We start from the raw sequence: 57,671 nt of genomic DNA, 5'->3' as shown, positions 1-57,671 counted from the left end.
AGACCATCGGCATGTTCTGTTCCCAGATCTCGATATTGCCCATGTCGGATTCCGGATTCCAGCCGACATAGGCGGTGTCGAGCCCATCCTTGATGGCCAGCGCGCCGGACCCGGCAGCCGCGCATTCGAAATGCGCCATGCCGAACAGCGAGCCGTACTGGCTGGTGCCGCCCATTTCGATCATCGGGCTGTTGACCTGGCCGACGAAGGCCTCCTCGACGAAACCGCGCGCGATGAACGAGCGCGACAGCAGCCGTTGGAACACGCCGTAGGCCGGCAGCAGCAAAGCCCATGAGGTGGCGGTCGCCACCATCTCATTGTCGGGATTGGTCCAAGTGCCATGCGGCAGCTTCAGTTCGGTCGCCATCCAGGCGCCGTCATTGACCAGACCCTCGAAATTCATGTGCTGGGTCAGGGTAACGAACATGCCGCCGTCCATGCCGGCCGGCGTGCAGTTCATGGAATGATAGCCCCAGGGCTGCGTGCCCTCGAAGTCCATGATGATCTTGCCGCCTGACGTGATCTCCATCTCAATCGGCATGTTGTAGAGCCAGTCGGGATCGCCGAGCGGCTGATAACCCGGCTTGCCCGCGGTGACATGGCCATAGAAGGTGTGGCCACGATAGATGCCGGGCACCGTCAACTGACGGGTGCGGGCAAGCTGGGCGCGGCGGCCTTCCTCGATGAACTCCTTCGATATCTTCATCCAGTAGTCGAGGCCGATCTCGTCGATCAGCGTCTTGACGCTTTCGCGCATGTCGATGCAGGAGGCGACTTTGGCCTTCTCGTCCAGCACCCAGTAGATCGGCATGCGCAGATTGCGCTCGCAGCGGATCACGTAGTCGCGCCGCAGCTCGTCGTTCTGGCCGACCTTCTCGGCGCAGACGAACAGGCCCTCGGTGAAACGCTCCTGCGCCAGCGCCACGTCGCCGCCGGGCGTGATGCCGCCGGCTTCGAGTTCGTGGCAGACGGCGCCGGCCCAGCCGACGAGCTTGCCCGAATGGAAGATCGGCACCACGTCCATCACGTCGGGCACCTGGACGGTGCCGATGAAGGCGTCGTTGTTGGCGAAGATGTCGCCATCGACGATGCCGGGATTCTCTTCGTAGCCTTGTCTGATCATCCATTTGATGAAGCGGCTCATCGTGTGCACATGCACCATGATGCCGTTGGAGAGCGCGATCGCATCGCCTTCCGGCGTGTAGATGGCGACCACCATCTCGCCGACCTCGCGCACGCCAGGCGAGGCCGAGATGCGGCGCGCCATTTCGCGTGCCGACACGCAGTAGGCGCGCAGCTTGGTGTGCAGCGTCTCGAATTTCAGCGGATCCTGGTTGCGCAGCGAAAGTTCCGTGATGCCGTCGTAGCAGCCGGTCTCTTCCATGAGCCGTTCGGATTCGATCAGCCGCTCGCGGATGCGCAGGGCGGAAGCGGGTTTGTCCAGCATGGCGTTCGCCCTTCTCAAGCGTGGGTGTAGTGCAGCAGCGTCCACTCATCGACATGGACACGGTCTTGCGGATGGACGACGAGCGTCGTGGCGGGGTGTTCGATGATGGCCGGGCCGATCACCTCGTGGCCGGGCTGCAGAAGGTCCATCTCGTAGAGGTCGGCCTTGTGCCAGCGGCCGCCGATATAGGCCTCTCGAACGCCCTTGTGGGCCGACGCCGGATCGGACTTGCCGAGCGGGCGCTTCAGGAGCACCGGCTTGACCTTGTCGGCGGTGGCGATGAGCCCGAGCTCGGTGATCGAGAAGCCGGCTTCGCCGTAGCGCGAGACGCGATGGTTTACCTTTGCGTAGACCGCCTCGAATTCGTCGATCACCTTGCGCATGTCGTCGGCCGAGTTGATGGCCGACAGCGGCGCCATCACCTCGACGTCCTCGAGCTGGCCGGTATAGCGCATCATCAGGAACGGCACGGTCTTGACCTTGTCCCTGCTATGGCCATCGGCGATCATCTCGTCGACCGCCGCCTTGGTGAGATCGTCCCAGATGGCGGTGACTTTCGTTCCGAAGGCCACCAGCTGGTCATCGTTTGCGCGCGCGCCGATATCGATCTGCGTCGACACCGAGTGACGGCGCATGAAATCCGCCGTTGTGCAGCCGAAGGCGGAGAAGGCGGCGGCGAACTGGAAGGTGATGATGTCCTTGAAGCCGATGCCGCGCGAGCAGCCGGCCAGGTGCAGCGGACCCGAGCCGCCATAGGAGAGCAGCGTGAACTCCGACGGATGGATGCCCTGGCCCGAGATGACGCGGCGGAGCGCGTTGTTGGCGTCGGCTTCCAGCATGTCGATCATGCCTTCGGCTGCCTCCTCCACACCGACGCCAAGCAGGCTGGAGCACTTTTCCTCGAAGGCCTTGCGCGCCTTCTCGACCTGCAGCACGACCTTGCCGCCCAGGAAATAATGCGGATTGAGACGGCCGAGGATAGCGTCACAATCGGCGATGGTGGGTTCGGTGCCGCCCTTGGCGAAGCAGATCGGGCCGGGATCGGAACCGGCGCTCTCCGGTCCGAGGCTGACCTTCTTGGTCAGCGGATCGACCTTGAGGATCATGCCGGCGCCGGCGCCGATCGTGTCGAGATGCAGCGTCGGCACGTTGAGCTTGAAACGGTCCATCAGCGGCTCGTTCTCGATCCGCGTCTGGCCGCGCGTGATGACGCCCATGTCGAAGGAGGTTCCGCCCATGTCCGAGCAGATCAGCGAGTCGTTGCCGATCAGCTTGCCGACATAGGCCGCGCCCAGGATGCCGCCGATCGGGCCGGAAATCATGGTTTCGTGCAGGCGCGGATGGTTGATCGAGGTCAGGCCGCCGAAGGAGAGCAGCGTCTGCACGCCATATTTGAAGCCGTATTTCTTCGAGACGTCCTCGATGCTCTTGAGCTGCTTGCGGCCGCGCGAAGTGGCATAGGCCTCGATCAGCACCGAATTCAGCCGCGACTGTTCGCGGATCACCGGCCGCACCTCGTGGCTGGTGTAGACAAGGATGTCGGCGCCGACAGCGGCGATCTCCTCGCGGCAGATCTCGGCGATGCGCTTCTCATGCGCCGGATTGACGTGGGAGAAGACGGTCATGATGCAGATGGCCTCGACCTTGTCGGCGATCAGTCTCTTCGCGGCGGCATGCACCTCATGCTCGTAGAGCGGCAGGATGACGTCGCCGAACTGGTCGATGCGCTCGGTGACGCCATGGGTGCGGCGACGCGGCACCAGCGGATCGGGATGGTGGTGGGTGACCGCGTGCAGCCGGTCGGCATAGGAGTAATCCGCCCATGCCTGCAGGCCGCGACCCATCAAGATCATGTCCTCGAGGCCCTTGGTGGTGATCAGGCCGAGCTTGCGGCCGGTGCGCGACAGCAGCGTGTTGAGCATGCCGGTGCCGGAATAGAGCACGACGTTGACGCCCGAGAAGAGGTCCTGCAGCGAGATGCCCCAGGCATCGGCCGCATCCTCGGCCGAGGCCAGGAAGCCTTCGGCCTCGTTCTTCGGCGTGGTCGCCGATTTGCCGATCTTGAAGTGGCCGTCCTGATCGACAAGGATAGTGTCGGTCATGGTGCCGCCGGCGTCGATGCCGATAACGATGGGGTTGGTGGTAATCTGGTCCACGGGTCGCCTTCCCTTGCCGAGAGTGACCACAGGCTAGATTCAACGGGCCAGATCGCGCCATATGCCTAAAGGCACAATGACGAGCGAAGACTCGTCGCCGACAAAGAGGCATGCGCATGGGCAATATCTGGGCGCCGCTCGCCAAAGCGATCGCCGCCACCGGTACGGACAAGCATGTCGATTGCCTGATCGACCTGATCGGCGCGGATATCGAGCACGACCTCGTCACGGTGACGCGCTACTCGACGACGCAGACACCTGAATTCGTGAAGCACCGGCGCTTCTCGGATGAAATGGTCCGGCGCTATCTCGACAACTACTATGTGTTCGATCCGTTCTATGCCTCGTGGCGGCGCGAGCGCCGGCTGGGCATCATGCCGCTCAAGCGACTGGCGGATGACGAGGCCAAGCGCGGCCAGTACATAGCCGGCTTCCTGGCTCAGTCGGAAATCTGCGACGAGGTCGGCATCATGCTGGCCGATGGCGGCGACTGGTGTCTTGGCATCTTCCTCGATCGCTCGACCAGTTCGTTCAAGGAAAGCGAGATCGCCTTGCTGGACGAACGGCTGCCGGTGTTCGAAGCACTGCACGCGCTCGACATCAAGGCACGCGGAGCCGAGTTTTCCCGCACCTCAGCGCCGACAAGTCCCGGCGCTTCACCGCGACAGAAACCGACAATCCCCGTTAGCCTGTGGCCGGAACTCTCGCTCAGGGAGAGGGAACTCGTGCAGCTCGTCCTGGCCGGCCACCCGACCGCCACCATCGCCGAGCGGCTCGGCATCACGGTGGGCACGGTCAAGAACCATCGCCGCCGCATCTACGACAAGCTCGACATAACGACTGAGCGAGAGCTTTTCCTCCAATTCTTTCAGCACCGCGATCCAGAAATCTAACTGGACCAGAAACGAGCTGTGTCGCAGCTCAGCCGCAGCGGCAGGACGGATTTGACAGCAACGTCGCGGCTGCCCAGTTCATCGGATGGGTGAAATTCGGGTTACCTTGGATACCCTCAAGCTGCCGGCTGCATAGCCGCCCTCAGCAACATGCCAAACAGGTCGCGTGGTTCATCGGGATCGGCGAGCAGGTCGAGTTCCTCGTAGAGGCCGGTCGCTTGCAGTTGGTCGCGTACATAGCGCAGCGCCGAAAAATCCTCGATCGCGAAGCCGACCGAATCGAACAGCGTGATCTGCTTGGCGTCTCGGCGGCCTTTGGCCTTGGTGGTGATTACTTGCCAGAGTTCGGTCACGGGATGGTCGGGGGCCAGTTGCTGGACCTCGCCTTCGATGCGTGTCTGCGGCGGGAACTCGACGAAAATATCCGAACGCAGCAGGATATCCTTATGCAGTTCGGTCTTGCCGGGGCAATCGCCGCCGACAGCGTTGATGTGGACGCCGGAGCCGACCATGTTGTCGGTGAGAATGGTGGCGTTCTGCTTGTCGGCGGTAACGGTCGTGATGATCCCGGCACCCTCAACCGCTTCCTGCCCGGTCCCGCAGATGGTGATATCGAATCCCAGGCCTGAAAGGTTCTTCGCGCATTTCAGCGAAGCGGACCGATCGATGTCGTAAAGCCTGAGCCGATCGATGCCCGTGAGCGCCTTGAAGGCAATCGCCTGGAATTCCGATTGGGCGCCATTGCCGATGATGGCCATGGTGCGCGCGCCGCTCGGCGCCAGATACTTCGCCGCGACGGCAGAGGTGGCAGCGGTGCGCAGCGCGGTCAGGATGGTCATTTCGGTGAGCAGCATCGGGTAACCGCTGCCGACATCGGCGAGCACGCCGAACGCTGTGACCGTCTGCAAGCCCTGGCGCATGTTCTTGGGATGGCCATTGACGTATTTGAAGCCGTAGAGGCGTCCATCGCTTGTCGGCATCAGCTCGATGACGCCGTCATGGCTATGCGAGGCGATACGCGGCGTCTTGTCGAACAGTTCCCAGCGACGGAAGTCTTCCTCGATGTAGCTTGCAAGCTCGGTCAGGAAGCGCTCGACACCGATGGCAATCACCAGCTTCATCATGCGGTCGACGCTGACGAAGGGGACGATGTTCAGCTTTGCCGTGGTCATCAAAAGCTCCCGGAATGGCTGCGGGTGGGGCGGTCCATGATGCGGCGACCCATCAAGCTGGCGGTCAGGTCAACCATCAGCGTCGCGGTTCGGCCCCGCTCGTCCAGAAAGGGATTCAACTCGACCAGGTCGAGGCTGGAAACGAGACCGCTGTCGGACAGCATCTCCATCACCAGATGCGCCTCGCGAAAAGTGGCACCGCCGGGAACGGTGGTGCCGACCGCCGGGGCGATAGACGGGTCGAGGAAGTCGACATCGAGACTGACATGCAGCAGGCCGTCTTCCGCCGACACGCGCGCCAGGAAAGCACGCAGCAGTGGAGCAATGCCATGCTCATCGATGGCGCGCATATCATGCACGGTTACTCCCGCCTCGTTGAGCGCCGTTCGCTCGGCCGGGTCGACACTGCGCAGGCCCATGGTGCAGATGCGCGAGGGATCGACCGCTGCCGGCAGATCCGGAAAATAGCCGCGGAAACCCGGCTGGCCGCTGGCATAGGCGAGCGGAACACCGTGCAGATTGCCGCTGGCGGTGGTGTCGAGCGTGTGGAAGTCCGGATGCGCGTCGAGCCACAGCACGAACAGCGGACGCCCGCTTTCGGCGGCGCGGCGGGCGATGCCCGATACGGTGCCGGCCGAGATCGAATGGTCGCCGCCGAGAAAGATCGGCATGGCACCCTCGCTCGCAGCGTAGGCGGCCTCGGCGATGGCGGATGTCCAGGCCGATACCTCAGGCAGGGCCTTCAGTGCCAGGTTGCCGTGCACGAGGCGTCTTGTCGGAACCGGCTGGACGGCACCCATATCCTCGACAGTGTGGCCGAGGCCCGACAGCACCTGGGAAAGTCCGGCGGTCCGCAGCGCACTCGGACCCATTTCACATCCCATTCTGCCAGCGCCGTCCTGCACCGGCGCCCCGACGATTCTGCAACGCATGGTTTCTCCCGCTGGCAACGCTTGAATAGTCGGGAAGGAACCATGGCGGCATGGCGACGTGAACATATTAAATTGGCAATCCGACAAGGCTATTTTATCATATCGGGATCGATTTTGATCTAAATGGCAGCACAAATGGATTCTTTAGACGAACGGCTCGTGACCTTGCTTCGGCACGACGGGCGGCGCAGCGTATCCGATCTCGCCGTTGATCTCGGTGTTTCACGCGCCACGGTCAGGGCGCGTATGGAGCGGCTTGAACGGTCCGGCCAGATCATCGGCTACACGGTCGTGCTCCGCGCCGATGCGGTCGATCAGCGCATTCGGGGTATCATGCTGATCGAGATCGAAGGCCACGCCGCCGATCGTGTGGTGCGATCGTTAGGGGGCTTCCCCGAGGTCTCGGACATCCACACGACCAATGGCCGCTGGGACCTGGTGGTGGAACTTGGGACGGCCTCGTTGACCGATTTTGATGCTGTATTGCGCCGCATCCGCCTCATTCCCGGCATAACCGGCAGCGAGACGAGCCTCCTCCTGGCAACGCCGCGCACGACTCGGGCACGGCTGGCCTAAAGCGCGCCGCATGAAAGTTGACAGACAGCAGCGTTACTACCCTGCTCCACCATACCTCTTCTTTGAGTTGGTCGGAGCACGTGTCGGACATGCGTCACCTATCCATGGCGGCAACTGTCGAGCCCATGGCGCCGTTTGCGCTGGCCCCGAGGTAGAGCCGGGCGACTTCCGGATCATTGAGCAACCCGATCCCCGTGCCGATCAGCGCGATGCGGCCAGCCTCGAGAACCGCGGCGTGATGCGCCACGGCCAATCCCGATCGCGCATTCTGTTCGACGAGGAGGATGGTTCGTCCGTCCTCCGCCAGCGCCGCGATCGAGGCGAAAACCGATTTGCGCGCTTTGGGGTCGAGCCCTATCGATGGCTCGTCGAGCAGGATCAGGGCCGGGTCGAGCATCAACGAACGCGCAAGTTCGACCTGCTTTTGCTCTCCCCCCGAGAGCGATCCCGCTGCCGCATGGCGCCGCCTGCCGACAATTGGGAAGAGCTCGGTAATCCGTTCCATACGGTTTCGGATCAGCGCATGGTCGGAAAGGATGAAGGCACCCATCATCACATTCTCCCATACCGACATTGCCGGAAAGAGACTCCGGTCCTGCGGCACATGGACAACCCCTCGCGTCAATCGATCCTTCGACGACAGGCGACTGATGTCCTCGCCTCGAAGCAGCACCTGGCCTCCCTTGGGGTGCAGAAGCCCACTGATCGTCTTGAGCACGGTCGACTTTCCTGCACCATTGGGGCCGATAAGGCATACGATCTTCCCGGTTTCGACGGTCAGATCGACGCCTTTGAGGATGAGGCCCGCACCGTAACCGGCCGTCACTCCCAGAAGCGTGAGAATGGTCGAATTGCCATGGCTCGGGGTTTCCGGTCGTGCATTTGAATTGGGCATGGTTGATTTCACTTCATCCTCCTCAATCGCCGAGATAAGCATCCAGGACGAGCGGATTCATTTGCACGTCGGCCGGCGTGCCCATGGCGATCGTCGCTCCCCGATCGAGAACGATCACGGGATCGCAGAGGCGCATGACCAGTTGCATGTCGTGTTCGACGATGAGGAAGCTGACCCCCTCCTGGTGACGAGCTCTGATATGGCGCTCCATCGTATCGATCATCACAGGGTTGACGCCAGCCGTCGGCTCGTCGAGCAGCACAAGCTTTGGCTGGCTCATCAGAACCGCGGCAAATTCGAGCAGTTTGCGCTGGCCATAGGAGAGGTCGGACGCCGGCAGATCGGCGAGACCGGAGAGACGGAACTCCTCAAGCATCTTACCCGCCCGGATCCGATCGGCCCTCGTCAGTCTTGCGCCGAACAATCCGCGCCAGGAATAGCCGGCGGCGATCACGAGGTTTTCTTGCACGGACAATTCGGGGAAGATCCGCGCCTGCTGGAACGTGCGTGACAGCCCTTTCCGATACAGCCCTGAGGGATTTGGCTTTTTTACCGGATGGCCGTCGAAGCGGATGGCACCTGAATCAGACTTGAGATAGCCGGTAATCATGTTGAAGGCGGTCGTCTTGCCTGAACCGTTCGGCCCGATCAGCGCGGTGATTGTTCCTTCCTCGACCGAGAAAGTGCAGTTGTCGACAGCTGTGACGCCCCCGAAGCGCTTGCTCAGTCCTTCGACTTCCAACAATGCTGTCATCGTTACGCTCCCCGCAGTCCTTCAATCATTCCCGTATCCTGTCCCGAGCCCGCCTCGGGCGGGGCCTCGATCCCAGGCTGCCCCGCCTGCCGCTTGCGTCGATTGCGCAGGCGGTCGGTGATCGTCTGCAGAATTCCACGCGGCAACAGCAGCATGATGATCAGGAAGATGGCTGCGTAGGCCAGCAGGTAGAACTGGCTCGCCCCGAATTGGTAGGCAAAATATTGCTGAGCCGGCACCAGAATAAACGCGCCGATGACAGGTCCCCACAACGTTGCCCGCCCACCCAGGAAAGTCATCAGCACCATGCCGATCGTAATGAGTGGATCCACCGCGAACTGCGGATAGATAAATCCCACATAATAGGCCCACACGCCCCCGATCATCGCCGTGATGCCGACACTCATGCCAAACGCGATCAGCTTGACCCCGGTCACCCGCACGCCGACGCCGTGAGCTTTATCTTCGTCTGCCCGGACGGCTGACAAGGACAGGCCGATCTTCGACCGGCTAAAATAGAGCGATACCCCCATGGCCAGGGCCAGCAGGGCAAGCATCGCGTAGTAGAACGGCCAATTATAGGTATCGACCGGGAAGGGCGGGACGGCCACGCCTTTGCCTTGCGCGCCACCGGTGATGGACCTCAGATTGAACGCGAGGGTTTGAGCGATGAAAAGCAGTGTGATCGTGACGATGGCAAAAACATCGGCTCGGGTCCGCATGGCGACCCATCCGATGGGCACGCTCAATAAAGCGGCCCCCACCCCGATCAGCGGGAGGACGAGAAATGGCAGATATCCGTTGCCGACCCCGTTCTCGAAGACAATGGCAATGGCGTAGGCACCGACCCCAAAAAATGCCGCGTGCCCCAATGAGGGATAGCCTGCGTAACCACCCAGCATGTTCCATGCGCTGGCCAGGCCGCCGTACATCAGGGTGAAGATCAGCAGGTTCAATATCCACTGTGGACCGACGCCGAATGGCAAGAGCGTGAGCACGCCGAAGAAGGCAATCGCGAAAATCAATCCAACGCGGTTCATAGCGCACCTCGCACGCGTGCGCCAAAGAGCCCCGTGGGGCGAACCAACAGCACCAGAAGCAGCACCACGAAGAACGAGAAATCGGACCAGATCGGAGACACGAGAGCCGCGATGACCGCCGAGCCGACGCCCATCACCAACGCCGCGACGATCGACCCGCCGATGCTCCCGAGTCCGCCGAGCACAACAATCGTCAGCAAGCGGCTGATCAGGTCGTAATGGCTGCCTGGATTGAAAGGCGAGATGAGGCCGAAAACGGCTCCCGCCGCTGCCGCCGTCGCTGCGCCGAGCCCGAAGCCGAACGCGGCGACCATTCTCGAATTGACGCCCAGCAGCTGGGCAGACATCGGGTTTTGCACCGTTGCCCGCACCGCCCGTCCGAACTTGGTGCGCTGCAAAATGAGGTAGAGAACGCCGAGCATCGCCAGGGAAAGCAGAAAGGCGAAGAACCGGACCATGTTCACCTGATATCCCGCCACCGTCCAGCTGAAGTTCTCGTAACCCGGCTGGACCGACCGAAACGTCGTGTTGTAGGTCATCGCAAGTAACCCCTCCAGGCCGAGCGCCACGGCGAAGGTGACGAGCAGCGAGAGTTCCTTGGCATCATCGGCGCGCAGCGGGCGCAAGAGCGTCCATTGGATCACCGCACCGATCACAAACAGCAGGGGGGTCGTGATCAGGATCGAGAGAAATGGGTCCATGCCGGTGAGGGTGAACAAGCTGAACGTCAGATACGCTGCCAGGACGACAAAAGCCGCCTGGGCAAGATTGACGACTTTCATGATGCCGAAAATAAGCGTCTGCCCACTGGCCATCAGGGCATAGACCCCCCCGGTCAGAACGCCGAGGATGACTGCTTGAACCAAAGCGTGCATGGCCCCAACCTCCCCTATTGTGCCCAATTGGACTTCGGTGAAACGGGAGCGTGCTGCGCCTGGTTCGCGGGAAAGACCGTGGTCAGCTTGCCGCCGATCCACTGGGTCAGCAGATATTCGCCTTTCGGCGCGCCATCGGCATCCCAGCTCAAATCGCCGACGAGCGTCGGCCATACCCCGCGATGCAAGGTCTCGATGATCGATGCATTGTCGATTGTTCCGGTCTTCTTGGCGACCTGCGCCAATACCATGCCCGCCGAGTAGGCCTCGGCGGAGGTATTGTCGATCCCGTTCGCGTCGCCCCCGTACATTGCGATGTATGCGTTGATGAATTCCTTGCTTCCCGCGGCGGACGAACCTGGATACCAGTCGCTGCTGGTGAAGACGCCCTCGGTGTTCTTGGCACCCACCTTGTCTGGAAACTCGGTAGGGGAATTGGCGCCATTCGACATGAAGAGCCACTTGGGATTGAACTTCAACTGGATCATCGCCTTGACCTGGCCGTATGCATCCGAAGCCTGTGTCCCCGAGACGAGAACGTCCGGATTGGCCGCGGCGATACCGGCGATTATTGGGGTAAGGTCGGCCGATTCCGAAGGATAGGTTTGATCGTAAACCGTCTTGATTCCGGCCGCTTCGAACCGCGTCTTGATATTATCGGCGATCGGCGCAGCGAAGGGGTCGTCGAGTTTTGCGTAGGCAGCAGTCTTCGGGCGCTGGTCGGGCGGCAGGGTCAGAATATAGTCCGCGAACACGTCGCCGCCCTTCACCGTCTGAGCCGGCTGTACGAAGAAGAGGTTGTTCAGATGTTGCTCGAAGACGTGGGGCCCGCCACCGGCAGGTTCGATGAAAGAGTACCCATAGCGCTTCGCTATGCGGGCGGCGGGAATCGTCAACAGGCTCGAGAAAGGCCCAAAGACGATGTCGACCTTTTCCTGGGTGATCAGGTTCTGATAGTTGGTCACCACCTGGTCAGGGCTCGAGGCATCATTGACGACCTTGATTTCCACCGGCCGCCCGAGTATGCCGCCCGCCTTGTTGACCTCCGCGGCCCATAGCGCGTAGCCACGCTGAGCAGCCTTTCCGGAGTCTGCAAAGTCGCCGGTGAGCGACAACGAAATACCGATCTTGAGCGGGGATGATGTTCCTGCCTTCAGGTCTTCAGCAACCACGCCCCGCGCAAACAGGGCGGTGACAGCCACGGCTGCAAATAGCCTCAACAATCGCATGCTTGGCTCCTCCTCTTGAGTTTCGCATAGACCCGAGACGCGACGCCTTGGCGTAAAACCGGCTGGCGCTTTGATGATGACGCTCGGAGTTCTTCGTTCCTAAACTGGTGGTCGAAAGCAATTAGTGCAATCGATTGCGTGTCATTTTCTGCTGGTTCTGCAATCGATTGCGTGAATGGCTATCATTGAGAGAAATAGGAGTCAATGCCCTTTCGCAATCGATTGCATTCCGGACTCTCGTCAATTATGTTTGCGTGAATCACGAGGTCGGCATGCAGAAACGAAGGGTTACGCTCAAGGATATTGCCCGGCACACGGGCGTCCACGCGTCGACCGTATCAAGAGCATTGGACCCGGTCGGACACACACTGATAACCGAAGAAGTCGCAAAGCGTGTGAGGACGGCAGCCGAAGAGCTTGGATACCGACCCAATCGAATTGCCGCCGGATTGCGTACCAGTCGCACGATGACGGTCGGCGTGATGATCCCGGACATCACGAACGTCATTTTCCCGCCTATCGTGCGGGGTATTGAAAACGTGCTCGAGCCGGTCGGATATGCTTCGATAATCGTCAACACGGATAGTGACGAGCAACGCGAGAGCCGCCTCGTCGACGTTCTGCGCGACAGAGGCGTCGATGGTATCATCCATGCAGCCGCATTCAGGAGCGACCCCTCGATAGCGAGGGCTGCCGAAGAGGGGCTGCCGGTCGTCACGCTGAACCGCAAAGTCGAGCCGTCCGATATCCCCTATGTCGTCAACGATGAAGAAGCCGGTATCTATGAGATGCTGCGGCATTTGCGGGATCTTGGCCACCGCGACATCGCCCATCTCGCAGGCCCGCAGGATCTCTCGACCGGTCAGGCCCGTCTGGCGGCATTTCGCCATGCAGCAAGCAAATTGGCTCTGACTTTCAATCCGAATCTGGTCGCCACGGCGAGCCGTTTCGACGAAGATGAAGGTGCCCGATGTGCCAGGAGCTTGCTGGACTCGAACCAGCAATTTACAGCCATACTTTGTGCGAACGATCGACTTGCGCTAGGGGCAATTGAAGAGCTCAGACAGCGCGGCATTCGGTGTCCTGAGGATGTCTCGATCACGGGCTTCAATGACATGCCATTTCTTGGTCTCATCAAGCCCCGTTTGACCACGGTGAGAATCCAGCAGTTTGAAGCCGGCCAGACAGTCGCCAGCATCTTGTTGCGCCTCATGAACCCGGCCACTGGCAACGACGTCCCGTTGCAAACGGTTCTACCGGTCAGTCTCGTGGTTCGTGAAAGCACGGCGAAACCTGTTCCAAGGCCGTCCTGACGAGGCAGTTCCAGGCCGTGGCAATCTCCCTCCCCTTGCGAGGCAGTTGCGACTTTTCCGCATGTCTATTCGGGATGACTTGACGGGCTCGGGCCCGCAAGGCCCTGCCAGCGCCCCGGACGATAACCGACCTTCCGCCGAGAAATCGCCGGCCTGCGTTTCACCCTGAAGCGGTTGGCCAATGATGACGAAGACAGCAAAAACGGAAAAAAGACGAGCCAGACATGCAAGATTGACTTGGCGACACAGGCTATGGTGCACACCGCACGTGAACTGTGCAGCCGATCCCCGGCTCGCTCACGGATTGGTAGGTCGCCCGATATTTCCTCCGCAAAGGCGGAGCGGGCCGAGCGCGTCCCTCGTGAATTGAGCCGGGAAGCGCCCAGGCGCAAGCAGGAGAAAGACGTGCATCAGGATTTTAGCATGGACACGGGAGTCGGCGCCCATTTCGGGGTCGCGACCGCTCCGTTCATGTCGGTACGGCCGATTGGCAATGCGCATTTCTCGGTGACCCACCTCTGCCGGCCGGCGGGCGCCGGCAATCTCCAGGCAGTCCACCTACCGGCTCAGCCAGCCTATTTCATGATGCTCTACCTGCGCGATACCGATCATTGCGACATCGCGGCGGACGGCGTGGAAACGGTCGTGCGATGCTACAGGAAGGCCTCGGTCTGTCTGGTCGACTTGCGGGGCGGCGCGTCCATCCGGCTGCATAGCGACCTCGACGCGCTCGCTTTTCACCTGCCCTACGGGCTCTTCGGCGAGGTCGGCAGCATCCCCCACGCTCCAGAGGCCGTGCCGCTGCGTTGTCTGCGCGGCTCCGGCGATCAGATCATGTGGAACATCGGCTGCGCCCTGCTGCCGCTGTTCGAACACCAGGATGGCTCCGTCGACGCTGTGTTGCGCCCGGTCGCGGTCGCCGTCTGCGTCCACCTCGTCCAGCACTACCAGAGGAAGATGGCGGACAGCGGCAAGGCACCGCTCACGGAGTGGCAGGAGAAGGACGCCAAGGAGTTCATGGTCGACCATCTGCAAGAGAGCGTGGCGATTGCTGAGATCGCCGAAAAGGTCGGAATGTCGTCTCCCGATTTCGTCGACGCCTTCGGATCAACGGTCGGCATCACCCCCCAACGATGGCTCACTTTGCTCCGGATCCAGCGGGCCAAGGACTATCTTGGCGACCGCCGACTGACGATCGCCGAAATTGCGGTGCGATGCGGCTTTGCCGATGAATTGCAACTCAAGAACGTGTTTCTCGACCAGACAGGAACGACGCCGCACGTTTGGCGGCGTGACCTGTTTCATTGATCCGTATCGGTCCTGGAGTAGGGGCCGACTTGCTGGGAGGACCTTGCGATGAGTTCTGTCCTTTGTCGGGCTTTGCGATATTCCTTCGCAACTCCGGACACCCTCCGCACCCCAACTCCCGCATATGCGACATCGGAAGGAACGGTTCGATGACTATGAACCCGCGAGTGGAGACGGCTGAGGAATCGCGGTCGACTGCCTCGACCGGGTTATCTCTCACCGTCGACGACATCGAGATAACCCGCACCTTCGGCGGGGACCACGATCTCGGTCGCGCAGAGGTGGTGCCCTGCAGCGAGGCATTCGACGTCATTGTCCAACTGAAGGACTTCGAGCGACACAGGCTGTGGCGCGATGGCGAACTTGTTTTCGACGGCGGTCACCGCGGCGGCGATCTCGCAATTACCGACCTGCGATGCCAGTGGCAGTGCGAGCACCTTTCGCCCTTCGACAATGTGCGTTTCCGGATACCCTTTGCGTCGCTGCGGTCCTTTGTGGAAGATGTTGGACGGCCGGAATACCGGGCGCTGTCCTGCCCTCCAGGGACCAACGACGATGTAATGCTTGGCCTGGCGCGGGCGCTGCTTCCTTCGCTCGAGCATCCGCGGATGGCGCATCCTCTTTTCCTGGAACAGATCAATCTGGCGATGCTGGCGCATCTGACCCAGACCTATGGCGGGGTGCATTTTCCCTCCAGCAAGAAAGGCGTCCTGGCTCGCTGGCAGGAGAAGCGGGCCACGGAATTTCTGGTCGCCCATGTCGGCGAGCCTTTTTCGATCGTCGAATTGGCGACTGCCTGCGAACTCTCACGCAGCTATTTCATCAAGGCCTTCAAGGAGAGTTTCGGACGAACGCCGCATCGCTGGCTGACCGAATACAGGATCGCCCGGGCCAAGGACCTCCTCGGCTTCGACATGCCCATCGCCGAGATCGCCATAGCCTGCGGATTCGCGGACCAAAGCCATATGACCCGTGTCTTCACCGATATTGTCGGCGTTTCGCCGGGACGTTTCCGCCGCAGTGCCCAGATCGTCCGGGCAACACGGCTGAGAAGTCCGGCTGTTCTCTCCATACCCGAAAAACGGCGTGGGAACAGCGCAATATCGGCAAGATTGTTCCAGCCCTCTGCGGCTGCGGAGATGGATTCTTCTGCACGGACCGGCACGTGGGAGCCGCAGCGGCTCTACCACTCGCGACGGCAAGGGCGTCCAAGACATGAGGCTTTCGTCCAATACAAGCACTCCCGTTCAAGCGACTGTCCTCCTGGCGCGACCGCCGATCGGATCGCGCCTCCCTCGGCGGCAACCCCCCGTGTTCTCGAAGAGCGGAGACCACTGCGGTTGAATGCAGGCTGAAAACCGAGGGGAGCTGCATATGCCTGAAGCGGATGATCGGATTTCAAACGGTGCCCTGGACGAACTCGGCTGTCCGCTGTCGAAATTGCGCAGCAGTCGACGGATCGCTGGCGATTACATGACATTTTACCGCAAGGCGTCGGATTCCGGCGCGATCGCACGCGTGGAAACACCAGCAACGAACCGGGGCTTCCTGATCGGGCTTTCGGCGACAGGCGGCCACAGGCGCAGCATCTTGACCGGAAAAACCGCGACCGTACACCATTTCGGCGAGAACAGCGTCTATATCCGCGACTTCACCGAGCCTTACAAAGCCGATCTGCGCGGGTCTTTCGACTTCATCCTGCTGGAAGTCGGCAACGCGGCGCTCATGCGCATGTCGGATCGCGACGGCGTTTCGAACGACGCTGACCTGTCGCGCGGCGTGCACGAGGCCGATCGCGTCCTTGCGGGCCTGCTCGGCGCGCTCTTTTCCCAAGGCTGGCAACCGAACGAGCGAAGTGCACTGTTCGTCGACCAACTTTCAGTCGCGATCGGCGTCCACCTCCTGCAGAAATATGGCTGTCGGAAAACCAAGGCGGCCGACCGGCGATATGGTCTGTCATCGCGTCGTGTCGCAACAGTGCTAGAAATGATCGACAGCAAGCTGAACGGCGATTTCGCGGTCGATGACCTGGCCTCGGCCTGCAATCTTTCGTCGGCGGTTTTTTTGCGCGCCTTCCGCGATACGACCGGCAAGACCCCGCACCAATGGTTGACAAAGAGACGGATCGAGAGGTCGCGCGGCCTGCTTCTCAACTCAAACCTGTCGCTTGGGGAGATCGCCCGAAGCTGTGGCTTCGCCGACCAGAGCCATTTCACGCGCGTCTTTGCCCGTGAAACAGGCGCACCTCCGGGGGCGTGGCGCCGCAACCAGCGCTTCTGAACTGGCATGTCCGCGGGTCGGGCACGGGCCGACGACCCCGTCGGCCGCTTCTTCCTTTCGCGATACCGCTCTGGTCGCCGAGCGAACTGCTAATCACGCGGGAAACGCCAGACGCGACCGATGCCACCCGCAGCAGCGCCAACGACTTTGTTCAAAACGCGATCGGAACCGACAAGCCGGACCGGCTGGTTTCTGAAAGGATCAGCGTCCGGACAGAGGAAAGACTTCGCTCTGTCCCGAACGCCCACAACAGGAATTTGGCATGACTGACACCGACCTAGTTCATCTCTCGCGTCGGCAGGCCCTCGTGGCGGGCGCGACTGTTTCGCTCGCGATGGCCCTACCTGCCTTCGCGACGGAAAAACCCACCCCTGCTAAGAACAAAGGAACTCGCTCCATGAATTCGAGCTACATCACGACCAAGGACGGCGTGGAAATCTTCTACAAGGACTGGGGTCCGAAAGCAGCTCAGCCGATCGTGTTCCATCATGGTTGGCCGCTGTCGTCCGATGACTGGGACGCCCAGATGCTGTTCTTCGTCAACCAGGGTTTTCGCGTGGTCGCCCATGACCGCCGCGGCCATGGACGTTCCTCCCAGGTTTCCGACGGTCACGACATGGACCACTATGCCGCCGACGCTTCGGCGGTGGTGGAACATCTCGACCTGAAGAATACCGTTCACATCGGCCATTCAACCGGTGGCGGCGAAGTTGCGCGCTATGTTGCCAAGTTCGGCCAGCCGCAGGGCCGCGTCGCCAAGGCTGTCCTCGTCAGCGCCGTTCCGCCTATCATGGTGAAGACGGCATCCAACCCGGGCGGCCTGCCTATCGAGGCTCTCGATGGAGTCCGCGCCGGAGTCGCCGCCAACCGCGCCCAGTTCTTCCTGGATTTCGCCAGCGGCCCGTTTTACGGCTTCAACCGGCCGAACGCGAAGGTCTACCCGGGCGTCATCCAGAACTGGTGGCTTCAGGGCATGATGGGCAGCGCCAAGGCGCATTACGACGGCATCAAGGCCTTTTCGGAAACGGACCAGACCGAGGACCTGAAGAAGATCACGGTGCCGACGCTCGTCATGCACGGCGATGACGACCAGGTGGTGCCGATCGACGACTCGGCCAAACTCTCCGTCAAACTCCTGAAGAACGGCACCCTGAAGATCTACCCGGGATATCCGCACGGTATGCTGACCGTTCATGCGGATGTCATCAACCCCGACCTGCTGGCCTTCATCAAGGGCTGACGGGCAATTCGCCCACGGAGGCGTGGCGGAATCCGTTTCGCCACGCCTCGTCTTGCAGGCAATGGAGATTCGGCGGTAAGCCGGAATCGGTCTTCGCGGAGATGAACATGGCGAGATTGTCCCTTCCCATCCTGCTGAGCTTCAACGGCGGCTATGTCGACACTGTCGGCTTCGTGGCGCTCGCCGGGCTGTTTACGGCCCATGTCACCGGCAACTTCGTGACCCTTGGGGCGTCGATCGCGCTCGGGACAGGCGGCGCGCTTTCGAAGCTGCTGGCGCTGCCGGTCTTCTGTATCGTCATTTTGCTGGTACGGCTTCTCAGCCAACAGCTCGAGCGTAGCCGCAAGCCTGTCATGACCGTTCTGCTGTCGCTGAAGCTCGTCCTTTTCATCATCGCCGCCATCTTTGCCCAGATCCACGGCCCTTTCGACGACGGCAACGGTCTCGCGGCGTTCGCCATCGGGATGGTTCTGGTGTCGGCGATGGCGATCCAGAACGCCTTTCACCGCGTGCACATGTCCAAGATGCCCCCCACGACGCTCATGACCGGCACGACGACCCAGATCATGCTCGATCTGGCGGACCTGATTGGCGGCACGGCACAGGGCGACCTCAAGCCGGTCAAGGAACGGCTCAAGCGGATGAGCGCCAGCGTCGTGACTTTCGCGCTTGGCTGCGCTGCCGCGGCGGTCGCTTTCCTGTTGTCGCGGACCTGGTGCTTTGCCGTTCCGGTCGTCCTGGTCGCCTTGAGTTTCTTTGCACCTGTCGGCTCACCCGAAACGGCAAGCGTGGCAGCGCCTGCGAACGGCGCCCACACCGAATAACAGGATCTGCCGCAGATCTTGAAACAACGACAATCCGGCGGAAGGGACCTCCCGAGACGGTTGCCGACGACGACCCGCTGAACCCCGGGTTCGGTTCGAGCGGGCATCGAAACTCAATTTCAACCGAGGAATATGGATAATGGAAGACAGCCTAAAATCGCGCGTGAGTGCGGCATTGCACACCCCATCAGGCCTTTCCAGCGAAGCAGTGCACGAGATTTCGGCCGCGGCGACGGTCCTGCTGGCCGATATATTCGCTCTCTACCTGAAGACCAAGAACTTCCACTGGCACATGTCGGGACCGCATTTCCGCGATTATCACCTGCTGCTGGACGATCAGGCTGACCAGATTCTGGCCATCACCGATCCGCTGGCCGAGCGGGCACGCAAGCTCGGCGGCACCACTATCCGCTCGATCGGCGACATCTCCCGCCGCCAACGATTCTTGGACAACGACGCCGACTTCGTCCAGCCCCACCAGGCGCTGGCGGAGCTACGCGAGGACAACGGCACATTGGCCGCCCGCATGCGCGCCATGCACGATCTTTGCGATGAGTACGGCGACGTCGCCACCGCGAGCCTGCTGGAGAACTGGATCGACGAAGCCGAACAGCGGGTGTGGTTCCTGTTCGAGACTCTTCGCGCGTCTAACTGAGATCGTCGGTTGCGAACCAAGCGTCGGAGATTCATGTCTCTGGCCATGCGTCGGAGCATATTGGCATCGGCACCGCCGTGCTCCAGCGCTGCCAGCATACCCCTCTGACGATGAGATCGTCCGCGCAAGGCGGTGCCGAACAGCGTCCATCACCAAGCGAACTTCCTAGCGCCTCGGCTCCTTGAATTCAGGCGCACTGGGAACAAGGAGGGCGATGATCGGCACCGTCGCGACGATTAGCCCAATCGAAACCAGTGCGTTGCCGGGTCCTATTGCCGCCAGTGCGGCAGGCATCGCGGCAAGCGCCAGAGGCGCCGCGCCGTAGGAAATCAGGAAGTCGATCGAGGAAACGCGCCCAAGCATTTCCTTCGGCACCTCGTTCTGGATTGCGGTGAACCAGGGGATGTTGAACAGCTCGATGCCGATGCCGCCCAGAAAATAGGCTGATATGATCAGGATGGCTGAGTGCGTGGCAAGCGCGAGCGGCACAAGTCCAAAGAGCGCAAGCCCGCAGAAGGCGAGTGCACCCGGCCGCCGCATCCTCATGCTGCCCATCGCTATGCCACCGGCCAGGGCGCCGACGGAGTAGGCGCCAAGCGCGATGCCTATGAAAGCATCGCCGCCCAGATGGGCGCGGCTGATCACCGGTAGCATGAGCTGCTGGACGCTGTTGCCAAGGCCGAGCCACACCAGCAACGCCGCCAGACCAGCGACGAACCAGCGATGCCGGAACGCCTCGGCCAGGCCTGCACGGAAGTCGGCCAGGATGTTGGTCCCGCTCGCCGGTGTTGTCCGATCGCAGGCGTGCAATCGCCGCTGCAAGGTTAAGGAGGCCAGTGCCGACAGGGCCCACAATGCGCCTGCCAGTTGCAGGCCGAAGAGAGGCCCAAGGCGCCCGTGCAAGGCGACCGCGATCAGCGGCCCGACCGTGAGCGCTATCCGCATGCTGAGCGTGGTCAGCGCGTTTGCGCTCTGAAGCTGGCCGCCGGGAACCAGATCGGCCATGCTCGCCTGATAGGCGCTTCTGAACGTTCCTTCGCCCGCGCCCGCGAAAAACAGGCAGCACGAGACAGAGAGGATGTTTGCATGCGGCACCCAGGCAATCGCCAGCACGGCCACGCTGCGCAGAGCCGAGGCACTTGAAAGCACCCGCTGGCGCGGCCAGTTGTCGGCGAAGTAGCCGCCGGCAACGGCTCCGGCCAGAAAACCGAATGTCCGTGCCGAAAGGGCAATGCCGAGATCGGCAATCCCGTTCTTCCAATCCAGGATCATCAGCGTGAGCGCTGTCGGAAGGATAGCAGTCGCGACGATCGATGCGGAATAGCTTAGCCAAAGACCCGCGAATGCCCGATTCCGCAGCGGTTGCACGATACGCATGACAAGATCCCCGCCTATGTGATTGGTGATGCGGAGGGTCAGGAATCCCGCAGCAGGCGACCGAGGACGCGCACGCCGAACGTCAGCGCGTCGACGGGGATGCGTTCGTCGACCGCGTGGAACAATCCCCACACGTCGAAATCCGCCGGCACCTTCATCGGTACGAAACCGTAGCCGTTGATGCCGATCTTCGAAAGCAGCTTGTTGTCCGTGCCGCCCGGCAGGAGATAGGGAATCACCGTGCCCTCCGGATCCTCTGCCTCGATCGCGGCACGCATCTTGTCCATCAGCGGACCTTCGACCGGCGACTCGATTGTCCAGCCGAATGTCCACTCGATGTCGATTCCCGGCCCGACGATCTCGGTAACCTGTCTGACGAATTCATCCTTGGTGCCTGGCAGCACGCGCCCATCTATGACCGCCTCGGCGGTCGAGGGAATGACGTTGCGCTTGTAGCCGCCGTTGAGCATTGTCGGATTGGCGGTATTGCGCAACGAAGCCCGGATCGTCGAGGCGAAGAAGCCGAGCTCGTCGAGCTGCTCATCCAGTCTCTCGTCATCGAACTTCTTGCCGAGCAGCTTTTCCAGTCCCTCGATCAGTGCATTCAGATGCGGCGTCCGATGGATCGGGAATTTATGGGTGCCGATACGCTCGACAGCCGCCGCAAGGCGGGTGAGCGCGTTGTCCCCGTTGATCAGAGCACCATGGCCGGCAGTCCCCCGTGCGGTGAGCTTCATTCGAGCCACGCCTTTTTCCGCGGTGGCGAGCGGATAGGCCCGCTTGCCGTTGGGCAATGTGATCGAGAATCCGCCGACTTCGCTGATGGCTTCCGAAGCGCCGTCGAACAGATGCCGCTCCTTCTCCGTAAGCCATTGCGAGCCATGGACGCTGCCGTTCTCCTCGTCGGAGAACCACATGAAGATGATGTCGCGCTTGGGGATGAAGCGATCGCGCGCGAGCGAGCGCGCCAGCGCCACCATCAGACCGGCCATGTTCTTCATGTCCACCGCGCCGCGGCCGTAGAGCATCCCATCCTTTATTTCGCCGGCGAAGGGAGGCACAGACCATTCGGTCTCGTCCGCCGGCACTACGTCGACATGGGCGTGCAGGATAAGCGCCGGCTGATCGCTGTCGCTGCCCTTGATCCGGCAGACGACATTGCCGCGTCCGGGTGCCGGTTCGATATAGATAGAGTCCAGACCGACCTCGCCCAGGCGTTCACGAATGTAGGCTGCCGCGACGGCCTCACCATCACCCATGGTCCGCGGATCTCCGGTGTTGACGGAACGGATACGGATGAGATCGCGGACGAAGAGGATGGCCTCGGTCTCCGTCGCGGTTGGAGATACCGAAGGAATTGCCTGTGATTGCATGGAGAATGCCTCTTGGATTGACTGAGGTGCGCCAGTATGAACTGGTTGGCGCTTTAATCGGCGGGAGCGAGGTCAGAGAACCTTCGAGAGGAAGGCCCGCGTCCGCGCGTTGCTCGGCTTTGCAAGAACCTCGCTGGGCATGCCCTTTTCGACGACCCGGCCCTGGTCCATGAAAACCACCGTGTCCGCCACCTCGCGTGCAAAGCCGATTTCGTGGGTGACGACGACCATGGTCATGCCGATCCTGGCTAGGCCCTTCATCGCGTCCAGCACCTCGCCGACGAGTTCGGGGTCGAGCGCCGATGTCGGTTCGTCGAACAGCAACAGGTCAGGCTCCATAGCCATGGCGCGAGCGATGGCGACACGCTGCTGCTGTCCGCCGGAGAGCTGCGCCGGATATTGATGGGCCTTTTCGCGAAGCCCGACGCGATCAAGCAGCGAATAAGCCAGCGGCTCCGCTGCCCCGCGGGTCTGGCCTTTGACATGCACCGGTCCCTCGAGGATGTTCTCCAGCGCGGTCATATGCGGGAAGAGGTTGAACCGCTGGAACACCATGCCGATATTGCGCCGCTGCGCGGCGATCGCCTTTGGCTTCAGGCAGTAGAGTCGGCCATTTTTCTCCTGATAGCCGATCAATTCGCCATTCACCCATATTCGCCCGGCGCCGATCGTCTCCAGATTGTTGATGCAACGCAGCAGCGTGGATTTACCGGAGCCGGACGGACCGAGCACGACACAGACTTCGCCGCGCTTGATCGTCAGGCTGACATCATCGAGCGCCTGGAATTCGCCGAAGAATTTGTGAACGCCCCGGATGTCGACGCAGGGCGTCGCCGTGGATGCTTCTTGCGGAATCATTGGCTTTCCTTCGGCAGGATGGGCGCCGCGGTCCGGTCCACGCCCCGACCGAAATAGCGTTCGAGATAGGACTGGCCCCACATCAGGATCGATGTGATCGTCAAGTACCAGAGACCTGCGACCACAAGCAGCGGGATCGGGAGGTAAAGCCGGTTCGAGATGGTGTTGGCGGCGAAGGTCAGATCGTAGGCGAACGGTACGGCAAGCACGAGGGACGTTGTCTTCAGCATGCCGATGGTTTCGTTGCCGGTCGGCGGGATGATCATGCGCATGGCCTGGGGAATGACGATGCGGAACAACGCTTTCATACGCCGCATGCCGAGCGCCTCGGCCGCTTCGGTCTGGCCCGCGTCCACCGCCTTGAAGCCGGCCCTGAAGATTTCGGCCAGATAGGCGGATTCATTGAAGGCCAGGCCGGCGATCGCCGCGATGGCCGGCGTGAGCACGTCCTTGGTCCTGACGCTGACGATGTCGCCGAACCCGGGCAGGCCGATCGAGAGGGTTGGATAGAGGACCGCGAGCAGTCCCCAGAAGACCAGTTGCGTGTAGACCGGCGTGCCGCGGAAGAACCAGACCCAGAGCCAACTGATGGTGGAAAGGACCGGGTTCCCGGAATCGCGCATGATGACCAGTCCTGCCGCGATCGCGATGGAAAGAGCCATCGCCACCGCGGTGAGCGCCAGCGTCCATCCCACACCGCGCACGATCTGCCGGTCGAAGAGATACTGGCCGACGACCTCCCAATGGAAGTTGGGATTGGTCGCTACGCTGTCTGCAACGCCGACGGCGATGGCCAGAAGCAGTGCGGTCAATGCCCATCGGCCGTAGTGGCGGACCGGCACGGGATCGTTAAGCGCAATCGAAGCATGTTTGCTGCGGCTCATGCTGTGCTTTCTTGTTTCGAAACGGGAAATGACGCGGAGACGCAAGGCTTGACCTTTGCGTCTCCGCCAAGCGGGTTCATTCTTGGACTGCGGGGTTCACCTCGGCCTTGGCAACGGCGGCACTGCCAATCCCCCATTTCGCCAGGATCTTCGCATAGGTGCCGTCAGCGATCAGTCCGTTGATTGTGTCGGCCACAAGCTGAGCCCAGGCGGTCTGTCCCTTGGCGACGGCGATGCCATTGGGAGAGGGATAGGTGATGGCGCCGATGGTCTCGAGCTGCCCGTTGGTCTGTTTCACCGCGTAACCGATATTAGTCGATCCGGCATAGACGGCGTCGACCGCGCCGTTGATCAGCCGGGTGATGAGATCTGTCTGCTTGGGCATCGACACGGTCTCGATTGCCGGCTTGCCGGCCCCGACGCAGTTGTCACTGAAACCCTTGACGGCCTTCTCGCCGGTGGAGCCGGTCTGGACGCCGACGGTCTTTCCGCAGGGCTCGTCGGGGTTGAATTTCGCCGGGTTACCGCTCTGGATCGCCCATTGCTTGCCAGCATTGAAATAGCTGACGAAGTCGACGGCCTTGTAGCGCTCATTGGTGATCGTGAAGGCGGAAATGCCGAGGTCGTAGCGCGGGCCGATTGCCGGCAGGATGCTGTCGAACTGTGCGGTCACGAACTCGAGCTTCAAGCCCAGCGTCTGGGCCATCGCCTTGGCAAGATCGACGTCTATGCCTTCAGGGGTCTGCCCATCCTCGCCGGCGAGGAATTCAGCCGGCGGATATGTCGTATCGGATCCAATCGACAGAACGCCCTTGGCGGCTATGTCCTGCGGCACGCGCGAGGCGAGCGCCGAATCCTTGGCGATGGTCGAAGCATCGAAATCGTCTGCCGCCCGCGCGTTCAGCGTGCAGATTGACAGGCTCGAAGCAAGGACCGCGACAGCGAAGCCGGATAGGATCGTCTGCTTGCTTTTCATGAACATGGTTTCTTGTTCCCTTGTCTGGAAGAACCTGCCAATCGCTTCGCTGTCTGCTTGTGGCGGCGTCGCTGGCATTGCCCCGATAGTATGGTTCGCCCCCGCCCGGACAATGGGATTTGCCTCATGAGATCATGCATCCGGCTTATGAAGTGTGGCCGCGATCAGCGCGATTCCATGAGCGCCGTTATGAAATCGCGCACCAGCAGCGATTTCTGCTTGTCCGGCGGCAGAACCAGGAGGGTTCGGATCTGGACTGATGGTTCGAAGGGCTTCAGGACGATCCGCGACTTGTCCAGCGAGCTCAACACATACGGGCTCACCAGCCCGATGCCGACACCTTCTACAACAAGCGAGCATACGGTGGAGGCGTAGATGGTCTCAACGACGATGTTGAGCTTGACGCCGACCTGGGCGAGGATTGCTTCCAGCCGTTGCCGGGCACGATCCTCCGGGACATAGGCGATGAAAGGATGGCCGCTCAGGTCCGCCGGCTTGATGACCGACCGTTCCGACAGCGGATGGCCGACGGGCATCGCGATCATTGCGTTGGGCGAAAGGAACAGCTGATGTGCGATCCCGGTGGTATCGATTTCATCAGCCGCCAGTCCGACATCGAACTGGCCTGACGCCACGAGATCCCGGACGTCGCGCGACAACAGCACATGGAAGGTGACGCTGATGTCGGGATGGTGCGCCCGGAAGCGCCCGATCGCCCGCGGCACCAATGTCGAGCCCAGCAGCGAAAGCGAGGCGATCCTCAGCCTGCCGGTGCCCTGGTCGCGGATCCGGGCGGCCTCCGTCTTGATGGTGTCGAGGCCTCGGAACGAGGCTTCCACCGTCCGGTAAAGCTGCCATGCCTCCGGAGTCGGCAGAAGCCGTTGCCTCACCCTGTCGAAAAGTGAAAAACCCAGGCTGCCTTCGAGCTCCACCAAGGCCCGGCTCGCCGCCGGCTGAGTGATGCCCAGCAGCTCGGCCGCCTTCGATGCCGTACCTGTCCGCATCACGGCGGCGAAGATTTCGAGTTGGCGGTAGTTCATCGGCCCGGACTTTATTTGAACATTGCAAACGCCGCCAATCGCCAAGATGCACGATACGTCCGCTCTTCGACGGCAGCGGCATGGTGCTCCAAATGTCTGTCGGGGCCGACGTCCTCAGGCTCCGTCCGTCAATTGCTTGGCCGAGAGCTTGCTCAGCATGGCCGACAGATCCTGCCAGAGGTCCTGTTCGTCCTCGAGCCCGATGCAGATGCGCAGGACGACGCCCTTCGAGGTCCAGGGCTTGACCGTTCTTTCATCCTTCAAGGCGGTCGTGGCGATCAAGCTGCGCGTTCCGCCCCAGGATGCGCCGATGGCGAAGATCTTCAGCTCGGTCATTGCCTTTTCCAGATTGGCCTCTGCTCCCGGCTTCAGCACCACGCTGAAGACACCGGACGAACCGCCAATGTCGCGCTTCCAGAATTCGTGTCCGGGGCAGGAAGGGAGTGCCGGGTGCAGGACCTGTTCGACGGCCTCACTTTTCTGGAGCGCCTGCGCGAACTCCTCGGATACGCGACCGACATGGCGCAGCCGCACCCCCATCGTCTCGATCCCGCGCAGGGCCAGCGAGACTTCGTCGGGGGACACGCCGATGCCCATGTCGCGCAGCACCAGCTTTATGCGCTGGCGCAATTCAATGTCGGCTACCGTGATCGATCCAAGGAGCAGGTCGGAATGGCCGCCAATATATTTGGTCAGCGCCTCGACCGCGAAATCGGCGCCATGCTTGAGCGGCTTGAACAGCAGCGGCGAGGCCCAGGTATTGTCGCAGGCGACCAGCGCGCCCCTGGCCTTTGCCGCCTGGATGATGGCCGGCACGTCCTGGACTTCCATCGTGCCGGAGCCGGGTGACTCGATCCACACAAGCTTGGTGCGCTCGTCGATTTCACCCGCTATGCCGGCGCCGATCAGGGGATCGTATACGCCATAGTCGATGCCGCGCGGCTTGAGGTAATCGGCGCAGAAATAGCGGACCGGCGAATAGACATTGTCGGGGATCAGCACCCGGTCGCCGGGCATCAGGAAGGTGAGCAGGATCATCGAGGCGGCGGCTTGTCCCGACGGCACCAGCACGGTCCTCACGCCGCCATGCAGCAAGGTCAGCTGCGCTTCCAGCGTTCGTGTCGTCGGCGTGCCGTGAAGACCATAGGTGTAGCCATCGAAGCCGCGCTTGCCGCGATTGGAGAATGACTTCGCGTCCGGATAGACGATCGTCGACGCTCTGTAGGTCGGCACGGCAAGGCTCGCAAAACCTTCCTGGGAAACGACGGGGTGATGAACGCAACGTGTCAGATCTTGCATCGTAAATTCCTCTGGAGCTGGCAGGTAGATAGACCAGACCGGAGGGTGCGAACAGCAAAGGTGGGGTATGAGTTCATAACTGACGGTTATGGGAACGAGACATCCGTTCGAAATGCACACACTGGAGCATGGCGGCAGACGCAACGAATTCTCGTTCAGCGCAAATCGACACGTCGGCGGAGGTCATCTTCCGCCCGTCCGCAGCGGGCTGGACCGTCCGCCCATCATCGACCGAATGCCTGCCGGATGCGAGCCGGCGTGAACGGAAGCTGCCGCAACCTCTGGCCGCTGGCGTCGCGGATTGCGTTTGCCAGTGCCGCGCCAACCGGGCCCTGCGCGGCTTCGGCCACGCCAAGGAAAGGAGCGCCAGGTCTGTCTATGATGGCGACGTCAATCCTCTCCGGCACGCTGGAGAACCTGAGGATTGGATAGGACGACCAGTCGAACGAGGTGATGCGCTTGCGATTGAATGTGACTTGCTCAAAAAGCGTCCAGCTCGCGGACTGGACGATGCCTCCCTCGATCTGGTTCCTGACACCGTCAGGGTTGACGACCTCACCGGTGTCCACGGCGGCATTCACGCGGCGGATGCGGACGTCGCCGGCTTCAGGATCGATGAATATCTCCAATGCGATGGCGCAATAGGCCTCCAGGTTCTTGTATTGGGCAAAACTGAAACCGTAGCCGCCCCCGGCGGGAAGCGGTGGGCGCCTGCTCCAGCCGAAGTCCGTGGCAGCTTTCTCGACCACGGCTCGAGCACGGTCTTCCTCGAGAAAGCGCAGGCGGAAGTCGACCGGATCCTGCCCCGAAGCATGGGCCAGGTCGTCCATCGTGCTTTCGATCGACAGAACGTTGAGATAACCGCCAAGGGAGCGCATCGAGGACCCGCGCAAGGGCATCTCGGGCAGGAAATGGGTGACCACCCGTGAATTCGGGAAGCGATAGAGCGGGATCGCGTTGCGGTCGCCGCCGCCTTCCGGCTGTGCAATCTCGATGGGCGGAGGCGGCGGGGCCGGATCGCTCTTGTCGCGCGCGGCCAGCAACGTGCCCGACTGCCCCGGCCGCATCATGTGGGACTGGCTCCATACCTCATAGTGCCAGTCGGTGATGGCCCCGGCATCGTCGACCGCCGCGCGCACCGAGGTCACCATGCCGGGCCCGAAGGGTTCCCAGGAATGCTCCTGCTCGCGCATCCATTGCACGCGCACCGGCCGGCCCGGCAAGGCCATCGCTATCAGCGCCGCGTCGGCTCCCACATCATCGGCGCCGTTGTGTCCGTAGCAACCCGATCCTTCCGTGTGGATGCATCGCACCTTGTCGACCGGCAGCTTCAGCATGCCGGCAATCGCCTGGCGCAACGGATAAATACCCTGCGTGTGCGTCCAGACCGTCACCGCCCCGTCGGCGGCTTCGGCGATGGCACAGGACGGGCCGATCGAGCCATGAGCCAAATAGGGTCTGGCGAAGTGTCCTTCGACGACCTTGCCCGATGCACCGGGCTTGCCTGTGTCGAGGATGACGGTGTCGTGCGAGGGCAGCACCGTGAGCGCGTCCGCCAGCTTTGCGCTGTCAGGCAATTCAGCCTCTTCGCTCCAGCTTGCGAGCGTCGAGAGGCGGCGCATCGCCTGGATCGCCGTCCATTCATCGACAGCCACGACGGCGAGGAAATTGCGGTCGCGAAGAACCTTGACGACGCCGGGCACCGCTTCGACGAGGGCGGAATCGAGTTGGATGATCTCGGCCCCGTAGCTCGGCGGCCGGATCATCCGGGCATGCAACATGCCCTCCGGACGGCGATCCTGAACATAGGCCTCGCCCCCCGTGACCTTGCCCGGGATGTCGACCCTCGCAATCGAGCGGTTCATTACGGTGAATTCGGAAGTGGCGGTCAGCTTTGAGACCGGTTGGGCGTCGACGTCCAACAGTTCTGCGCTGACCAACTCGCCATAGCTTACGCGAAGGTTACCCGCACCCGCAACGGACCCATCGGCAGCATGAAGTGTCTCGGCCGGAATCGACAGTCGGCGCGCTGCCTCCTGAATCAGAATCTCGCGCACCTGCGCGGCCGCATTGCGGATCGCGGTGCCGGAATCCTGCATGGAATGGCTGCCCGCGGTGTAGCCCTCATTGGCGGTCCGGCCGGTGTCGGCCGTCACCAGCGTGAGCCGGTCGAAGGGGACCTTGAGTTCCTCCGCCGCGATCTGGAGGATCGCGGTCCTGAGGCCCTGGCCGAGTTCGGCCTTGCCGGTCAGGATGGTGACGGCCCCGGTTGCGTCGATACGTATCCAGGCGTTGAGCCGTGGCGTGCCGTCGAGGCTGCCAGGGAGCCCGCGCTTTGGCGGCACATCGACCTCGCCGGCTGCCATCTGCGCTCGCGCGCCCGACAGGCTGAACGCCAGCGTGAGGGCGCCTGCTCCCGAAAGGACGGCGCGCCTGGACAGCATCGTGCTCATGAGCGGCCTCCCGTCCCGGCGGACGTTGCTTGGTCCACCAGACGATCGGCTGCGCGGCGGATCGCCCGCAGGATGCGCATATGCGTACCGCAGCGGCAAAGATGCGGCTCCAGCTCTTCCCGGATCTGTCGATCGGAGACGCGCGGATTGCGCTGAAGCAGCGCCTGCGCACGCATCATCATACCTGGAATGCAGTAGCCGCACTGGACCGCCTGCTCGTCGATGAACGCCTGTTGCAGGACGCCGGGCTTCTCCCTGGTACCAAGCCCCTCGAGCGTCGTCACGGCACGCCCGTCGACCAGTTCGACCGGCGTGACGCAGGAAAACACTGCCTCGCCCTCGACGATGACGGTACAGGCACCGCATTGGCCGAGGCCGCAACCGAATTTGGCGGCATTGAGTTTCAGCTCGTTGCGCAAGACATAGAGGAGCGGTGTGTCGGGTGCTGCCCGGACGGTGTGGGACGTGCCGTTGATCGTCACTGTAGCCATCATATCCTCCTCATCTCGCTCGGCTGACCGTCCGTGCGACACGGGCCTGTCGGAGACTGGCCTCCAGCGAAGGCCAATCGGAGCGTGCTGCGATATCTCGGCGCAGATAGCGCGCCAAGCTGATGATCTGTTCGTCGGCCATGGCATCACCAAAGCCAGGCATGATGGGAGCCGCGCCATTGTTGGCGGCCGGAATGCCATTCAGGATCAAGGTCATCAGATTTTCCGGACCTTCTCCCGATACCGCCGTCGACAGACGAAGCGGCACTGCTCCCAACCGGAGTGTCCGGCCGGAATCGTGGCAGGAAGCGCAGGCGTTGGCGTAGAGGCGCGCACCGGAATCGGATGGCGCCGGCGGCGTTGCGATCTGGAAGCCGGCGGATTGCGGCAGCGGCGGCGAAGCGACGGCTGCCGGCTTGGACGGGGATGAGATGGCCGGTTCAAGTGAAGCCAGATACGCTGCCATCGCGGCCAGTTCCTGTCGCGGCACCTGGGACAGATTCTCCGTCACGGCGGCCATCGGCCCCCGGGCCACACCGTGATCAGGATGGTAGCCTTCGGCTAGGTAGCTCTCCAGCGCATCCGCCGTCCACGGTATCGACGCCTCGGAGGCCTTGCCGAGCGCATAGGCGCGCCAGCCCTCGACCTCGCCGCCCTCGAAGGCGTGCGACTTGTCTTCCGCCCCGAACGGGTTCCGCGGCGTATGGCAGGCACCGCAATGGCCGAGCCCCTCAACGAGATACCTCCCGCGATTCCACTGCTCGTCCCTGGTGGGATCGGGCTGCAGCTGCTTCTGGCTAAAGAACAGCAGCTTCCAGCCAGCCAGAACGAGCCGGATGTTGATAGGGAATGCAAGTTTGTTGGCAGGTGCCTTGGCGCTTATCGGCTCTCGCGTCATGAAGTAGGCGTAGAGCGCCCTGATGTCCTGGCTGCTCGTCAGCGTGAAGTGGTCATAGGGAAAAGCAGGATAGAGATGACGGCCCTCCCGGTCGACGCCCTCGCGCATCGCCCGCGCGAACGCCGCCTCCGACCAGGAGCCGATCCCCGTTTCCCGGTCCGGCGTGATGTTGGTGGAGTAGATGGTGCCGAAAGGAGTAGGCATTGCCAGGCCGCCGGCAAAGACCCGACCGGCGGGAGCCGTGTGACAGGTTCGGCAATCGCCGATGAGGGCCAGCTCCTTTCCCTCGGCCACGAGCTTGGGATCGAAGCCCGCCGGCGCGGGCGTGGCGGTTGGAGCGATCTCGGACCGCCAGGCATAGGCAAGCGCGGCGCCGCCGGCGAATACGGCCAAAGCGACGCCGGTGCCGAGGATGGTTTTGAGACGCATGATCCGCTGCTCCCTTTTCGCAACGCGATTGTGCCGGCGAAAACGTCAGGAACCGCGCGCCCGGCGCAGGCCGCGAGCGATGCTCGCAAATTGCATCGCAGTCGCGACAAGGGCGAAAGTCAGACCGAGCCCGACCACGCCGGTCCAGCCGCTGAGTTGCCAGGCCGTCGTGCCGCCTGCCGAGCCGAGCGCGCCACCAAGAAACATTGCGCCCATCAGGACAGTATTGAGCCGGGCTCTCGCTTCAGGTCGCAGCGCGAAGACGATGTGCTGGTTCGAGACCAGAGCGGACTGCACGGCGAAGTCGAGCAGCACGACACCGACGATCAATCCGGGGAGCGAGGTCCAGGCCCCGAAGACGACCCAGGACACCAATGTTACAATCGCTCCCATAGCGACGACCGGCGCGGGGCCACGTGCATCGGCGAACCGACCGGCCAGCGGCGCTGCCAGGATGCCGACGGCGCCGATGACGCCGAACAGCCCGGCAATATCCGCTCCAAGGCGGAATGGCGGCGCCTGAAGCCGCAATGCGAGCACCGTCCAGAATGCGGTGAAGGCCGCGAAGACAAGCGATTGAGTCATGGCCGCGAGCCGCAAGGCTGGAAATTCGCGCCACAGACCGAAGATCGAACGCAGCAGCTTTCCATAGCCAAGGCGAGATTCAGGCGGCGTGGGCGGCAGGATCAGCCACATCAGCCCACCCGCCGCGAGCGCCATCGGCACGCCCAGCCAGAACATTTCTCGCCACCCCGCATGGGTTGCCACGAAGCCGGCGAGTGTCCGGCTCAAAAGGATGCCGGTCAGAATGCCCGCCAGGACCGTGCCGACAACAGCTCCTCTCCGCTCCGGCGGTGAGAGATGTGCGGCCAATGGAACGATCTGCTGAGCGACCGTAGCCGAGAGCCCCACCACGAGAGAGGCAAGGACGACGAGCAATGCGTTCGGGGCGATTGCCGCCAGCACAAGCGCTATGGCGAGGAAACCGAACTGCAGCACGATCAGCCGTCGCCGTTCAACGATGTCGCCTAGAGGGACGAGCAGAAAAAGTCCGCAGGCGTAGCCGAGTTGGGTTGCGGTCGGGACCAATCCCGTCAGCCGGCCGGGCAACGCCTCCTCGATGAGGCCGAGCATCGGCTGATTGTAGTAGATATTCGCCACGGCGATGCCCGCGGCACACGCCAGGGCATAGATTGCCGAGCCTCGCAACACCAGTGGGAGCGGGACAGCGATACCCTCCTGTTTCATCAGTCAACCTCTCCTGAAGCAGGTTTGCGCGCCATCGGAGAATTCAATGAGGGCTGGATCTGCTCATCTGCTCAATGGCGTCGGTGTGCGCGCAGGATAATTCATTGCCGGCGGTCCGGGATTGCAGATTTGCATCGTCGCTTGAATGGAATCGCGATAAGCAGTGCCTGCACCGATGGCGCCTCTTGACGCGATATCGCTGCGACGGCCGCGCGACGGATCAGTCGAGTGGTGGCAGGAGCCGCATCAATTCCTCTTGGCGGTCGGCGAGCCCGGGAGGCAAGATAAGGCGAGTCCCCAGCTCCTCTTGCGTCTCGTCGAGAAGGAAACCCGGACCGTCGGTGGATATCTCGATCAGCAGGCCATCCGGCCCACGAAAATAGATCGAACGGAAATAGTATCGGTCCTTGGGCGGGCTCGCGGCAATGCCGAAACGTTCCATCAGGATCTCGGCCATCACCGACTGGTCAGCTTCGTCCTTCGCCCTGAACGCCACGTGATGGATGGCCCCCGCCCCCAATCTGGCGCGGGGTTCCCCGCGCCGCCTGTGCAGGTAGAGTTTTCCACCAGGCCCAGCGTGGGCAGAGAACGCGGTCCAATCTCCTTCCTGGCCGATTTCCGTGAACCCCAGGACGTCGGTCAGAATCTCCCCCATCAGCCCGGTTGCCTGGATGCTGAGAGAGACGCCGACCAGACCATTGACAGCGACCGCTGCGGGAAAGCCGGGAGTTCGCCGCACGGCTCCTGAGATCGGCTCCGCGGCCACAAGCGCCAGTTGCGCGTGGTCGGGATCCTCCAAGATCAGCCCCGTCCCGCATAAGGGCAGATGTTCGCGCCTGTAGGGTATGGCGCAGCGTGTAAGACGACTTTCCCACCAATCGAGCGCGTCGGGAGCAACTCCGAGCAAAATGAGTTCAGCATCCATGGATTGCTTCGCAGCAGCTGTCGCGCTGGCCCAGGAAAAGAAGGACAGATGACCTCCAGGCGCACCGTCGCCTCGCCCATAGATGAGGTGATAGGCGCCCGGATCCTCATGAGTTACGGTCCGTTTCTCCAAACGCATGCCGATAAATCTTGAATAGAAATCAAGGTTGCGGGCCGCATCCGTCGCAATCACCGTGACATGGTGCAAGCCGCGCCCAATCATACTTGACGTCCCCTGCACGTGGCGGCGCCTCGGTCTCAGATCTTAAGATGGCTGGCAATTCGGTCCAAAGCCAGTTGTCTCATGCACTTACTCCATGGCCTCGTTGGTGTGAGCATCGGCCAATTCTACCGCGATGGTATTGGAGCGCTGGAAGTTCGGCGATTGCTAGGCGTCGTTGCCAATAGCGCATGTGTCGCCCGCTGCCCACACGCAAAGGTGTGGGGCCGCGAGCGGCAGTAAATTTGTGCGGAAGAAAGATTGCGCTTGCCGGCAATGACCGCGTGGCCGCCGGCGCCGCTACGGGTTGTTCCCAACTTGTCGACGCCATGCACCGGGACTTACGCCGGTGAATTGTCGGAATACGCGCGTGAAGTGGCTTTGATCACCGAAGCCGCAAATCAGGGCAATGTCTGAAAGCGAGGAATGCTGCGCGGCGAGGTGTTTCTTTGCTTCGCCGATACGCAACTGGGTCAAGTATCGGTGCGGTGCCACGCCCATGCTCCGACGGAATGCACGCGCGAAGTGGCTTGGCGTCAGTCGGCATTCGCTCGCCACCTGCGTGATCGTCAGAGCGGAAGCCAGGCGCATCGTCATGATTTCCTTGGCTCGGCGCTCTTGCCACGCCGCCAGACGGCCAGGCTGACCGGCAGCGGTATCGAGCCCGCCATAAGCTCCCGCAAAATGGGTCAGAAGACTGATTGCAAGCTGATCAATCAGCAGTTGGTTGGAGCCGACCACGGCAGCGGCCTGGATGAGCGCGTCCGACAATCCTCCCAGAATCCTGTCGGGAACTCCGGCCTCCCAATGCAAGGTCGAGATGGGTCGCCCACCATATTGGTCGGCGAACGCCGAAAGTGCTCGGAACGGAATGTAGAATTGCAATGCCTCGAAGCGCCCTCGAAATTGCCATTGCGGAGTATCGCGCAGATCGAGCACGTCGACCTCTTTGGCCTCCACCCGGCCCGAACTGTGACGATGGCCGCCAACCCAGCAGGAACGGCATTCCAATTCGTCGAGCTGATGCAGGATCGAGAACGCATTCTCGCAGGGGGCCGGACCGGTCCGGTCCCTGAAACGGCGCTCGCAGGACAAATGGGTCGCCGCCAGTCCCAACTCTCCGTCGAGTTGAAACTCGATGATCGATCTTCCGGGCATCCCGAAATGCTCGGAAACGCGCGGGCCGAAGAAGCCTATTTTTTCACTCGTCGTCGACGATTTCATGAGCATGACAAACCGCCTGTGGACATACCGAAAAAGTTCAAATCATCCTGATGCCGAGACACCATTTTAAAAGCCTGAGCCCGAGTTCGCAGCGAGCAGAGCAATTCAACCAATGGCCGCTTCCAGTCGATCACGGATGGCGACGAGCGCGCGTCGGATTTCCTCCCGGCCTTCATCCGTCTCGCCGATCGCGTCGGCAATGGCGACATTGATCGGCGGGATTTTCTCCAGAATTTTTCGACCTGCCGGTGAAAGACCGATATGCACGATGCGTTCATCTCTCGTATCCCGTCGACGGATGATCAGGCCGGACTTTTCGAGGCGCTTCAACATCGGCGTCAGCGTGCTCGACTCCAACTTCAATCGGTCTCCGATCGAGCCGACGGATCGAGCTCCCTCCTGGCTTAAAACCACGAGCGTCAGATATTGTGGATAGGTCAGCCCAAGCTCCTCGAGCATGGGCCGGTACAAGCGATTGAACATATGGGCGGTCGAATAGACCGCGAAACAAATGTGCTGTTCGAGCGAGAGCATCCCTGGACCTGCTAACCGCTGGACAACAAGCCGTGCATTCCAACCGATCCATCCATACCTGAACCCCTGTTGCACCCAGCCGTAAAATATATATGTCACGATAAACAATCGTGCGACAATTGCAAGTGTGTCGTGTTTGTTGGGGCCGGCAAGGCGCCGACGATGCGGCGACCATGGTGCGATCTAACCGGTGGCCTGCCTTGGACGGTTGTGGAAGAGAAGATAGTTCCCCGTCTCGACGCCCTGCTTTTCAAGGTATTTGCCGTACATCACCTGTGGCACTTCCCACCGCGCGAGCGCTGCGTCGATGTCTTCCGGGGACGCGACGAGTTCATCGGCAAGCGCAATGGCATTGGCGGCGGCCTTTAACGTGCTGGCGGCCGTATGTGGACGTGGGATCGAGGCAGCATCGCCAAGGATGACCGCGCGTCCTGACACCATCCGATCCGAGGCGAGATCGCGGATTCCCTGCGCGAAGGGTTGTGGCGTCGCCTGCACGACATCGCGAAACCCGGGCGGCAGAAGATCCCGAGCCTCTCGGTGAACATGATCCACCCAGCGATCCGCCAAGAGGCCCTCCGGGATCGCATAGCCACGGGATTTTCCGTCGCGGTCGGTCATCACCTCGGCCAGCATCTTTTCATCGGCGACGCGGTACCAGACCCAATTGTAGATCCGGTGGCCGGGACGGACGTCGTTGTCGGCACCCGGTACAAGATAGCCGAGAATGTGAGAGCCCTTGTTGTTGGCGAAACCGAAATCCCCATGCAGCGTGTCGCGAGAGGACGGCGGCATACGGTCCTCCGCCAACAGACCACGCCAGGCGATGTATCCGGCGTAGCGCGGCTGCAAGTGCGGCCAATATTGGCGTCGCACCGTGGAATTGCCGCCATCCGCGCCGATCAGCAGATCGCCGATTTCCCGGGTGCCGTCGTCAAAAATCGCGGTCACGCTCCCTGCGGCTTCATGCTGTTCGACGCGCAGCAGGGTTTTGGCCCGATGATAGTGCTCTTCGCCGAAGGCGGCCTTCAGCGTTGTGTAGATCAGCGACCAGGAGGTCTGCGTCTGTGGCGCGATGTGCTTTGACTCGATCGAGCCGTCCGGTCGGAAGACGGTCCGGTATCGCGACTGGACACCGAGGACGGATTTGTCGATCGTGGCATGAGAACGACGGAATACTTCCACAACGTCCGGCTGGAGCACGATGCCGCCACCCCGGCTGTCGAGATCGCCCGCGGAGCGCTCGAAGACATCAACCTCCCAACCGACGCTGCGCAGTATGTTGCCGGCGAACAGGCCGCCGAGCGAACCGCCGATGACGATAGCGCGGCGCGCTTTGGTAGCGGAGTTCGTCGTCTGTGAGAAAGCGTCCCGCATATGTCACCTGCTTGCTTGATGACATCAATATGGACGCCCAGGAACGAAGCGATAATCAAGCGATGTTTGCGGTCTTCTTTGCGCTGAGCGCAAAGATCGCACGATCAAGAGACAAGAAAAACGCGCGACTACGCAGCAGGGCTCAGCCACCCGTCGCCGCATCCCAGTAGGGCGGCGATCCGAAATGGTCCACCAGGAAATCCAGGAAGCAGCCGACCTTGCGCGATCCGCGCCGGCTGGAGAGATAGAGAGCCCAGATGGCGCCTTCCGCCGAACCAGGGCTGACGGACCACTCTTCCAGAACCGGCACCAGCCGACCCTCGGAAAGGTCGGGGCCGACCAGCCATGTCGGCATCATGATCAGCCCGGCACCGCCGATCGCCGCTTCCCGCAAAAGCTCCGAGCCGCTGGCGCGCAGGTTTCCCGAAACGGAAACCCGTTCGCGCGCTCCATCCTTGGCCAGGGTCCAAGTGGTGTCGCCCGTGAGATAGTCGAACAGCAGACAATTGTACCGTGAAAGATCGCCAGGAGATGCCGGCGCGCCACGTTCCGCAATGTAGTCCGGACTTGCGCAGATCACCCGCCTGTGCGGGGCCAGCTTGCGGGAGATCAAGCTCGAGGAGGTCAGTGCGCCGAGGCGGATGGCGATGTCGATCCGTTCGTCGACCAGGTTCACGACCGCATCCGAAAGCGAGATATCGAGCCGCATCTCGGGGAAGCGCCTGAGAAAGAGCGGAAGAGCGGGCCCGACATGCAGCCGGCCGAAGGCAACCGGCATGGATATGCGCAACAATCCGCTGGGCGGCCCGCCCTTTTCACTGATGGCGCGATCGGCGTTCTCCATATCGTCGAGAATTCGACGGGCATCCTCGAGATAGCGCGCTCCGGCATCCGTCAGCGTGACGCTGCGCGTCGATCGGTTCATCAGCAAAGTGCCGAGGGCTTCCTCGAGCGCATTGATTTGCCTTGTCAACGAGGAAGGTGCGAGGCCCATGCGGCGAGCGGCGGGCGCGAAGCCGCCATGGTCGACCACAGCCACGAACGCGCTCAGCGCGGCAAACTTGTCCATCGATCACCGTTGCGTGCTGCGCAATGAACATCTCGAATGATGGTCAATTATCATCGGATCCTTCATGAGACAAATTGGTTCCGAAAGGAGCCCAATCATGACCATAACCGTTACCATCACGTCCGACTTCATCTGCCCCTGGTGTTTGATCGGCGAGCGCCGCCTGAGCAAGGCTATCGACAGTCTCCCTGACGGAATGGACGTCGAGTTGAAATGGCTGCCGTTCGAGCTCAATTCCGACATGCGTCCTGAAGGCATGGACAGGAAAACCTACCGCTCGCTCAAATTTGGCAGTTGGGAACGCAGCCGGTTGCTCGATGCACACACGATCGAGGCCGCGAAAGGCGATGGTGTGGCGTTCGACTATCCCGCCATCGAAAGGACTCCCAACACCCTATTCGCCCATCGCCTGATGCAGTGGGCTCAAGAGCAAGGCAGCGCGACATCAATGGCCAACCGGATCTTCTCCGCCTATTTCGAGCATGGCCGCGATATCGGCAATGCCGGCGTGCTGGCCGACATAGCCGCTGAAAATGGCATAGATCGTGCACAGGCAGCCGCATTCCTGGCGGGAGGCGGTGGTACCGAAGCCGTCCGCGACCTGGAACTCAGCGTCCAAAATCGCGGCGTACGCAGCGTTCCCAGCTTCGACATCGATGGTGAGATCGTTTCTGGCGCACAACCAGTCGAAATCTTCGAAGCGGCGCTCCGCCGCGCCGCCGAACGGGGCAGTGCTTGCACCGCCGGTGCCTGCACGGTTGCTTCTCGGCAATAGGAAAGTCGATCTGAACCGGCGCCGTCCTCCGCCGAGGCAACGTCAAGCCCCCTCACCTCGGGCGAAGCCGCGTTCGCTGTCAGGCCGGCTTGATCATGTCGCGAGCATAGGCCAGCCCAATGCCGTAGCCGCCTCCAAACTCCTCGACGATTGCACGCGCACCGTCATAGGTCTCGTGGCGTGTCCAGTCGCGCTGCAGTTCCAGCAACACCTGAATCCAGCTGGTCGTCCGGATGCCGGCCGACTGCATGCGCTGCAGCGCAAACTCGTGACTCTCGGGTGTGAGCCCTCCACAGGCGTCGCCAACGACGTAGACCTCATAGCCCTCTTCGGCGGCGGACAACGCGGTAAAGCTGACACAGGCCTCGGTCAGCAGGCCCGAGATCAGCAGCCGCTTGCGGCCTGTCGCAACGATGGCCTTGCGAACCGCCTCGTCCTCCCAGGCGTTCATGCTGCGCCGGTCGATCGGCACGACGTCCGGGATAGCCCGCTGCAGCGCCGGCATCATCGGGCCGCTGTAAACCTTGGTGGCCGAGGTCGAGGCGACGATCGGCAGTGCGAACACTTTCGCCGTCTTGGCGAGCGCCACCGCGTTGTTGAGCAGCTTCTGGCGATCGCCGGAGCCGACGCCGAAGGCCAGCCCAGCCTGCTGATCGACAAAGACGAGTGCGCAGTTACCGCCATCGAGAAGAGACTTTATCATGACCAAGATTCCTTCGGGCTGCCGATCCGCATGGATCGCGCGCGGTCGCCGGTTGGCCACACAGCGCGCTGACGTTCGTTGCCGTTGCGAGCGCGTCGGACGCGCTCGCAACGGCGGTACGGCTCAGGAGGAAACTTTAGCCGGGTTCGGCCCGATGCGCTCGCCGTGGGCGACACGTTCGGGGCCCTTGTGAACCATGGTGACGGCGTAATCGACGCCCATGCCGTAGGCGCCGCAATGCTCCTTTATGACCGCTGACACGGCTTCGTAGGTTTCGCGGCGCGCCCAGTCGCGCTGCCACTCCAGCAGTACCTGCAGCCAGGTCACCGGAACAGCGCCGGCCTGGACCAGGCGGTCCATGGCGTATTTGTGAGCGTCCTGCGAAGTGCCGCCGGAAGCATCGGCAACCATGTAAATCTCGTAATCACCCTCGAGCATCGCGCCAAGCGCGAAGGTCAGGTTGCAGACTTCGATCCACAGACCCGCCACGACGACCTTCTTGCGCCCGTTCGCGGCCAGCGCGTCGCGGACGTTCTGATCATCCCAGGAGTTCATTGAACTTCGCTCCAGGATCTTGTGCTCGGGATACACGGCCATGAGTTCAGGGAACACATAACCAGAGAAGCTCTCGGTCTCGACCGTGGTAATCGTCGTCGGGATATTGAACACCTTCGCGGCTTTCGCCAGGCCGACGACATTGTTCTTCAGCGTCTGCCGGTCGATCGACTGCACGCTGAACGCCATCTGAGGCTGCTGGTCGATGATGATGAGCTGGCTGTTTTGAGGCGTCAGGACTTCCAGGTATTTCGACATGGTTTTCTCTCCGAATGAAGTACTCTGATCAGAAGCGCTGGGATGCTTGTCCGGCATTGATCCGGGCCGCCAGCATTGTCGGTGGGGATACGGTCCTCGGCTTGCATATCCGCATCGCGGATTGTCGATTTGTGCAAAGTTTGTTTGCACCGAATGAGAAAATAAGACGGTCACCCAGCCAGGGCGAAGGAGGTGCCGTCGGCCTGGCGCCTCATCGGCCGTTCATGGCGCCTCCTTTGCTGATCTGCTGAGGTAACTGTGAATCTGGGCGACCGCCGCGGCTCCATCGCCGACCGCGGCTGCGACCCGCTTGGTCGAACCGGCGCGAACATCGCCGATCGCAAAGACTCCCGGTATGCTGGTCTCGAGCGACGCTGTCGCTCCGCCAGTCAGGATGAAGCCCTTTCCGTCCATCGTAACCGAGCCGCCGAGCCAGCTTGTGTGAGGTGTCGCGCCGATGAACAGAAACAGGTGAGTGATATCGTACCGCGAAGACACGCCACTGGTCCGGTCGCGAACGACGGCATTGGCAAGGGTGTCGCCGTCGCGGTCGAGTTCGACGAGGTCCATGCCGACGTGAACTTCCACGTTGGAAAGCGCCGAGATACGGTCGATAAGGTAGCGAGACATCGTCTCCGACAGGTCCCGCCGGACGAACACGTGAAGGCGCTCCACATGTGGCGCCAGAAACACGATCGCCTGGCCTGCCGAGTTGCCGCCGCCGACAAGAGCAACGACCTTGCCCGTACACAAGCGAGCCTCGACCGGGGACGCCCAGTAGGATACCCCTGCCCCCTCGAAACGAGACAGACCAGGAATGTCCGGGCGCTGGTAGGTTGCGCCCGAGGCGATCACGACGGTGCGCGAGGCAATCGTCGTACCGTCCGAAAGATTGAGCGCAAGCCGGTCACCGATACGTTCCAGCCGCTCCACGCTCACGGGAATGGCCACCTCCGCCCCGAATTTGAGGGCCTGGTTGAATGCGCGGCCGGCAAGCGCTTGTCCCGATATGCCCGTGGGAAACCCGAGATAATTCTCGATCCGCGCCGACGCGCCGGCCTGGCCGCCCATGGCGCGCTCGTCGAGAACGATCGTCGAGAGGCCTTCCGAAGCACCATAGACCGCTGCGGCCAGCCCAGCTGGGCCTGCGCCGACGATGGCAATATCGTAGATGTTGTGCGGATCTATTTTGGGAACGATGCCGAGACAGGCAGCCAACTCCGCCTCATCGGGCCGCTTCAACAACGTGCCGTTGGGGCAGACGACCAGCGGCAGTTCGATCGGCAGAAGCGCCATGCGCTCAACGAAGCTGCGGCCCTCGCCATCGACCTTGGGATCCATGACGAGGTTGGGATAGCCGTTTCGGGTCAGGAAGCCCTGGAGGCGCAGAACATGTGCATCGCCTGGCCCGCCAATGAGAATCGTGCCCGAACCGCCCTGCTCGATCAGCCCGACACGGCGTAGAATAAGCGCGCGCATGACGATCTCACCGACTTCCGCCGATCCGATCATCAGCGCCCGCAAATGCGCTGGATCGAACGGAAGCAGGATCGCGCCATCTTGGCCGGCTCGAGCCGAGGCGATGGTCGCGCGGCCGTCAATTTGACTGACTTCTCCGGTGAATTGCCCTTCACCATGGGTGGTTATAGGCGCTTCTTCATCAAGGCCGTCCCGCCGCAAGACATCGATCGAGCCGTCAAGCACAAGCCAGACCGGCACATCCCGGTCACCCGTGGCGAAGATCATCTCGCCCGCCGAAAAATGTTGCGGTGGACCGCTCGCGAAACGGCGCGCCGCTTCGACCTGGATTTGTGCAAGAACGGGGAACATCTGATCCGTGCGGGATCCAACACCGCCTTTCTGCTGATCGGTCACGCGAATGCTCTCCTTATGACAGGGTGCGCTCGGCTGCATGACTTGCGAGCCTGCACATCCGATTGGCTGAATGCCGATGAGCGGGGAAAATCATGTTGTGCCTCCGACTAGAACGATACGGTCGCCCAGCCGGCGGCGAACGACCCGGACGTGCCGCCAGCCTCGCGGATACGCTCACCCGGAACATAGTTCACATACGTGCCTCCCAGCGTCAGATGATCGGTTACCTCCCATTCCAGAGTGGTCGAGAACTGCTGGCCGATGTAACGGCCGGTGCCCCCGGTCGTCCCGGCGACGGGCGTGATGGCCGGCCCATAAAACGCGTCTTCCTCCGCCTGCTTCCAGAGCGGGTTCCAGCCGAAGGTGAGCTTGACTTCCGGTAGCAGGGTCAGAGTGACGTTCGGCTGGATATCGAGGAGGTTGGCGGGGGCCACCAGGTTCGCTTCCGAGAAGTAGGGCAGCTTCGGGAAGAGCGGGTAGAAGGTGCCTAGCGTGCCGTCTTCCAGATTGCCGTCGCCGCTGATCGCGTCGGCGTTGAGGCCGAGCCGTGGCGAGAAGGGCATGTTTACGAAGGTGTAGCCGAGATTGGCCGAAACGGTCCATGCCTGTATCTTGTCGTGTCCGAATTGACCAAACTGATAGGCGGCCTCGACATTCCAGTCGAAATTGCCCGCCTCGCCGAAGAACCGGGCGCCCACGGTGTGACGGCGCTCGTCGGCCGTGCCCTGCGCGAAGCGGGCATTTTGGCGATCCAGGCCGAGATAATAGAGATCGATCTTGAGAGCCGGCAAATCCGGAACCTGACCCGTGCCGTAGACGCCCCAGAATGTCTGACCAGGGTCGGACTTGTCGTCGAAGATACCGTCCTGCGGCAGCACGGGCCGCGTAACGAACGCGTCGATGCGCGCATTCGACGAAGCGATCCAGGCGGCTCGCACGCCGTCGAAGGAGCGGCGGACATTCGGACTTTCGCGCACAGAGACCAGCCTCGATGAGCCGTAGCTCATCTCCTGCCTTCCGCCGCGGATCATGATGCCGCCGAGATCGGTCGGGAGCATGAGTTCGCCATAACCCTGCAACAGGTCCAGCCGGTCGAGTTGCGTTGGCGGGGGCGTTCCGTTCCAGACCGGCGCCTGCCCGCTGACAAGCTCGACATAGGTCTTCAGGAATTGGCCGATACGCAAGTCGGCCGAAAGGTAGGTACGCATCAGCAGGCCGTCGTTGCGCTCGGGCGCCGCCAGCCCGAACACAGGATTGCGCGAGAACTCAGACCGGATGCGCAACTGCCCTCCGAGCGAGAGGGTGACCTGGCCATCAGGCGATAAGGGAATGTCCTTGAGGGCATCGAAAGGATTTTTCGCCGCCAGTTTGTCATGATCGTCCGCCTGCGCCGTGACGACACCGCCCGAGGTCAGCAACAGCCATACCAGCGCGATCGGACCCGCTCGCGTCATGCCTTCACCCCTTTACCGGAAGCAGCGGTGCGAGGAGGCGAATCCAGATGGATGAAATGCCGCACGACTGGTCCATCCGGTCCGACATGGAAGCGCGCGACTTCGCTCTGCAGATCGGCATCGGCTTTCGATACACGGCGATGCTGGCGTAAATGCTCCGCCCACGACGACACCACAAACCACTCGACCAGCTTTTCCGGGTCGGCCGAATCCTCGGTGATGCCCCAGCCATAAGCCCCATCACGCCGCCGTTCGGCGGAGAGCGCGCGAACCATTCGCAAGAACGCTTCGCGCTCGGTCTTCGGAACACGATACTCGATCAGGATCAGGACCGGCCCGCGGTCATTCTCGACCGGAGCAGCGACGAGTGGTTCGGGCCAGTGGTTGGAGGGAGCAAGATCGGCCTCGCCTATCGGCAGTTTGATGCGGTGCATTATCAGGCCTGCAACGAACAGTATGGCCGCCCCGATCTGCAGCGTGCCCTGGATGCCAGCGGCTTCCGCGACTGCACCCCAGCCGAGACTGCCGACGGTCATCGCACCATTGAAGGCAGTCAGGTAGACCGCCAGTGCGCGCCCGCGCACCCAGTTCGGCAGGATCGCCTGGGCGACACCGTTGAGTGTTGTAAGGGCGACGATCCAGGCCATGCCGAGCAGGAGCAGGATTACGACCGCGAGCCATTGCGGCGGGCCGAAGGAGAGCGCCGCCATCACAGCCGCTGTCATGATTGCCGACAAAAGCAGCAGCGTGTCGGCGTCCAAGGTGCTCCGCAAGCGCGGCAGTACGATCGCGCCCATGATGGCGCCGGCTCCGACCGCACCCAACAGCACACCATAAAAGCTGGCGCCGCCGCCGAGCAGGTTGCGCGCGACGAGCGGCAGCAGCGCCCAGACGGCGCTTGCGCAGGCGAAGAAGATCGCGGCGCGCAGCAGCACCAGGTGCAACTCGCGGCTGGCCCTCGCATAGCGAAGTCCGGCACGGAAGGCGCCGCCAAAGCGCTCGCTCAACGCATCGTCGGTATCAGGCGCTCGCCGCCACCAGATCAGCGCGCCGACGACGACGATATAGCTCGCCACGTCGGCGCCATAGGTGACGCCGGCTCCGAATGCCGCCAGGATCAGGCCACCTAAAGCGGGGCCGATCGCACGCGCAATGTTGATGCCGAGCGAGTTCAGTGCGACCGCGCTCTTGAGATCGCCCTTGGCGACAAGCTCGGGTACGATCGCCTGCCAGGTGGGCGCCATCAGGGCGGCGCCGACGCCACCGAGAAAGGTCAATGCCACCAATGAACTCACGCTGAGAAGTCCACTCAGCGACAACGACATCAGCGACAGGCTCACCAGCCCGAGCATAAGCTGGACGGCGATCAGGAACTTCCGGCGATCGAGAATGTCGGAGAGTACACCAGCAGGGATCGCAAGGAGAAAGACCGGCAGCGTTGCCGCCGCTTGCACCATCGCGACCGCGGCCGGGGCGCCGGAGAGATCAGTGACGAGCCACGCGCTGGCGACATCGCGCATGAAGCTGCCCACATTGCCGATGATCGTCGCCGCCCACAGAACGGCGAAGACCTTCTGCCGCAACGGCACGAAGCTGGATACGGCGGGCCTTGGATGCTCCCCGCTCAATTGTCGGCTCCCTTCGGCCGCGCGAAGTCATCGAGAGCGACCAGGAGGAAGCCGCCAATCAGGCCGAGATGTTCGAAGAAGGCGTTGGTCGCCATCATCCGGTCCTGTCCGGCCGGCAGCTCCCAGAAACGCAGGGCGATGAACGTGGCGACCAGCGTAAAGCCGGCGAGGCAGAGTGCGGCGAGCCAACGCCAGCGGCCGACCAGGATCATCGCGCTCGCCGTGAGTTCGAAGACGATCACCAGAACGGCGAAGACAGGCGCGGGCGAGAGGCCGAAATGGTTCATCTCGGCGATGGCGCCGCTGAAATCGAGAATCTTGGTCACCGGCCCCTGGATGTAGGCGCCGCAGAGCAGGAGCATCGCAACCCACCGCAGTGCTGGAGCCTGCCTCGCGGGCACGGTCGCGGAATCCGATATCGTCATCATGGTCTCTCGTTTCGTATCAAGGCGAAGCAGCCCGCTCCGGCGCCGGCAAGCACAAGAAAACCGCCGGCCAGGCCGAGGTTTTTCAGGAAGTGGATAGACTGCATCTCCGCGGCGCCCGGGTCGGGCATTCCCCAGAAGGCGTGGAAGACGAAGGCCGTCACCAGCGCGTAGGCGGCCAGTCCGACTGCCGCAAGGCGTGGCAGGACGCCGAGAATGATCGCCAGGGCTCCCAACACCTCGGCGGCGGCCGCCAAAATCGCGAATGCGAATGGCGCGGGAAAGCCCTTGGCGGCGATCGTTTCGGCCGTGCCAGCGAGATTGCTCCATTTGCCGAGGCCGCTGACGACGAACAGCACGACGAGCAGAAAGCGGCCCGCCAGCAGGGCTATGTCACGCATCATACCGCCCAGCAGGCGCAGCCGAGCGCGCCCCAGAAACTCTTGAGGTCGGAGACCGGCAGGCGGCTCGACCACGCCCCGGCATGGTCGTGACCATGGACGCCGCAGCTGCTCGCGCAGCCGCAACTGGTCATGGCCGTTCGCCGCAACGAGTTCTTGCCGGCACCCTCGGGCTCACCCCAGGCCGCATAGCCCTTGAAGGTCCGGACCGGCGACCAGTCGGGCATCGCCGGAGGGGGTGCGCTCTGGTCCAGACTTGCGAAGTCCCCGGCGCCATAGACGATCCTGCCGCCAACCAGCGTCAGATCGGCGCTGATGTGCGAGATCTCGTCCTCCGGACACGAGAAGAAATCGCGGTCGGGCACGATCAGGTCGGCGAACTGGCCAACGGCGACCTGGCCCTTCTTTCCCTCCTCATTGGAAAACCAGGTGACCTTTTCGGTCATCATCCGCAGCGCTGTCTCGCGATCGAGGCAGTTGCGCTGTGGGGTCATGCGCATGCCGCCGACGGTGCGGCCGGTGACCAGCCAGGACAGCGAGACCCAGGGGTTGTAGGAGGCGACGCGGGTGGCGTCGGTGCCGGCCGAGGTCTTCACCCCCTTTTCCAGCATGCGTGCCACCGGCGGGGTGGCCTCGGCCGCGCCGGGGCCGTAGCGCTCGACGAAATACTCGCCCTGATAGGCCATCCGATGCTGCACCGCGACGCCGCTGCCAAGTGCTGCGATGCGATCGATCGAGCGCTCCGAGATCGTCTCGGCATGGTCGAAGAACCAGTTCAGCCCCTTGAGGGGAACGTCCTGGTCGACCTTCTCGAAGACGTCGAGCGCCCGCGAGATCGTCTCGTCATAGGTTGCGTGCAGGCGCCAGGGCCAGCGGTTCTCGGCCAGGATGCGCACGACGCCCTCGAGGTCGCCTTCCATCTCGGGAGGCATGTCGGGACGCGGCTCACGGAAATCCTCGAAATCGGCGGCCGAAAAGACAAGCATCTCACCGGCGCCGTTATGGCGGAAATAATCCGTTCCCTGCTTGTACTTGGAGGTCCTGGTCCAGTTGAGGAAGTCTTCCTTCTCCTGCTTCGGCTTCTGCGTGAACAGGTTGTAGGCGAGGCGGATGGTCAACTGGCCGTCATCGGCGAGCTTCTGGATGACAGCGTAGTCATCCGGATAGTTCTGGAAGCCGCCGCCGGCATCGATCGCCCCCGTCACGCCAAGCCGGTTGAGCTCGCGCATGAAATGACGCGTCGAATTGAGCTGGTAATCGAAGGGCAGCTTGGGACCGTTGGCGAGCGTCGAATAGAGGATGCCGGCATTGGGCTTGGCGAGCAGCAGCCCGGTCGGATTGCCGTTGGCGTCGCGCGTGATCTCGCCGCCTGGCGGGTTGGGCGTGTCCTTGCCATAGCCGACTGCACGCAGTGCCGCTCCGTTCAGCAGAGCGCGGTCGTAGAGGTGCAGAATGAAGACCGGAGTGTCTGGCGCGACGGCATTGAGTTCCTCGATCGTCGGCAGGCGCTTCTCGGCGAACTGATGCTCGGTGAAGCCGCCGACGACGCGCACCCATTGCGGCGGCGGCGTCACCGCGACCTGACGCTTGAGCATGTTCATGGCGTCCGCCAGCGAACGCACGCCGTCCCAGCGCAGCTCCATGTTGAAGTTCAATCCGCCGCGGATGATATGCAGATGGTTGTCGATCAGCCCCGGAAGCGCGCGGCGTCCCTTGAGGTCGATAAATTTCGTCTGCTGGCCGGCATGCGCCATCACGTCGGCCTCGTTGCCAACCGCGAGGAACACGCCATCCTTGATCGCGACGGCGCTAGCCGACGGCTTGGTCCGGTCGAGCGTGGTTATTTTGCCGCTGTGCAGGATAAGGTCTGCTGTCACCGACTTGTCTCCGGATTGTTGGGATTGGCCTTGAGCAAAGGCGGACAGGGCGAGACCGGGGAGAACGAGCCCGCCCAGGACGGCGCGACGCGTCGGCATTATGCGCTCTCCCTTTCTTTCGTCTCGTCTTGAGCCTGCTTGCCGCGCGGCAGGTGACCGAAGACATGCGGCCGGACCTGATTTTGCCAGGATTGCAGCGCGGGCTCCTTGGCCCACAGACTCCGCACCAGCGGCGGCAATTGCTCACCGATCAAAATGCCCAGGAGGCCCACGAGCGCCACGACCGGCGGCGCCGGCGAACGAACGTTGATGAGACTGTAAATGACGCCGACGAGCAGGCCTGCGCCGAGGGATAACAAATAGACTTTCATCCGCTTACCCGGTGCCGTGAAGAGAAGGCCGACCACCCATCTCGATGGAAGGCGCCATGTTGCGACAGGGTGCGAAACATGCGCGCCCGCGTCTTGTCGAATTGAACGGTTCTTTGTCTGATTTCGCGAGGGCGTTGCGGGCACGCCGTCGCGACCGGCGATCGATACCTTGGCCAGCTCCTTTGTCAGGTATCAAGAAAGCGTTCTCGTATTCTTGCGAGCCGCAGCCATCAGCGCTTGAACCGCGTGCGACCATCCATTGTCGCCGATGATAAGAAGGCCGGCGGCTGCGCCTTCCGGTTCGATCTCAAGAGCTCTGCGCAGGACGGCAACCGGTCTGCCGACCTGCAGGAACCGCGCGATGAGCGCAGCAGCAGAATCCACATCTGCATCGCGCCAGATTGCGCCAGGATCGCCGATGCAAAGGCCGCCATGAAAATCCTCAACGAATATCTGGCGGAACTGGAGGGTGTTTGCGAGGTCATCGCGAGCTTTGCGATCTCCGCGGAACCGTGCCTCGAGGTTGCCATCCCCCTCACCTGCTCTCTTTGGCGTCGTCGGCCATGAATAGCCGCCGGAAGCCGAGGCGATGACGGCTTCCGCGCCGGCGTCCTGAAGCGCGTAGTAGACGCTCAGAAACTGCTCGAATTCGCCGCTTCCTCCTATCGTCGGGCTCACCATGACCGCGATACGAATGGCGGCTTCCGGCAGCGTACCGATTGGTTCCACTGCGACTGGACCACCGTTCATCCGGCCGCAGCCGCGATCCGGGGCCAACTCACGCGCGCGCCAATCCACCCCAGCACGTCCTCGATCACGGCGTCACGGCCAAGATCATTGAGAAGGTCGTGGAAATAGCCAGGATAGAGCTTCATGGTCTTGTCTGGCGAGCCGACAGTGTCGAAGAACAATTGGCTACCCGCCGGCTTGGTCGCCTTGTCGGCAGTGCCATGCATGACAAGGATCGGCAGCCGGATCGAGCCCGCTTCATCGGTCAGCCGCTCGTCGGCGCGAGCAAGCGCGGCCGCGGTGCTCGTGGGCTGGCTTTCCTTCTCGATGAGCGGATCGGTGTTCATCGCAGCGACGATCGATTCATCGCGTGAAAAATCCACATTGTTCAGGCTGAACACGTGAAGGTGTGGCGCGATGTGGCTGAGCCCCTTGAGCGCGGCGAGAACGAGGTCGGGCGCGTAAACCCGGAAAGCGAAACTCTCGCAGATGAAGCCCGTGAGTTCCGTCTGGTGATCGAGCGCATAGGTTGCCGAGATCACCCCACCCACGCTATGTCCCAACAGAAAGACAGGCAGTCCAGGCTCGCGCCGTTTCGCGAACTGAACCAATGCCGATACATCGTCGACATAATCCGCCATGCTCTCGACAAAGAAGCGTTCGCCGTCGGACCTTCCCCGCCCACGAAGATCAAGGGCATAGACAGCGTAGCCCTTGGCGATCAACTGCCCGGCCGTCCAGAAATACTGGCCGCTATGCGAGTTCAATCCGTGGCAGATCACCACGACGGCGGTTGGCGTCCCCAAGGGATGCCAAGCTCTCACGAAGAGGCGAGGAGCATTCTCGCGCTCAAGATATTCCTCCTGTGCGGGAGGTGCGCTTACATAGGTCATGGTTTGAACCTCCAGTTGCCTTACGCCTCGATGAAGGCGAGAAGGTCCTTGTTGATCACGTCGGGATGGGTCGTGCACATTCCATGCGGCAAGCCTTCGTAGGTTTTCAGCTTGGCATTCTTCAGCAGCTTGGCCGAAAGCGGGGCTGCGTCCGCATAAGGCACGATCTGGTCGTCGTCGCCGTGCATCACCAGGACCGGAAGTTCGATCTTCTTCAGGTCTTCGGTGAAATCGGTTTCGGAGAAGGCCTTGATGCAGTCGTAGTGGGCCTTGGCGCCGCCCATCATGCCCTGGCGCCACCAATTATCGACGATGCCTCGCGAAACCTTGGCGCCAGGCCGGTTGAAGCCATAGAAGGGACCAGCAGGCACGTCATAGTAGAATTGAGCGCGATTGGCGGCCAGCGCCGCACGAAAACCGTCGAACACCTCTACCGGCAGACCGCCAGGGTTCTTCTCGGACTTGACCATGATCGGCGGCACAGCGCTGATCAGGACCGCCTTCGCCACGCGGCCGGATTTGGCTCGGGCGACGTAATGTGCAACCTCGCCGCCGCCGGTGGAATGGCCGACATGGATGGCGTTCTTCAGGTCGAGGGCGGCGGTCAGTTCGGCGACATCGGCTGCGTAGGTATCCATTTCATTGCCGTGGGCGGTCTGGGTTGAGCGACCATGGCCGCGGCGGTCATGCGCGATGACCCGATAGCCCTTGTGGAGGAAGAACAGCATCTGATTGTCCCAATCGTCGGCACTGAGCGGCCAGCCGTGATGGAAGACGATCGTCTGCGCGTCCTTGGACCCCCAATCCTTGTAGAAGATCTCGGTGCCGTCGGTGGTTTTGATAAAGCTCATGGTCTGATTTCCTCTTGGTTGATCGTTGGATTGCGCTTGCAAGACGTATCCCGGAAGCAGTGAGCCCGCGCCGAGGGCAATGCCGCCCGCAAGGATGTGGCGGCGGGTGGGATGCAAGTTTGTCATGGAGATATCTCCTTTCCCGCCAAAAGGAGGGTGACTTGGAAACAATGCGGGGCAGCATTCATGGTTTTGACTCCTCGCTTAGAAAACGAATGACCTCGTCGCCGAATTCGCGCGAATACTGGAAAAGGAAGGCATGCCCCGAATCCGGATAGATGATCAGCCTCGCATTCGGGATCGCCTGCGCCAGTGCGTAGGATTGGAACGTCGGTATCATGATGTCTTCGTTGCCATTGGCGATCAGCACTGGCTGCCGGATCGCGCCGACGCGGTTGAGAAGCGATGTTTCCGGCGTGCCGACATCGGCTCCAGCGGAGAGCATCGCCTTCCAGGTCTTTTCACTGACCAAGCTGACAAATGCGTCCTTGCGTTCCCGCAGCCGCGCAAGATGGGCACGTCCGGCGGCTTGGCTGGTCTCGGTGTCCTTGAAGAACAGGTAAAGGAAGTCCTCGTCCGTGTTGGTCGGCTTGGTGGCGACCTCGATTGCCTTGCGGTTAAGGTTTGCGCCTTGGACGTAGCCTGCACCGCTGCCGGCAATAATCAGCCTGCGGACCAGACCGGGGCGCTGAAGCGTAAGTTCCTGTGCGACCAAGCCGCCGAATGAAAAGCCCAGCAGATCGACTTGCTTGAAGCCAAGGCCGTCGATAAAGACGCCCGCATTCCTTGCCCAGTCGGCCATGTGTGGAGACGCTTCTCCGCTGGAGCGGGCAACGCCGACGTTGTCGAAGATGACGACGTACCGGCGCGCCGCGACGCGATCAAGGAATGCCGGGTCCCACTCGTCCATCGTTCCGCGGAAGCGATTGAGCAAAACCAGAGGCGTCCCCGAAGGCGTCCCGAGCGAGCGGTAGGCGTAGGTGACGCCGTCGATGTTCAGCGTCTTCGTCTCCACGCAAGCGGCGCCGCAAGAAGTGGCCTGGCTCTGTTCGGTCGCAGTCGCCGGATTGGCCATCACTGAGGTGGAAAGGACGGTGAGCAGCGCAGCGCCGGCCACCACTGCTCGACGAAAGGATGAATTGCGGTTTGACGTCATCACTCGCTTCCTCTGTGCGCTTCGTTGATGCGCAGACAGTCGCTCAGGGGAACCCGGCGCGCGAGTTAATCGATGCTAAACGATGCTAGCGGCCTGCTTAGCGCGGCCAGCGGGGGCCGAACGCCGTTAAGGCCGTTGCGCCTGCCTGCGAGTTATACCTCTTGAGCTGCACAGCAACTGGGCCGGATCCTGCCGGACCGATCCGGTAAGAACCAAGTTCCCCTATTGCGCTCAGAACGTCCTGTGTTTGCAGTGCATCAGCGGATTAGCAAGTCTTCACAGCGATTAACTCGCTTACCGCGCAGCCCTGATGCATCACTCTCCCATGCCGACTAACCGGCGTACCAATGGGAGATGAAGATGAACCTGGCCAAGGCAACCATTGCCGTTCTTGCAGCAACTCTGCTCACCACGACTGCAGCTATTTCGGATGAGATCGGCGTCAAGAACATCGTGCTCGTCCACGGTGCCTGGGCCGATGGTTCGGGCTGGCGTGCGATCTACGATATCCTCAAGAAGGACGGCTACAACGTCCGCATGGTGCAAAACCCGCTGACGTCCCTCGCCGACGACGTCGCAGCCACCGACCGCGTAGTCAACCGTATGGATGGCCCAACGATCCTCGTCGGCCATTCCTATGGCGGCGCTGTCATCACCCAAGCAGGTGACAACAAGAAAGTCGTCGGGCTCGTCTATGTCGAGGCCTTCATGCCGGACAAGGGTGAGTCGGTATTTGGCCTCCTTCCACAAGACCCCAAGAACCCGCCACCGTTTGATTTGACCAAAGACGGCTTTGTGTTTTTCAACGAAGCGGCATACGTGCCCGGGTTTGCAGACAGTCTGCCCGCTGCCGATGCGGAATTCTTCCGCGATTCGCAGGTGCCTATTTCCCTCAAAGGTGCGGGCGGCACGAAGCTAAAGGTCGCGGCCTGGAGGACGAAGCCGAGTTGGTACCAGACGGCCGATGCCGATCACGTGATCCCGCCCGCGCAGCAGGAGATGATGTTCACGCGCGCACACTCCACCGTGCAGAAGGTGACAGGTGGTCATCTGTCCTTCATCGCGCACGCTGACGAGACTGCCAAGCTGATCGAAACCGCCGCCAAGGCTTCCGCCAAGCCTTGATCGGCCTATCCCGCGAAGCCGTCGTCCCCCCTCCCCGGCTGCTTCACGGGATCCGAGTGCCGCCGTCTCACCCCCGACGACCTCCCTCGGTCCCCGAGACGGCGGCACCCCTCCACTCGCGGTCAGATGGGAATCTCCCAAGGCATGACACACTCAAACGACTATCGAACTTTCCCAAACATGGTTGCAGAGGGAAGATGAACCTCAGCGAGTAAAGCGCCACTGAAACCCGAAGGAGTCCTAGCCATGTCGCCAGCAGAACTTTCCTACGACGCCACACGTACTGCGTTGCTTTTCGTTGACCCCTATAATGATTTCCTCGCCGAAGACGGAAAACTTTGGCATCTCGTGAAGGACGTCGCGCAGGCCGTTCACCTGCACGACAACCTACGTGCCGCGCTATCGGCCGCTCGAGCCTCGGGACTGGCAGTATTTATTGTACCCCATCACCAGTGGGTTCCGGGCGACATGGAAAATTGGGACCATCCCTCCCCCTATCAGCTTGGCTCCGCACGTGCGCAGGTTTTCGCTAGAGGTAGCTGGGGCGCCGAATGGTACCCTGACTTCACGCCACAACCCGGCGAGATCGTCGTCAAGGAGCACTGGGGAGGAAGTGGCTTCGCCAATACAGATCTCGACATGCTACTCAAGCAGCGGAAAGTTACACATGTGATCTTGATCGGGCTCATCGCGAATACCTGCATCGAGACGACCGGCCGCTTCGCTTCCGAACTCGGATATCACGTGACGCTGGTCCGGGACGCGACAGCGGCGGCCAGCCCTGAAGCGCTGCACAGCGCTCACGAGATCAACGGGCCTACCTACGCACATGCTATCGTCACCACGAACGAGTTGATCGCGGCACTGAAAGGAGACGGGTCTCGGCCAGAAGTGTAGATATTCCCGCTTAAACTTCCAGCGACGGGCTTCGTGACGATTAACTGACGAACAATGGCCTATCATGACTTGGCAGCGACAGCCGCTCAGGGGAACCCGGAGTGCGAGTTAGCCGATGCTAGCGGTCTGCTTAGCGCGACCAAAGCAGCAGCCGAACGTCGTTCGAAGGCGGTTGCGCCTTGATCCCGTGCCACCGCCGACGCGCCCTTGAACAGACAGCCGGCGTCGTCCAGACCGGAAACTCGCCGAGCTACTATTTCGCCTTTCTGGCGCATCACCTCAGCGCAATACCAGGCTTCGCCGCTCTCCTTGCAGCGCGACAGAGCCGCATCGAGCAATGCGATCGCCTCGGCGTCGCGCCCAAGTTGGGCCAGACCCGATGCCAGGACCGATTGGAAGAACGAGTGGCAAAGGTAAAACCCGGCGCGGTCCAACCGGGCGAGAGCCCCGCGGACGACCGCGACACCTGTCGTCGCGTCGCCAGAGCGGATCATCAAGTCGCCCTCGAAGCAGCCTGCATGGGCATGCCAAACGTCAAGCGCGTTGTCCCTTGTGCGCCGACGCAGCATTTCAATGTAACGTCCTGCCCGCGTCAGATCGCCGGCGAGCAGCGACACCGGACAGGCCGCATCTGAAAGCGCGTGGCAGAGCGTAAGATTGTGGCGCAGGGAAAGCGCCTCCTCGATCATTTCATCAACTTCGCGCAGCGCTTCCTCAGTCCGATCTCGCAGACACAGCACGCGGGCCAATGTGATGCGCGCGGTGATGCGCTGCTCATACTGGAAGCGTGCGAGATGCGATCCATTTGCCGGCGGCTGATAGGCCGCCAGCATACGCCGCACATGATATTCCGCACCGATCTGGTCCCCGAGCAGATGCAATGACCTGGCCTTCAGTCTGTCGCCAATCAGGCGGTCCGTGTCGTCGGTCGAGGATTTCGATAGTTCGCAAAAAGCTTCGGCCGTCTCCAGCCCAAGGCGGGGTTTGCCGCCATTGTTGTAATCAACCCATAGCGCCCAAAGGGCACGCAATTGGAAATCGACATCCCCGAGTCTTTGAGCGATCTCGAATGCCCGGGTCCATGCTTCGGCACCATCCGAGCGGCCTGAGATCGACCGCATATGCGGAAAGCCACGTGCCGCGTGCAATCGCATCACGCTTGGTTGGTCCGCTTCGGGCTGGCCTGCGAGCCAATCCAGTGCCTGTTGGACTCTCATCAGACACTCGTCAACCAGCGACAGTTGATACCAAAGCGGGATCGCCGCGACCGTCATGGCGACGCCCGTTCCGGCGTCGCCGCCAGGCGAAAAGCACCAATCCAGGGCGGCCTGCAGATTGCCTATGTCGCGACGGTAAGCATCAAGCCATCCAGCCTCATGTTCGACCTCCCACTGCCGCGCGGCGTGATCCAGAACGTTCAGGTAGTGGACGGCGTGTCGCCGTGCACCGTCTTCGCGCAATCCCGACGCCATCAGCTTCTCGGCAGCATAGGCACGTGTCATGTCCAGGAGCCGAAAGTGCGCGGGATGAACGCTGCGATCGACCACCACCAGCGATTTCGCGACCAGGTCTGTGAGGCTGCCTTCCACGTCGACGGTGTCATCGCCTGGAACGACGGCACGCGCTGCTTCCAGCGTGAATTCATGAACGAACAGGGAAAGCTGCGCGAGCACAAACTGCTGCACTGGAGAGAGCAGCGAAAAGCTCCAGTCCATCGTCGCGCGAAGGGTCTGATGCCGGGGTAGCGCGGTACGCCGCCCGCGCGTCAGAATGTCGAAACTGCTCCTCAACGATTCGGCGACGCCGGCAATGCCGAGTGTGTCCACGCGTCCGGATGCCAATTCAATTGCAAGGACAATGCCGTCGAGCCTGCGGCAGATCTCCGACACCAAAGGCGCGTCGGCGTCGCTCAGCGCGTAACCTCCCATTCTCGCAGCCACGCGCTCCTCGAACAGCTGAACGGCCGGAAATCCAAGCGCGGTTGTCTTATCCAGCCCCTCCTCAAGGCCTGGGTAATCCAATGGCGGCAAACGAAAGACCCATTCGCTCAGGACGCGAAGGGGTTCCCGGCTGGTGGCAAGGATGGTGAGTTGCCGTGTTTCGGCAATCAGCGTCTCCGCGAGTACCGCAACCTCGTCGATCAGACCTTCGCAGCAATCGAGGACCAGCAACATCGACCGGTCCCTTAAGTGGCCGGCGAGCTCAGCAACAGGGTTGGACGACGTCAGCGCGCAGCCGATCGCCGTCGCGACATATCCAGCGAGCAACCCTCCATTGGATGCGCCCGCGAGATCGACGAATGCAACGTCGCCGGGATAACGCCCCCTAAGGCGCTCCGCCACTGCGATCGCCACCGTTGTCTTGCCAATGCCGCCAGGCCCAACGAGGGTAAGCAGCCGCTGTTCCCGAACCTGTTGAACCAGTTGAGCAAGCACGGTGTCCCTGCCGATGACGTTGATCGCAAGCCGGGGTACACCCCATATGCCGCTGGCGGGCATCTTGGGTTCGGCTGGGACCTGCGATGCCTGGACGGAGACCCTTCCAACAAAGCAATAGCCGCGGCCCGGGACATTCGCGATATATTGCGGCGCATCACCATCATCGCCGAGAATCCTGCGTAGCGAGGTGATATGGACGCGAAGGTTGTTTTCCTCGACAAACGTGTTTTGCCACACCAGAGAGACGAGTTCATGTTTGGGAATGATCTCGCCGGCCCGTGATGCCAGGTGAATAAGTATGTCCAGGGCACGGCTGCCTATGCGCAATCTTTGTCCATCACGCAACAGCAGCCGCTCGCCGGGCATCAGCGTGAATGATCCGAACGTGAACGAGGCACCCATCATCAGGTTCCGGACTGGATCCGTGGAAACGTCCTGAGGATTTCACACGGCATGCTCCTTTGCAAACCCGCGTGCTGACGCTCCACGCATTCAATTCGCTGAAGCCGAAACTACCGAGACCAGGATGCCCGGGCCGCGCGGCCCCGGGCAATCGGAGATCAACGCGGCGCGACGGCAAGCGGCCCGCGCTCGATCGAACCGGCGACAGCTTCACGGCCCGTCTCGACGAGGTCCAGCGGGTAGGGATCGGCCAACGGCTGGCCCGACAGCGCGGCGTCGAGCCGCGCGTAGTCGAGTTCGCCTTCCCAGCGTGCCATGACCACCGTGGCGACCCCGTTACCGATCATGTTCACCAGCGCCCGGGCTTCGCTCATGAAACGGTCGATGCCGAGGATGAGCGCCATGCCGGCGACCGGGATGGCGGGAACCACCGAAAGGGTTCCGACCAGCGCGATGAAGGAGGCGCCGGTGACGCCGGACGCGCCTTTGGAGGTGAGCATGGCGACAGCGAAGATGGCGAATTGCTGATGCAGCGACAGGTCGGTGTTGGTGGCCTGCGCCACGAACAGTGCCGCCAGCGTCATGTAGATCGAGG

Annotated in this window: 51 protein-coding genes and 1 pseudogene (1 of these 52 running past the window's edge); 12 read left to right on the top strand and 40 right to left on the bottom strand. The window is 62.0% G+C overall.

Translation table 11 applies throughout. From position 1 onward, the window contains the following. Together FJ958_RS22690 and FJ958_RS22685 are read right to left on the bottom strand one after the other, a co-directional pair. A protein-coding gene (locus FJ958_RS22690) for a hydantoinase B/oxoprolinase family protein (protein WP_140745630.1) crosses the window boundary here: on the bottom strand, positions 1–1,447 show its 5' portion. The gene continues 749 nt to the left of window position 1, outside the view; 1,447 of the gene's 2,196 nt are visible here — the first part of the coding sequence; the start codon lies at positions 1,445–1,447; the stop codon falls past the left edge of the window. 14 nt (positions 1,448–1,461) lie between these two features. Next, on the bottom strand, positions 1,462–3,603 hold the full coding sequence (locus FJ958_RS22685; protein ID WP_140745628.1) for a hydantoinase/oxoprolinase family protein: 2,142 nt from the start codon (positions 3,601–3,603) through the stop codon (positions 1,462–1,464). Positions 3,604–3,713: 110 nt separating this feature from the next. Between FJ958_RS22685 and FJ958_RS22680 the strand changes: the two genes are divergently transcribed. Further along, a complete protein-coding gene (locus FJ958_RS22680; protein WP_140745626.1) occupies positions 3,714–4,496 on the top strand; it encodes a helix-turn-helix transcriptional regulator in 783 nt (260 codons plus the stop codon). A gap of 116 nt (positions 4,497–4,612) precedes the next feature. Here FJ958_RS22680 and FJ958_RS22675 read toward each other — a convergent pair whose 3' ends face one another. Next, positions 4,613–5,668: an ornithine cyclodeaminase gene (locus FJ958_RS22675; protein WP_140745624.1), complete on the bottom strand. Its 1,056-nt coding sequence runs from the start codon at positions 5,666–5,668 to the stop codon at positions 4,613–4,615. Beyond that, positions 5,668–6,600 carry an arginase gene (gene rocF, locus FJ958_RS22670; protein WP_140745622.1) on the bottom strand — a complete coding sequence of 311 codons (933 nt, stop codon included), beginning with the start codon at positions 6,598–6,600 and terminating at the stop codon, positions 5,668–5,670. Before rocF ends, FJ958_RS22675 begins: the two co-directional genes overlap by 1 nt. Before the next feature lie 135 nt (positions 6,601–6,735). On the opposite strand from rocF, the gene FJ958_RS22665 reads away from it, so the two are divergent. After that, positions 6,736–7,176 carry an Lrp/AsnC family transcriptional regulator gene (locus tag FJ958_RS22665; RefSeq protein WP_140612158.1) on the top strand — a complete coding sequence of 147 codons (441 nt, stop codon included), beginning with the start codon at positions 6,736–6,738 and terminating at the stop codon, positions 7,174–7,176. A 94-nt stretch (positions 7,177–7,270) separates the two neighbouring features. On the opposite strand, the gene FJ958_RS22660 is transcribed toward FJ958_RS22665, so the two are convergent. From FJ958_RS22660 to FJ958_RS22640, 5 genes are read right to left on the bottom strand one after another with little or no spacing between them, the layout of a single operon-like run. After that, a complete protein-coding gene (locus FJ958_RS22660) occupies positions 7,271–8,071 on the bottom strand; it encodes an ABC transporter ATP-binding protein (RefSeq protein ID WP_140745620.1) in 801 nt (266 codons plus the stop codon). Between the two features lie 22 nt (positions 8,072–8,093). Further along, complete coding sequence (locus FJ958_RS22655; protein WP_140745618.1) at positions 8,094–8,825, bottom strand: ABC transporter ATP-binding protein; 732 nt, start codon at positions 8,823–8,825, stop codon at positions 8,094–8,096. 2 nt (positions 8,826–8,827) lie between these two features. After that, on the bottom strand, positions 8,828–9,865 hold the full coding sequence (locus FJ958_RS22650; RefSeq protein WP_140745616.1) for a branched-chain amino acid ABC transporter permease: 1,038 nt from the start codon (positions 9,863–9,865) through the stop codon (positions 8,828–8,830). Then, on the bottom strand, positions 9,862–10,740 hold the full coding sequence (locus FJ958_RS22645; RefSeq protein WP_140745614.1) for a branched-chain amino acid ABC transporter permease: 879 nt from the start codon (positions 10,738–10,740) through the stop codon (positions 9,862–9,864). Before FJ958_RS22645 ends, FJ958_RS22650 begins: the two co-directional genes overlap by 4 nt. Positions 10,741–10,754: 14 nt before the next feature. Further along, positions 10,755–11,969: an amino acid ABC transporter substrate-binding protein gene (locus FJ958_RS22640; protein ID WP_140745612.1), complete on the bottom strand. Its 1,215-nt coding sequence runs from the start codon at positions 11,967–11,969 to the stop codon at positions 10,755–10,757. A gap of 272 nt (positions 11,970–12,241) precedes the next feature. On the opposite strand from FJ958_RS22640, the gene FJ958_RS22635 reads away from it, so the two are divergent. The 7 genes and pseudogenes from FJ958_RS22635 (at position 12,242) to FJ958_RS22605 (ending at position 19,589) form a co-directional block, all read left to right on the top strand. After that, positions 12,242–13,282 (top strand): LacI family DNA-binding transcriptional regulator, encoded by a 1,041-nt coding sequence (locus FJ958_RS22635; RefSeq protein ID WP_140745610.1) that lies wholly within the window; start codon positions 12,242–12,244, stop codon positions 13,280–13,282. A 174-nt stretch (positions 13,283–13,456) separates the two neighbouring features. Continuing rightward, on the top strand, positions 13,457–14,590 hold the full coding sequence (locus FJ958_RS22630) for an AraC family transcriptional regulator (RefSeq protein WP_140745608.1): 1,134 nt from the start codon (positions 13,457–13,459) through the stop codon (positions 14,588–14,590). Positions 14,591–14,757: 167 nt separating this feature from the next. Then, positions 14,758–15,609, top strand: a pseudogene (locus FJ958_RS32560) (AraC family transcriptional regulator); the annotation flags it as partial. Between the two features lie 355 nt (positions 15,610–15,964). Beyond that, entirely contained in the window at positions 15,965–16,870 is a 906-nt protein-coding gene (locus FJ958_RS22620) for an AraC family transcriptional regulator (protein WP_140745606.1), read from the top strand. A gap of 262 nt (positions 16,871–17,132) precedes the next feature. Next, positions 17,133–18,110, top strand: coding sequence for an alpha/beta hydrolase (locus FJ958_RS22615; protein WP_140745604.1), 978 nt, complete (start codon positions 17,133–17,135; stop codon positions 18,108–18,110). 107 nt (positions 18,111–18,217) lie between these two features. After that, the gene (locus tag FJ958_RS22610) at positions 18,218–18,934 is read left to right on the top strand and encodes a YoaK family protein (protein WP_140745602.1); all 717 of its coding nucleotides are present in this window, start codon (positions 18,218–18,220) and stop codon (positions 18,932–18,934) included. Between the two features lie 139 nt (positions 18,935–19,073). After that, positions 19,074–19,589 carry a DNA starvation/stationary phase protection protein gene (locus FJ958_RS22605; protein WP_140745600.1) on the top strand — a complete coding sequence of 172 codons (516 nt, stop codon included), beginning with the start codon at positions 19,074–19,076 and terminating at the stop codon, positions 19,587–19,589. 165 nt (positions 19,590–19,754) lie between these two features. Here FJ958_RS22605 and FJ958_RS22600 read toward each other — a convergent pair whose 3' ends face one another. The 16 genes from FJ958_RS22600 to FJ958_RS22525 form a co-directional block, all read right to left on the bottom strand. Continuing rightward, on the bottom strand, positions 19,755–20,966 hold the full coding sequence (locus FJ958_RS22600; protein WP_140745598.1) for an MFS transporter: 1,212 nt from the start codon (positions 20,964–20,966) through the stop codon (positions 19,755–19,757). A 38-nt stretch (positions 20,967–21,004) separates the two neighbouring features. Continuing rightward, on the bottom strand, positions 21,005–22,339 hold the full coding sequence (locus tag FJ958_RS22595; protein WP_140745596.1) for a M20/M25/M40 family metallo-hydrolase: 1,335 nt from the start codon (positions 22,337–22,339) through the stop codon (positions 21,005–21,007). Positions 22,340–22,411: 72 nt separating this feature from the next. Continuing rightward, positions 22,412–23,197, bottom strand: coding sequence for an amino acid ABC transporter ATP-binding protein (locus FJ958_RS22590; protein ID WP_140745595.1), 786 nt, complete (start codon positions 23,195–23,197; stop codon positions 22,412–22,414). Next, positions 23,194–24,081: an amino acid ABC transporter permease gene (locus FJ958_RS22585; protein WP_140745593.1), complete on the bottom strand. Its 888-nt coding sequence runs from the start codon at positions 24,079–24,081 to the stop codon at positions 23,194–23,196. Before FJ958_RS22585 ends, FJ958_RS22590 begins: the two co-directional genes overlap by 4 nt. Positions 24,082–24,157: 76 nt before the next feature. Continuing rightward, a complete protein-coding gene (locus tag FJ958_RS22580; protein WP_181176480.1) occupies positions 24,158–25,063 on the bottom strand; it encodes an ABC transporter substrate-binding protein in 906 nt (301 codons plus the stop codon). A 158-nt stretch (positions 25,064–25,221) separates the two neighbouring features. Continuing rightward, positions 25,222–26,097 carry a LysR substrate-binding domain-containing protein gene (locus FJ958_RS22575; protein ID WP_140745589.1) on the bottom strand — a complete coding sequence of 292 codons (876 nt, stop codon included), beginning with the start codon at positions 26,095–26,097 and terminating at the stop codon, positions 25,222–25,224. A gap of 114 nt (positions 26,098–26,211) precedes the next feature. After that, a complete protein-coding gene (locus tag FJ958_RS22570; RefSeq protein WP_140745586.1) occupies positions 26,212–27,396 on the bottom strand; it encodes a PLP-dependent transferase in 1,185 nt (394 codons plus the stop codon). 224 nt (positions 27,397–27,620) lie between these two features. Further along, complete coding sequence (locus tag FJ958_RS22565) at positions 27,621–29,849, bottom strand: molybdopterin cofactor-binding domain-containing protein (protein WP_140745585.1); 2,229 nt, start codon at positions 29,847–29,849, stop codon at positions 27,621–27,623. Further along, entirely contained in the window at positions 29,846–30,340 is a 495-nt protein-coding gene (locus FJ958_RS22560) for a (2Fe-2S)-binding protein (protein WP_140745583.1), read from the bottom strand. The genes FJ958_RS22565 and FJ958_RS22560 overlap by 4 nt, the downstream gene beginning before the upstream one ends. 10 nt (positions 30,341–30,350) lie before the next feature. Beyond that, a complete protein-coding gene (locus FJ958_RS22555; protein WP_140745582.1) occupies positions 30,351–31,667 on the bottom strand; it encodes a cytochrome c in 1,317 nt (438 codons plus the stop codon). A 45-nt stretch (positions 31,668–31,712) separates the two neighbouring features. Then, positions 31,713–32,915, bottom strand: a complete 1,203-nt coding sequence (locus FJ958_RS22550; protein ID WP_140745580.1) for an MFS transporter — start codon at positions 32,913–32,915, stop codon at positions 31,713–31,715. A 220-nt stretch (positions 32,916–33,135) separates the two neighbouring features. Further along, the gene (locus FJ958_RS22545; RefSeq protein WP_181176479.1) at positions 33,136–34,047 is read right to left on the bottom strand and encodes a ring-cleaving dioxygenase; all 912 of its coding nucleotides are present in this window, start codon (positions 34,045–34,047) and stop codon (positions 33,136–33,138) included. Between the two features lie 312 nt (positions 34,048–34,359). Next, on the bottom strand, positions 34,360–35,289 hold the full coding sequence (locus tag FJ958_RS22540; protein WP_140745577.1) for an AraC family transcriptional regulator: 930 nt from the start codon (positions 35,287–35,289) through the stop codon (positions 34,360–34,362). A gap of 99 nt (positions 35,290–35,388) precedes the next feature. Further along, positions 35,389–35,817: a MarR family transcriptional regulator gene (locus FJ958_RS22535; RefSeq protein WP_140745575.1), complete on the bottom strand. Its 429-nt coding sequence runs from the start codon at positions 35,815–35,817 to the stop codon at positions 35,389–35,391. 183 nt (positions 35,818–36,000) lie between these two features. Then, a complete protein-coding gene (locus FJ958_RS22530; RefSeq protein WP_140745573.1) occupies positions 36,001–37,194 on the bottom strand; it encodes an FAD binding domain-containing protein in 1,194 nt (397 codons plus the stop codon). A 142-nt stretch (positions 37,195–37,336) separates the two neighbouring features. Beyond that, the gene (locus FJ958_RS22525) at positions 37,337–38,263 is read right to left on the bottom strand and encodes a LysR family transcriptional regulator (protein WP_140745571.1); all 927 of its coding nucleotides are present in this window, start codon (positions 38,261–38,263) and stop codon (positions 37,337–37,339) included. A 97-nt stretch (positions 38,264–38,360) separates the two neighbouring features. On the opposite strand from FJ958_RS22525, the gene FJ958_RS22520 reads away from it, so the two are divergent. Next, on the top strand, positions 38,361–39,038 hold the full coding sequence (locus FJ958_RS22520) for a DsbA family oxidoreductase (RefSeq protein WP_140745569.1): 678 nt from the start codon (positions 38,361–38,363) through the stop codon (positions 39,036–39,038). A 79-nt stretch (positions 39,039–39,117) separates the two neighbouring features. On the opposite strand, the gene FJ958_RS22515 is transcribed toward FJ958_RS22520, so the two are convergent. The 13 genes from FJ958_RS22515 to FJ958_RS22455 all read right to left on the bottom strand — a co-directional run bounded on the left by FJ958_RS22515 (position 39,118) and on the right by FJ958_RS22455 (position 52,214). Beyond that, positions 39,118–39,741 (bottom strand): hydrolase, encoded by a 624-nt coding sequence (locus FJ958_RS22515; RefSeq protein WP_140745567.1) that lies wholly within the window; start codon positions 39,739–39,741, stop codon positions 39,118–39,120. A gap of 123 nt (positions 39,742–39,864) precedes the next feature. Further along, complete coding sequence (locus FJ958_RS22510) at positions 39,865–40,554, bottom strand: hydrolase (protein WP_140745565.1); 690 nt, start codon at positions 40,552–40,554, stop codon at positions 39,865–39,867. 222 nt (positions 40,555–40,776) lie between these two features. Beyond that, the gene (locus tag FJ958_RS22505; RefSeq protein ID WP_246679705.1) at positions 40,777–42,384 is read right to left on the bottom strand and encodes an FAD-dependent oxidoreductase; all 1,608 of its coding nucleotides are present in this window, start codon (positions 42,382–42,384) and stop codon (positions 40,777–40,779) included. A 152-nt stretch (positions 42,385–42,536) separates the two neighbouring features. Next, positions 42,537–43,883, bottom strand: coding sequence for an alginate export family protein (locus tag FJ958_RS22500; RefSeq protein WP_140745561.1), 1,347 nt, complete (start codon positions 43,881–43,883; stop codon positions 42,537–42,539). Further along, complete coding sequence (locus FJ958_RS22495; RefSeq protein ID WP_140745559.1) at positions 43,880–45,511, bottom strand: MFS transporter; 1,632 nt, start codon at positions 45,509–45,511, stop codon at positions 43,880–43,882. The genes FJ958_RS22500 and FJ958_RS22495 overlap by 4 nt, the downstream gene beginning before the upstream one ends. Next, on the bottom strand, positions 45,508–45,936 hold the full coding sequence (locus tag FJ958_RS22490) for a DoxX family protein (protein WP_140745666.1): 429 nt from the start codon (positions 45,934–45,936) through the stop codon (positions 45,508–45,510). Before FJ958_RS22490 ends, FJ958_RS22495 begins: the two co-directional genes overlap by 4 nt. Then, positions 45,936–46,337 carry a DoxX family protein gene (locus FJ958_RS22485; RefSeq protein WP_181176478.1) on the bottom strand — a complete coding sequence of 134 codons (402 nt, stop codon included), beginning with the start codon at positions 46,335–46,337 and terminating at the stop codon, positions 45,936–45,938. Before FJ958_RS22485 ends, FJ958_RS22490 begins: the two co-directional genes overlap by 1 nt. After that, complete coding sequence (locus tag FJ958_RS22480; protein ID WP_140745556.1) at positions 46,337–48,313, bottom strand: amidohydrolase; 1,977 nt, start codon at positions 48,311–48,313, stop codon at positions 46,337–46,339. Before FJ958_RS22480 ends, FJ958_RS22485 begins: the two co-directional genes overlap by 1 nt. Continuing rightward, the gene (locus FJ958_RS22475) at positions 48,313–48,585 is read right to left on the bottom strand and encodes a XapX domain-containing protein (protein WP_140745554.1); all 273 of its coding nucleotides are present in this window, start codon (positions 48,583–48,585) and stop codon (positions 48,313–48,315) included. Before FJ958_RS22475 ends, FJ958_RS22480 begins: the two co-directional genes overlap by 1 nt. Positions 48,586–48,777: 192 nt before the next feature. After that, the gene (locus FJ958_RS22470; protein ID WP_140745553.1) at positions 48,778–49,335 is read right to left on the bottom strand and encodes a transporter; all 558 of its coding nucleotides are present in this window, start codon (positions 49,333–49,335) and stop codon (positions 48,778–48,780) included. Next, on the bottom strand, positions 49,332–50,207 hold the full coding sequence (locus FJ958_RS22465) for an alpha/beta hydrolase (protein WP_140745551.1): 876 nt from the start codon (positions 50,205–50,207) through the stop codon (positions 49,332–49,334). The genes FJ958_RS22470 and FJ958_RS22465 overlap by 4 nt, the downstream gene beginning before the upstream one ends. A 20-nt stretch (positions 50,208–50,227) precedes the next feature. Next, positions 50,228–51,058: an alpha/beta hydrolase gene (locus FJ958_RS22460; RefSeq protein ID WP_140745550.1), complete on the bottom strand. Its 831-nt coding sequence runs from the start codon at positions 51,056–51,058 to the stop codon at positions 50,228–50,230. Positions 51,059–51,242: 184 nt separating this feature from the next. Then, entirely contained in the window at positions 51,243–52,214 is a 972-nt protein-coding gene (locus FJ958_RS22455) for an alpha/beta hydrolase (protein WP_210243465.1), read from the bottom strand. Positions 52,215–52,574: 360 nt separating this feature from the next. On the opposite strand from FJ958_RS22455, the gene FJ958_RS22450 reads away from it, so the two are divergent. Both FJ958_RS22450 and FJ958_RS22445 read left to right on the top strand, forming a co-directional pair. Further along, a complete protein-coding gene (locus FJ958_RS22450) occupies positions 52,575–53,339 on the top strand; it encodes an alpha/beta hydrolase (protein WP_246679699.1) in 765 nt (254 codons plus the stop codon). A gap of 246 nt (positions 53,340–53,585) precedes the next feature. Then, complete coding sequence (locus tag FJ958_RS22445; RefSeq protein WP_140745546.1) at positions 53,586–54,236, top strand: isochorismatase family cysteine hydrolase; 651 nt, start codon at positions 53,586–53,588, stop codon at positions 54,234–54,236. An 86-nt stretch (positions 54,237–54,322) separates the two neighbouring features. On the opposite strand, the gene FJ958_RS22440 is transcribed toward FJ958_RS22445, so the two are convergent. Both FJ958_RS22440 and FJ958_RS22435 read right to left on the bottom strand, forming a co-directional pair. Beyond that, positions 54,323–57,079 carry a winged helix-turn-helix domain-containing protein gene (locus FJ958_RS22440; protein WP_140745544.1) on the bottom strand — a complete coding sequence of 919 codons (2,757 nt, stop codon included), beginning with the start codon at positions 57,077–57,079 and terminating at the stop codon, positions 54,323–54,325. Between the two features lie 155 nt (positions 57,080–57,234). Further along, the coding region (locus FJ958_RS22435) for a cation:dicarboxylase symporter family transporter (RefSeq protein ID WP_246679697.1) at positions 57,235–57,671 on the bottom strand (437 nt) is incomplete at its 5' end.

The organism is Mesorhizobium sp. B2-3-5 (genome assembly GCF_006442395.1).
In the GTDB taxonomy this organism is placed as follows: Bacteria; Pseudomonadota; Alphaproteobacteria; order Rhizobiales; family Rhizobiaceae; genus Mesorhizobium.
Note: the sequence above shows the minus strand (reverse complement) of the source record. Positions and strands in the feature narration are given on the sequence as shown.

Coding starts and splice junctions, on each gene's coding strand:
- FJ958_RS22595 (WP_140745596.1), bottom strand. CDS start 22,339: ATGCAATCACAGGCAATTCCTTCGGTATCTCCAACCGCGACGGAGACC.
- FJ958_RS22620 (WP_140745606.1), top strand. CDS start 15,965: ATGCCTGAAGCGGATGATCGGATTTCAAACGGTGCCCTGGACGAACTC.
- FJ958_RS22520 (WP_140745569.1), top strand. CDS start 38,361: ATGACCATAACCGTTACCATCACGTCCGACTTCATCTGCCCCTGGTGT.
- FJ958_RS22525 (WP_140745571.1), bottom strand. CDS start 38,263: ATGGACAAGTTTGCCGCGCTGAGCGCGTTCGTGGCTGTGGTCGACCAT.
- FJ958_RS22550 (WP_140745580.1), bottom strand. CDS start 32,915: ATGAAACAGGAGGGTATCGCTGTCCCGCTCCCACTGGTGTTGCGAGGC.
- FJ958_RS22565 (WP_140745585.1), bottom strand. CDS start 29,849: ATGAGCACGATGCTGTCCAGGCGCGCCGTCCTTTCGGGAGCAGGCGCC.
- FJ958_RS22510 (WP_140745565.1), bottom strand. CDS start 40,554: ATGTCGAAATACCTGGAAGTCCTGACGCCTCAAAACAGCCAGCTCATC.
- FJ958_RS22450 (WP_246679699.1), top strand. CDS start 52,575: ATGAACCTGGCCAAGGCAACCATTGCCGTTCTTGCAGCAACTCTGCTC.
- FJ958_RS22655 (WP_140745618.1), bottom strand. CDS start 8,825: ATGACAGCATTGTTGGAAGTCGAAGGACTGAGCAAGCGCTTCGGGGGC.
- FJ958_RS22610 (WP_140745602.1), top strand. CDS start 18,218: ATGGCGAGATTGTCCCTTCCCATCCTGCTGAGCTTCAACGGCGGCTAT.
- FJ958_RS22530 (WP_140745573.1), bottom strand. CDS start 37,194: ATGCGGGACGCTTTCTCACAGACGACGAACTCCGCTACCAAAGCGCGC.
- FJ958_RS22490 (WP_140745666.1), bottom strand. CDS start 45,936: ATGACGATATCGGATTCCGCGACCGTGCCCGCGAGGCAGGCTCCAGCA.
- FJ958_RS22585 (WP_140745593.1), bottom strand. CDS start 24,081: ATGAGCCGCAGCAAACATGCTTCGATTGCGCTTAACGATCCCGTGCCG.
- FJ958_RS22500 (WP_140745561.1), bottom strand. CDS start 43,883: ATGACGCGAGCGGGTCCGATCGCGCTGGTATGGCTGTTGCTGACCTCG.
- FJ958_RS22515 (WP_140745567.1), bottom strand. CDS start 39,741: ATGATAAAGTCTCTTCTCGATGGCGGTAACTGCGCACTCGTCTTTGTC.
- FJ958_RS22555 (WP_140745582.1), bottom strand. CDS start 31,667: ATGCGTCTCAAAACCATCCTCGGCACCGGCGTCGCTTTGGCCGTATTC.
- FJ958_RS22560 (WP_140745583.1), bottom strand. CDS start 30,340: ATGGCTACAGTGACGATCAACGGCACGTCCCACACCGTCCGGGCAGCA.
- FJ958_RS22575 (WP_140745589.1), bottom strand. CDS start 26,097: ATGAACTACCGCCAACTCGAAATCTTCGCCGCCGTGATGCGGACAGGT.
- FJ958_RS22570 (WP_140745586.1), bottom strand. CDS start 27,396: ATGCAAGATCTGACACGTTGCGTTCATCACCCCGTCGTTTCCCAGGAA.
- FJ958_RS22540 (WP_140745577.1), bottom strand. CDS start 35,289: ATGCTCATGAAATCGTCGACGACGAGTGAAAAAATAGGCTTCTTCGGC.
- FJ958_RS22605 (WP_140745600.1), top strand. CDS start 19,074: ATGGAAGACAGCCTAAAATCGCGCGTGAGTGCGGCATTGCACACCCCA.
- FJ958_RS22660 (WP_140745620.1), bottom strand. CDS start 8,071: ATGCCCAATTCAAATGCACGACCGGAAACCCCGAGCCATGGCAATTCG.
- FJ958_RS22470 (WP_140745553.1), bottom strand. CDS start 49,335: ATGAACGGTGGTCCAGTCGCAGTGGAACCAATCGGTACGCTGCCGGAA.
- FJ958_RS22535 (WP_140745575.1), bottom strand. CDS start 35,817: ATGCTCTCGCTCGAACAGCACATTTGTTTCGCGGTCTATTCGACCGCC.
- FJ958_RS22480 (WP_140745556.1), bottom strand. CDS start 48,313: ATGCCGACGCGTCGCGCCGTCCTGGGCGGGCTCGTTCTCCCCGGTCTC.
- FJ958_RS22640 (WP_140745612.1), bottom strand. CDS start 11,969: ATGCGATTGTTGAGGCTATTTGCAGCCGTGGCTGTCACCGCCCTGTTT.
- FJ958_RS22590 (WP_140745595.1), bottom strand. CDS start 23,197: ATGATTCCGCAAGAAGCATCCACGGCGACGCCCTGCGTCGACATCCGG.
- FJ958_RS22455 (WP_210243465.1), bottom strand. CDS start 52,214: ATGACGTCAAACCGCAATTCATCCTTTCGTCGAGCAGTGGTGGCCGGC.
- FJ958_RS22645 (WP_140745614.1), bottom strand. CDS start 10,740: ATGCACGCTTTGGTTCAAGCAGTCATCCTCGGCGTTCTGACCGGGGGG.
- FJ958_RS22460 (WP_140745550.1), bottom strand. CDS start 51,058: ATGAGCTTTATCAAAACCACCGACGGCACCGAGATCTTCTACAAGGAT.
- FJ958_RS22650 (WP_140745616.1), bottom strand. CDS start 9,865: ATGAACCGCGTTGGATTGATTTTCGCGATTGCCTTCTTCGGCGTGCTC.
- FJ958_RS22505 (WP_246679705.1), bottom strand. CDS start 42,384: ATGTTCCCCGTTCTTGCACAAATCCAGGTCGAAGCGGCGCGCCGTTTC.
- FJ958_RS22445 (WP_140745546.1), top strand. CDS start 53,586: ATGTCGCCAGCAGAACTTTCCTACGACGCCACACGTACTGCGTTGCTT.
- FJ958_RS22475 (WP_140745554.1), bottom strand. CDS start 48,585: ATGAAAGTCTATTTGTTATCCCTCGGCGCAGGCCTGCTCGTCGGCGTC.
- FJ958_RS22675 (WP_140745624.1), bottom strand. CDS start 5,668: ATGACCACGGCAAAGCTGAACATCGTCCCCTTCGTCAGCGTCGACCGC.
- FJ958_RS22665 (WP_140612158.1), top strand. CDS start 6,736: ATGGATTCTTTAGACGAACGGCTCGTGACCTTGCTTCGGCACGACGGG.
- FJ958_RS22580 (WP_181176480.1), bottom strand. CDS start 25,063: ATGTTCATGAAAAGCAAGCAGACGATCCTATCCGGCTTCGCTGTCGCG.
- FJ958_RS22680 (WP_140745626.1), top strand. CDS start 3,714: ATGCGCATGGGCAATATCTGGGCGCCGCTCGCCAAAGCGATCGCCGCC.
- FJ958_RS22600 (WP_140745598.1), bottom strand. CDS start 20,966: ATGCGTATCGTGCAACCGCTGCGGAATCGGGCATTCGCGGGTCTTTGG.
- FJ958_RS22485 (WP_181176478.1), bottom strand. CDS start 46,337: ATGCGTGACATAGCCCTGCTGGCGGGCCGCTTTCTGCTCGTCGTGCTG.
- FJ958_RS22615 (WP_140745604.1), top strand. CDS start 17,133: ATGACTGACACCGACCTAGTTCATCTCTCGCGTCGGCAGGCCCTCGTG.
- FJ958_RS22440 (WP_140745544.1), bottom strand. CDS start 57,079: ATGATGGGTGCCTCGTTCACGTTCGGATCATTCACGCTGATGCCCGGC.
- rocF (WP_140745622.1), bottom strand. CDS start 6,600: ATGCGTTGCAGAATCGTCGGGGCGCCGGTGCAGGACGGCGCTGGCAGA.
- FJ958_RS22465 (WP_140745551.1), bottom strand. CDS start 50,207: ATGACCTATGTAAGCGCACCTCCCGCACAGGAGGAATATCTTGAGCGC.
- FJ958_RS22635 (WP_140745610.1), top strand. CDS start 12,242: ATGCAGAAACGAAGGGTTACGCTCAAGGATATTGCCCGGCACACGGGC.